Source organism: Microbacterium sp. C23T, from assembly GCF_053345975.1.
The window spans coordinates 1-56,777 of record NZ_JBKFBD010000023.1 but is presented as its reverse complement, the minus strand read 5'-3'; the positions used below and the strand labels follow the sequence as shown (position 1 = coordinate 56,777).

Sequence of the window (56,777 nt, the reverse complement as noted above, 5' to 3'; positions counted from 1 at the left end):
GGCACCGGCAAGGAGCAGTCGATGACGATCACCGGCGGCTCGTCGCTGCCGAAGGACGACATCGAGCGCATGGTGCGCGAGGCCGAGGAGCACGCCGCCGACGACAAGAAGCGTCGCGAGGCCGCCGAGGTGCGCAACCAGGCCGAGACCCTCTCGTACTCGATCGAGAAGCTCATCAAGGAGAACGAGGACAAGCTCCCCGCCGAGGTGAAGACCGAGGTGCAGGGTGACGTCGACGCTCTCAAGACCGCGCTCGCGGGCGAGGACGACGAGGCCGTGAAGGCCGCGTTCGACAAGCTGAACCAGAGCCAGGGCAAGCTCGGCGAGGCCATCTACGCCTCGAGCCAGGCCTCGCAGTCCGCTCCGGATGCCGCCCCCGGCGACGCCGGCGACGGCCAGGCCTCGACCGACTCCGATGAGGACGTCGTCGACGCCGAGGTCGTGGACGAAGAGGACGAGAAGAAGTAACCATGGCGAACAAGAACCACAACCCGGAACCGGTCGAAGAACCGGGCGACGGCGACGAGGTTCGGCCTGAAGGTGTGGGGTCGGAGGCGAACGCCTCCGGCCCCGCGCCGCAGGACGGGCAGGACGAGCTCACGGTCGACGACATCCTCGGCGCCGCGCAGAACGCCGACGCCGCGGCCGAGGACGCCGTGCTCGCCGACCTCGAGTCGCAGCTGCTGAACGACCTCAAGCGCCTCCAGGCCGAGTACGCCAACTATCGCCGCCGCACCGAGGAGCAGCGCGAGGTCGAGATCGAGCGCGCCCAGGGCGCGGTCGCGAAGGGCATCCTCCCGGTGCTCGACGACCTCGACCGCGCCGAGAAGCACGGCGACCTGGAGCAGGGATCCGCCTTCGCGGCGATCGCCGACAAGCTCCGCGGCGTCGCCGAGCGCATCGGGCTCACCACCTACGGCGCGGCCGGCGAGGCGTTCGACCCGCAGCAGCACGAGGCGATCTTCCAGGTGCCGACGCCGGGCGCGACCGAGACCACGATCGTCGAGGTCGTCGAGATCGGCTACCGCCTCGGCTCGGTGGAGCTGCGTCCGGCGAAGGTCGTCGTCGCGGTTCCCGCCGAGTAACCCCAAGGAGGCTCCATGGCCAGTCAGGACTGGTTCGACAAGGACTTCTACTCGGTGCTCGGCGTCTCGAAGGACGTCAGCGAGGCGGACCTCAAGAAGACGTATCGCAAGCTCGCGCGGAAGTACCACCCCGACTCCAACCAGGGTGACGCGGCCGCCGAGGCGAAGTTCAAGGAGGTCAGCGAGGCGTACTCGGTGCTCTCCGACGCGGAGCAGCGCAAGGAGTACGACCAGATCCGCGCGATGGGCTCGGGCGCTCGATTCACGTCGGGCGGCCCGGGCGGCGCCGGCGGCTTCGAGGACGTCTTCTCGATGTTCAACCAGGGCCGCGGCGCGCGCTACCAGAGCGCCGAGGACTTCGACGACATCTTCGCGATGTTCAACCAGCAGCAGGGCGGCACCGGCTTCGGCTCCGGGCGGTTCGGGCAGACGAGCGGCGGTTATCGCGGCTTCGGCGGCCCGACGCGCGGCGCCGACGTCACGGCGCGCACGACGATCGACTTCGTCACGGCGACCAGGGGCGAGACCATCACGCTGGCAGGCGAGGACGGCAAGCCGTTCAAAGTGAAGATCCCCGCAGGCGTCTCGGACGGGCAGAAGATCCGGCTGCGCGGCCGCGGGCGTCACTCGCCCGACGGCGGTGAGAACGGCGACATCGTCGTGCAGGTGACCGTGCGCCCGCACCCGGTGTTCACGCGCGACGGGCTCAACCTGCGCGTCACCGTGCCGGTCACGTTCACCGAGGCCGCGCTCGGCGCCACCATCGAGGTGCCGACCCTCGGCGGCGATCCGGTGCGGCTGCGTGTCGCCCCAGGCACGCCGTCCGGCCGCGTGCTGCGCGTCAAGGGCCGCGGTGTCGAGACGGCCAAGGGCACCGGCGACCTCCTCGCCGAGGTGCAGGTGGCTGTGCCGTCGCACCTCGACGAGGCCGCGCGCGAAGCGCTCGAGCGCTTCCAGAGCCTCGAGTCGAAGGAGAACCCGCGCGCCGACCTCATGGCCAAGGCGCAGGGCTAGACGATGATGCGGGTCGCCCGGCGACCCGCATCCGGAGGATGGTGAGAGAAGGATGACCGAGGACGACATCGACGAGGATGCCCCGATCTTCGCGATCGCCGTCGCCGCCGAGCTGTCGGGCATGCACCCGCAGACGCTGCGTCAGTACGACCGGCTCGGGCTGGTCGTGCCCGCCCGCACACAGGGCGGGTCACGGCGCTACTCGCTGCGCCACGTCGAGCAGCTGCGCGAGGTGGCCCGCATGTCGTCGGACGGCATCGGCCTTCCCGCGATCGTGCGCATCCTCGAGCTCGAGAACCGCGTACAGGAGCTGCACGGCCGCGTCCGCGACCTCGAGGACCGCATGCGCGCCGAACTCGAGAAGCGGCCGGGTGCCCGTGTCTTCGCCGCCGGGTCCACCGGCGCGGTCGTGACGCTGCGTCACGGCACGCGCGTGCGCCGCGCGACCGAGGTCGTGGTGTGGCGTCCGCGCACGGCGCTCGCGCAGCAGAGCGAACCCCCGGACGAGACCCAGGTGGGCTGATTCACCAAGAGGGAGGGGACGGCATCCGTCCCCTCCCTCTTCGTGTGCGCCCGGGGTCGTGCGTCAGGCGCGTCGCGCCCGTCTCATGGCCAGCAGGAGCCCCACCGCGATCAGGCCGACGGCTCCGAGCGGGACGAGGGGCGAGAGCCCACCGCCGCCCGTGGCCGGAAGCGGACGTGTGCTCGCCGTGTTGGTCAGCGTCAGCTCCGCCGTCTGCGGCGTGCGCACCTCCGACATCGGCAGCGTGACCTTCCCGTCCTCGTCGGGGACGAGTGTCTCACCGGCGACCGTCCATGTCGGCGTTCCCCAGTCCACTCCGGGGATCGACGGCAGGTCGGCTTCCCGGGCCTCGATGATCGTGCCGACCGGGAAGTACGGCGACGTGATCGTGACGTTCGGCTCCAGCTCGATGCGGGGCTGCGCGACGCCATTGAGCCACCAATCGGCAGGGAACGTGGTGCCCGCCGGGACCGACGATCCGCCGTTGCCCGCGACGACCTTCGTCACCGCCCAGCGGGTCATCGCGACCACCGAGTTGGTGACTTCGAGCACCGGCGGTGTCTCGCCGGGGCCGATCTCGACGAAGCTCGCCGGGCTCCACGTCGTCTCGCCCCACTCGTAGCCCTCTGGCAGCGCGGACGGGTCAGGCTCCTCCTCGAGGACGTTGACGATCGTGCCGATGGGGAAGAAGATCGGGTTGCCTTCGCCGTCGACCGGACCCGCCGGCGTCCCGTCGGCAGGAAGCTCGAACCGGCCCACCAGCACGTCGCGGCTCGGCAGGTGCGCCACGTAGTCGATCGTGAACGAGTCGACGAGGAGATCGTCCGGGTCGAGGCCGTCCATGCTCTTCTGCACGAGGAACGTTCCCTCGATCAGCGACGCGTCGTTGGTGAGCGTCGCGTGCACCACGGCCTGGTCGTCGACGCCGATCGTGAGCTGGTCGAGGTCGAACACGGCGCCGAGCCAGGAGAGGTGCCGGATGCTCGGCGCCGCCTGCTCCTCATACGTCACGACGGTGCCGTACGGGAACAGCAGCGGCTCGCCCGCGTCGTCGACGGGGCCGACCGGCGCACCGTTTCCGGGGACCCGCAGCACGCCCCGCTGGATCACGTCCTCGGCTGCGGTCGTCGGGAAGTACGCCGTCCACGCGACGGTGAACTCGAGGCCCGGGGGCACCTGGTCGGGCGGGACGCCGTCGAACTCCTTCGAGATCGTGAAGGTGCCCTCCTTGAGCGCGTTCGTCACCTCGATCTCGATGTCGGCTTCCGAGTCGGGCGGCAGCGGGATGTCCACGATGTCCCCGAACGCGTCCGGCTGGTACGGAGTCGTCACGCCGTCGATCGTGACGTGGAAGACGGGCGGCACCCAGTCGTCGACGTTCGCCACGGTGTCGCCCTCGAACGTCGGCGGAAGCTCGGCGAGCTCCAGCGTCTCGGCGCCCGTCTCGAGGTTCTCGATCAGCTGGGGCACACCCACCGGCAGGGGAAGGGTCGCCCGCTCAGGGGCGGGGTTCGTGTTGTAGGTGACCTCGTAGCCGAACCGCGGGTCAGCGGCCGGGCCGGTCGCGGACTTCACGATCGTGATCGTGCGGCCGTCGTCGGCCGGGGTGACGAAGTTCGTCAGCTCGACGGCCACGGTCGTGTCGGCATCGGTGATCACGAACGTTCGCCCGGGGTTCCACCCGATCCCGCTCCAGTCGTACCCCGGCGGCGGATCGATGCCGTCGAGGTTCTCGGTGAGGATGATGCGCGCGCCCACCGGGAAGGCGATCGGGGCGCCGTTCCCGTCGACGGGGACGGCAGGCGTGCCGGTGAAGGACACGTTCATCGTGCCGGTGCCGATCTGCTCGCCGCCGTAGCGGGCGATCCACGTGACGGGGACCGCACCCTCGAGCACCGGAGGTTCGCCCGACGCATCGTCGATCGACTTCGAGACACTGAAGGTGCCCGTCAACCGGGTCGCCGTGTTCGTGACGACCACCTGGGCGGTGCCGGTGCCGACGATCAGCGGGTTCGGGTCGATCTCGACGTCGCCCCACTCCCAGCCGGGGACGGTCTCGGGCGTGATCTCCTCGAAGGTGATCTTCGTGCCCTCGGGGAACCGTTCGCCGGCGGGGACGGGAGTGCCGTCGGCGGGGACCTCGAGCGAGCCGACGGTGACGTTGTCGTCCGGGTCCACGGCGCGGTAGTTGACGGTGAACGTCGCGCCCTCGGGGAGATCGCCGGGCCCGATGCCGCCGGACAGGGCCTTGCGCACCACGAAGGTGCCGCTGGCGTCGTTGCACGAGATCTCGCCCGAGAAGAGGAACGAGTGGACCTCGCCGCCCTGGATGATGACGTTCTGGCCGATCACCTGGCCGTCGAGCGGTGCCGCGTTCACGGTGACCGATGCGTTCGGTGCGTAGATCGAGCCGTCGATGCGGGCCTGGCCGGCGGTCACGGTGACGTCACCGGTCAGTTGCGAGAGGTCCCACACGATGTACGGCGAGTGCACACCCTGCGGATCCGCCCGCGCGCCGATCACGTCGGTCGTCCCCGCGGGCACCCGGATGACCAGAGGGTTCGACACGCCGGGCGTCGGTCCGGGGGAGAACTGGATGAGCGACGCGCCGGCGATGTCGGCGTAGTCCACGATGTTCGGCTGGTCCGGGCTCAGCTCCTCGAGGACGACGCGGTCGCCCGCGTCCTCGGCCACGCCGACGTGGTAGCCCACGCCGGCGGCGGGGTCGGCGATGTCGTCGAAGCAGCTCGACGCCTCGTCCCACGACGCATCGCGGTTCGCCTCGACATAGTCGGCGACGGCGGTGTCTGAGGTGTTCGCCGTGTAGATGCTGCTGTTGCCGGTCGCGCCGGACGGGGGCGCAGCATCCGCCGGATACTGCTGGTGGGTCGCGTCGATGAGCGGGGTCTGGTCGGCGTTGGAGGGGTTCTGGTTGAGGCGCAGCCAGTCGGCACGCGTGAACGCCTGCCAGCCGCCGTCGCGCTGCACCATCTTGAGGTCGCCCCACAGCGCCGGGTCGGTCGTGCCGGCGCTCGTGATGGCGAGGATGCCGGTGCTCGCGGTGCTGTACTCGCCGACGAGGAACCGGGTGGGGTCGCCGTCGACCGTCGGCAGATCGTAGTTCCCGGTGCCGGCGGACACGTGGATGATCGTGTACTGCCCGCTGCTGCCCTGCACGGTCGCGGTCCCGCCGACCGCGATGCTGCCCTCCGTCTCCTGGTTCTGCAGCAGTGCGTCCTCCCGGGCGTAGACCGTGAAGCCGCCCGCGATGGCGAAGGGGTTGACGGAGTCGGGGTACGCCGCGGCGGCCGGCTGCGGATCGATCGCGCCGACCGCCACCGCGCCCGTGGCGGCGAGCAATGTCGCGGTGAGACCGGCGACCAGGCGGCGCAGACGCGGGCGGTCGAAACCAGGCATGTACGAGACCCCTCTCCCACCGAGCCGCGAGGGGGCGCCGCCCGGTCCTCGTACCCTATCGGTCCTGATCAACCGGACAATCACCGGCTCGACCCGCGCCGGCATCCGGCGCATGATGGAGGGCATGGCGACCCTCGAGGACGTCCGCGCCATCGCGCTCGGGTTTCCCGACGTGATCGAGCGCGTCGACGGGCACCGCGGCGGGGCGGGCTGGCGTACGCCGGCAGGACTCTTCGTGTGGCAGCGCGGCCCGAGCGGCCGCGACCTCGATCAGCTCGCGGCGCTCGGGCGCGAGTGGCCGCGGGGCGACGTGGTCGGCGTGCGCACCGACGGTGCTCAGGTGAAGGAGGCGCTGCTCGAGACCTCCCCCGACGCGTTCTTCACGATCCCGCACTTCGACGGCTACCCGGCCGTGCTCGTCCGCCTCGACGGCATCGATCTCGCGCAGCTGCGCGAGGTGATCACGGACGCCTGGCTGCTCAAGGTGACGAAGCGCGTCGCGAACGAGTGGCTCGCCGCGCACCCGCCGGAAACCGGATAACGCTCAGAGCACTCCCGCGTCGTACCTCGTCTCGCCGGCCACGACAGTTCGCACGACCCGGGCGGTCAGCAGCGACTCGGGACCGTCGGCGAACGGGTCGGCGTCGACGATCGCGAAGTCCGCGGCGAGGCCCGCCTCGAGCCGTCCGCGCGTCGCGCCGTCGCCCACGGAGGCGGCAGCATCCCGTGTCGCATGTCCGAGCGCCTGGGCGAGCGGCAGCGCGAAATGCGGGTGCCGCGGGGCGAACGAGTCGTCGAGCGCGGAGCGCCGGGTCGCGGCGATGTACATGTTCGGGAGGGCCTCGTGCGGCGCCGTGGGTGCGTCGGTCGAGAAGGCCAGCAGAGCGCCCGCGTCGACGTACTCGGGCCACGCGAACGCGCGGTCGACGCGATCGTCGCCGAGCATCGCGGCCCAGTTGTCGAAGATGGCCGGGTCGGCGTGAACGGGCTGCATGGATGCCGTCACCCCGAGTCGCGCCATGCGCTCGGCCGTCCCGGGGGAGGCGTACTCGAGGTGCTCGATGCGGTGGCGGCGGGAGCGGTCCCCGTTCACCGCGGCGGCGTGCTCGAGCGCGTCGAGGGCGATGTCGCTGGCGAGATCGCCGATCGCGTGCAGCGCGATCTGCAGCCCCGCCGCATCGGCGGCGACGACGACCGGGGTGATGTCGGCGAGCGACCAGATCGGTTCCGCGTTCGAGCCGTTGGAATACGGATGCCGCATCGCGGCCGTGCACGCATCGATCACGCCGTCGATCACGAGCTTGATGCCCACGATCCGCAGCCAGGGCGAGCGCACCGTCTCGGCGAGTTCCGCGGCCCGGGCGACCTGGGCGAGGTTCGCCGCCTCGTCGCCGGTGTTCTCGACGAACCAGTGGGCGGCGACGCGCACCGGCAGGTGCCCGCCGCGCCGCTCGGCCGCCCGCTGGAACGCGGCGAGCCCGAGGTCGTCGAACGCCATGTCGACCGCCCCGGTCACGCCGGTGGCGGCGTATGCGGCGAGAGTCCGCTCGACCGCGGCGTCGCGGGCGTCGTCGTCGGTCCGCGCCGCCAGGAACGCCCACACGTGCGTCTGCGCCGCCGTCTCGTACAGCATGCCGTCGGGCTCGCCGTCGTCGTCGCGGCCGATGCTTCCGCCGAGGGGGTCGGGGGTGTCGCGCGTGATGCCGAGCTCGGCGAGGGCCGCCGAGTTCACCCAGCACGAGTGGTAGTCGTTCGCGTCGAGGTACACCGGCACGTCCGCGACCGCGGCGTCGATCATGGCCGCGGTGGGCCTGCCGCCGGGAACCGAGTCGAACAGCCACCCGCGGCCCAGCACGCGCGCGGCGTCGGGCTGCGCCGCCCGTGCGGCACGGAGGCGTTCCTGGATGTCGGCGAGCGTCCGGGCGTCGGTCAGCCCGACCCGCCCGAGGGCCTCGCCCATCATCACGAGATGCGTGTGCGCGTCGGTGAATCCGGGAAGCAGCAGCCGGCCGTCGAGGTCGATGGTGGTGGCCTCCGCGCCCGCCGCGGCGTGGGCGCCCTCCGTGTCGCCGGCGAACACGACCCCGTCGCCCGCGACGACGAGGGCCTCGGCCCACGGCTCCGCACCGGCCGTGAAGATGCGTCCTCCGGTGTAGATGGTGGCGGTCATGCGTGGAGCTCCTCGGTCTCGGCGGCAGGGGTCAGGGCAGTGGCGTCGGCGGCAGCATCCTTCTCCACTCTCGTCGAGATCGCCGCGACGATCGCCGCCGGGATTGCGAGCACGAAGCTCGCCACACCCAGCACGACGGTGAATCCCTGGTAGCCGAACGCCTCGACCAGCGCCGCGCCGATGACCGGCGTGAGGGCCGATCCGACGAGGTACACCGCGAGCAGGGGGCCCGACCAGCGGCCGTCCGCGTCGAGCGCGGCCGAGGTGGAGACGAAGTACATGAAGGCGATCGCGTAGATGGTGTTCCAGACGATGAAGAGCGTGATGAACGCCGTCTGGTCGCTCGCGAAGCCGAGCGCGATCTTCAGGGCGCCGCCGGCGACGAGCAGCACCACGAGGGGGACCGCGCGGCCGAGGCGGTTGCCGACGATCATGAGCAGCACGGAGCCGACGAGTCCGCCCGCGGTCGCGCCGCTCAGTGCGAGACCCAGGCCCTCGGGGGTGAGTCCCGCCTGCTCGCCGCCCATGACGCCGGCCATGGCCCACAGCGAGTCCTCGCTCGCCGCCCACAGGGCGAAGGTGACCAGCAGGACGAAGCCGGCGATCGTCACGGCGCGCGAGGCGGTGCGCGCGCGGACGCTGCGCAGGACGCCCGTCTCGGGGATCGTGACCGGCATGGCCTCCGGCACCGCCGCGCCCGCCTGCGGGTCGATGACCGGCGCGACCGGCAGCCAGCCGACGGCCACCAGGCCGATCAAGCAGAACAGCGCGAGGGCGCCGAAGACGTCGATGGGTGCGAGGCCGATGAGCGGGATCACGGCGAGCACGATGGTGATGACGCCGCGGTTCGCGAGACCGTTGAAGCCGGCCACGCGATCGGGGTTGCGGAACGCGGCGAGGGCGGCTCCGGCGGCGGCGACCGCACAGCCGGCGCCGACCCCGCCGACGAGGAGCCCGGTGATGGCGACGCCCGCCGACGGGACGAGCGCTGCCGCGACGAACCCGATGAGCCCGGCCGCGAGACCGATGCGCGCGACGGTGCGACGGTGCGCACCCGCGCACAGCGGCGCGGTCGCGAGACCGGTGATCGCGGTGGCGAGCAGTGTCGCGGTCACGATCCAGCTCGCGGTGAGCACGTCGACGGCGAACCCGGTCTGCAACGCGGTGATCATGTACGGCGAGAGGTTCACGCCGAGGTAGCCGGCGATGCCGATGGCGAAGGTCGCGGCTGCGGTCGGGAACCGCAGGGGCACGCGAGCGGTGAGGTCGTTCATACGGGATCCTTCTGTCGTTCTGCACGACGGTGTGCGACACCCGGCCAGCCTGGCCGGTAAACGAACGGTATTCGTTTATTGTTGCACGCGTGTGACGGATCCGGGAAGCCCTGATTTCGTCGGACCCGCCGAAGCTAGGCTGACCGGGATGGAGGGAGACGGATGCCGCGTCCTCGCGTGAACCTGCTGTCGGTCGATCTCATCGCCGACGCCGCGATCGAGCTCGCCGACTCGGGCGAAACGTTCGGGGTCAACGCCCTCGCCCGCAAGCTGGGCGTCACGCCGTCGTCGCTCTACAACCACGTCGACGGCAAGGACGCCATCATCGAGCTGATGCGCTCACGCCTCGGCGCGAGGTACTTCCCCGAGCCGATGACGGGGGAGTGGGATCAGATCGTCACGGGGACCGTGCGGGGTCTGCGCCACCTGTACGCCGACCACCCGCTGATCGTGCCGCTCATGGTCGGCAAGACGATCACCGATCCCGGCGTCATCGGCAGCTACGATCGGCTCGCCACCGCGCTCGTCGACGCGGGCGTGCCCGACGACGAGGTGCTCGCGATCGTGGCCATCGTCGACGCCTACGCGATCGGCTTCGGGCTCGACCTCGCCTCACCCGACGAGATCTGGCAGCCGACAGTGCCGACCGCCACCCTCGGACGACTGATCACGGATGCCGCGCACGGCGCAGAGCGCAGCGACGCCGCCTTCGAGATCGGCCTCGAGATGCTCGTCGCGTCGCTCCGCCTTCGGCTGCAGAACCGCCGCTGAGGCTCAACTCGCCGCGTCGACCCCGCGGTGCGTCCGGAACAGCTGCCAGTCGGCCCGCGAGAGGTCGGCGTACGCGTACGCCCAGTCGAGGATCGCCTCTCCCGCAACCTTGCCGCCGCCGACGTAGCCGGCAACCGCGGTCGACTGCGGGGACTGGCCGTGCGCGCGCGCCAGTGTTGCTGCGCACGCGTCGGCGTACCAGAGGAAGGCGGAGTCATCGAGCTCATCCATGTCGAACCCGCCCTTCTTGTCGCGGAACTGGCGCACGTAGAAGTCGCGCTGCGCCCCATACGTGGTGCGGCGCACGAAGCCCAGGAACGGGTCGGACACCGACTGGAGGATCCGCTGCATGCCGACCACGCGACCGCCGTCGCCGTACTCGTCGATGAATCGAGTCACGACCTCCGGCTGCTCGGCCTTGCCGTACTCGATCAGCACGCTCCTGCCCGCCTCCTTGCCCTGCAGGAGCAGCACACCGTCGTCACCGTCCTGCATCGAGATCACGAAGCATCGCGTTCCGACGCTGCCGACCCCGACCACCCGGAGGGCGATGTCCGACATCCGGTACTTCTGCAGCAGCGCCCGGATGTCGATGTTCGCCGACTGGATGTACTGGTCGAAGACGCCGAGCACGCGCTCCTCCGACTGGGCGTCGATGTGCGTCATCGTCGGCGGTGCTTCGATGAAGACGACCCGACCTTCGGCATCGACCTGCGTCATCTTCTTCGCCGCGCGGGCACCCGTGCGCTTCTCGGCCTCCTTGACGGCGGCGTCGATGGCCGCGCGCGTGTCGTCGTCGACCGCCCGCTCGGCGGCCATGGCGTCGAAGCGGTCGTAGTAGCGCTTCAGGGGACTGCGCTTGGCGCCGGTGCCGATGGCCCGCGCGTAGACGCGCACCGCGTCGAGCGACGCCTCGCGTACGACCTTGTCGTCGCGCCCGGTCGACTGGCCCGCGATCACGATGCTGGTGATCAGGCGCTTGACGTCCCACTCCCACGGTGCCCAGGCGGACTCGTCGAAGTCGTTGAGGTCGAATACCAGGGTGCGCTGCGGTGACGCATACAGGCCGAAGTTCGAGACGTGCGCATCGCCGCAGGATCCGACGCTGACCCCGCTCGACGGGGAGCGGGCGAGGTCCGCGGCCATCAGGGCGGCCGTCCCTCGATAGAACGCGAACGCACTCGCCGCCATGCGCTCGGTGCGCAGCGGCACGAGCTCCGGCACGCGGTCCGCATCCTGCGCGTCGAGGATTCCCATCGGATCGCGGTCGTTCGTCGGAAGCTCGGCGAGCGCCTCGCGAGGATTGCGCTCACGGGCGGCGCGGCCTTCGGCGACGTGGTCGGCGTAGGACGGCAGCGGGGCCCACGTGCGGCCGATGGGCGAGGCGTCGATCGTAGACATGGGCCCAGTGTGGCACTGCGCGGCGCCGGCTCGGAAGAGCGGTACCCTGACGCCGTGACCCGCGCCGCGCCGCCCGCTCCGCCCCCGGCGATCCCACCGAGCCTGCGCGTGCTCCTGGTGCTCGCCGCCAGCGTGGTGGTGCTCGCCGGCGTGTATTTCGCACGGAGCCTGATCGGCCCTCTCGCGCTCGCGATCGTCCTCGTGGTGATCTGCGAACCCGTCCGCCGACCGCTGGAGCGCCGCGGCTGGCCCCGCTGGACCGGCACGACCGCCGTCATCCTGCTGGCCTACCTGGTGCTCGCGATCATGGGTGTCCTGTTGTGGGTCGCCGGCGTCCAGTTCGCCGGCCTCGTGTCGGACTACCTCGATCAGCTGCGCGGCAGCCTCGACGACTTCCTCGCGTGGCTCCAGTCCGTGGGGCTTGATCAGCAGGCGACGGATGCTGCGGCCTCGGTGCTCGACCCGAAGGCCCTGCTGGGGATCGTGGGGAGCATCGGGGGCACGGTGATCGGGGTCGTCACCGCCCTCTTCTTCGTCGTCTCGTACATCATCTTCACGGCGGCCGACGCCGCGCGGTACCGCGACGCGGAGCGGGTCTTCGGCGCCGGCCGTCGCCCCGTCCTCGCCCGGATCGGACGCCTCAACACCGGGGTCCGCCGGTACTACGTCGTGAACGCGTCGTTCGGCGCGATCGTGGCGATCATCGACGGCCTGGCGCTCTGGGCCCTCGGCGTGCCCGCTCCGATCGTTTGGGCGGTCCTCGCGTTCGTGACGAACTTCATCCCCAACATCGGGTTCGTGCTCGGGCTCATCCCGCCGGCGGTGCTCGCGTTCGTCGTCGGCGGCTGGCCGCTGTTCCTGGCGGTCATCGCGATCTACTGCGTCGTGAACGTCGTGCTGCAGGTGCTCGTGCAGCCGAAGTTCGTGAGCGACGCCGTCGACCTCAGCCTCACGCTGAGCTTCTTCTCGGTCGTGTTCTGGACCTTCGTGATCGGCCCGCTCGGCGCGATCCTCTCGATCCCGCTGACATTGTTCGTGCGAACGCTGGTCCTCGAGGGCGACCCTGGCTCACTATGGCTGCGATGGCTGTCGGGCGACCGCACGGCCACACCGGCTTCCGCCGCCCGCGAGTCCCTCTCCGACTCCTGATCCACCCCTCGCCCGCACCACTCGAGTCCTCCCGGAGCCACCGATGACCCAGACCTCGCTCGATCGACCCACCCCCGAGCAGCCCGCCTCGCCCCGCAGCACGCGGGGGATGTTCGACGCCTCGAGCGAACGATCGCTCGAGGCGCTCGCGCTCGGCGTCGGGGCGATCTCGTTCGTCATCGTCGCCCTCGTTTCGCTGGTCGTGTTCCAGTTCCAGGCCGCACCCATCTCGGGCCCCGGCTCGGTCGGCCAGTTCGCGGCCATCGCCTCCGGCGTCGTCGCCTTCCTGGCGGTGATCGCGGGCCGAATCGTCGTGCACCGCCACGAAGGTGGGCCGCGCCCGCATGTGCTGGACTACATCGACGTTGCGGCGCTCGCTTTCGCGCACGGCGTGATCGCGCTGCTCGGCTGGACGCTGCTGGCCGTGATCCTCGAGCAGGCCTTCATCGGCGCGACGGTCTTCGCGCTGCCGGTGCTCATCCTCGCCGGTGCCACCGCCGCGATGAGCGGCTACATCGCGTTCTACTCCGCCACGCACATGGACCTGCAGCTGCTCGCGGTCGTGCTGGCCGTCTTCTTGGTGTTGGGCGTCCTCGCCAGCATGCTCACGGCGAGCGACCCGAACTGGTGGAAGGACAACCTCAGCGCCCTCGGCATGTCGTCGAACGTCTCGGCCTTCGCGTTCAACATCACGATCATCGTCGCCGGGTTCCTCGTGACGACGCTCGCCCGCTACTCCACGCGGGGCATCCCGACCACGAACCCGAAGGGCATCGGCCGCGTGCGCGTGACCCTCATCGTGCTCGGTGTGTTCCTCGGCATGGTCGGACTCTTCCCGGTCGACCGGTTCTTCGCGCTGCACACCGGAGTCGCGTCCGGCATGGTCGCCGCATTCGGCGTGCTCGTCATCGCGCTCCCGAAGTGGATCACCGGCATCTCGCGGGCCTTCGTCGCGCTCGGCTGGCTCTTCCTCGCCGTCACGCTGCTGCTCGCGGTCTTCTTCTTCATCGGCTACTACACGCTGACCGCAGTCGAGCTCGTCGCCGGCATCCTCGTGTTCACGTGGATCGTGCTGTTCATCCGCAACGCGGCGGCGCTGCAGCAGGACCAGCAGCAGGGGTCGTCAGCGGGCTGAGCTCGCCCGATCCCAGGGGAGCCGTGCGCCGGGCCGCTCGCGAGCGAGATCCTCCGGCGTGATCAGCATCTCGCGCGCCTTGGTGACGACGAGCCACGCGGGCAGCACGATGATGCAGAGCATCGGCAGCACGGTCACGTCGTCCACGATCGCGACGGCGACGAACAGTGCGACCCACCCGTCGCGCGCGATCGCGAGCACGACGCCCAGCACACCGCATGCGACGGCGAGCGACGGCGACAGGCCGGGCAGCAGCGCGCTGCCGAGGAGGCCGGCGGCGACGCCGAGGAACACCGCGGGGAAGATGCGACCGCCGCGGAATCCCGCCGATGCCGCGACGACGAGCGCCGCCATCTTCACCAGCAGGATGATGGTGAGCTGGCCGGCCGGATAGGCACTCGGGTCGGCGAGCAGCTCCGCGCTCTGGTCGAGGCCCTTGAACAGGGTGATCGGGCCGCCGATCGCGCCCAGCACACCCAGCACCACCCCGCCGAGCGCGGTGAAGAGCAGCGGATGCCGCAGCGCGTGGAAGGCGCGGTGCACCAGCGGGAAGAGATAGATGCCGACGAGGCCGAAAGCGGCCGCCGCGCACGCGATGAGCGCCCCGGTGAGCAGGTCGAGCGGCTGCGGACCGCCGTAGGGGTCGAACGGGGACTCGGAGCCGAAGCCCCCGCCGACGAGGTAGGTCGTGACCGAGCCGGCGCCGGCGGCCACGAGCGGCAGGAACAGCTTGTCCCAGAGCGACCCGCCCATCTTGAACTCGCCCACCATGCCGGTGAAGACGAGCGCGGCCGCGACCGGGGTGCCGAACAGCGCGCCGATCGTCGCCGAGATCGCCAGCGCCCCGATCAGCGCCGGAGGCACCGCCTTCGAGATCCGGGCGAGGATCGCCACCGCCAGCGACACGTTGATCGCGATGATCGGGTTTTCGGGTCCGAGGCTGACGCCGCCGGCGAGGCTCAGGATGACCACGACCGCGAGCCCCGGCAGCACCGACAACTTGAGGGGTGTGGCAGCGAGCTCGGTCGTCGCCGAATCGGGCCCTGCGTGTCCGGGAACGAGCCACACCACGAGCCCGACGGCGATGCCGGTGAAGGTGAGCACGGCGAAGATCCACCACGGCGAGTCGGGCGCGATGCCCAGTGACTTCGGCAGGTTCGTCCAGAGCCCGTCGTCGAGCTGATCGGCGAGGAGGTCGACGGCGCGCAACGAGAGCGCGGACAGGACGCCTATGAGGATCGCGGGGATCGACAGCAGCACCAGTCGTCTGACGGTCAGCTGCGGTCCCGGTGGCGTGGCCGGTGCGGGCGAGGCGGCGGAGGGGCCGGGCATGGCCACACGATAGCGGGCACCGACCACCGCCGCGAGGAACGGGCGCGACACGATCGCGTTCGGCGGGGCGCGTCCCGCGGGCGGAGAGTCGCCGATGCGCCATGATTCGGCTGTGGACGAGCACACTTGGCATAAGCGGACGCAGACGCTGCTGATCGTCGCGAGCCTCGCGTACCTTGTCGCCTACTCGTGGCGGGTGATCGGCGATCTGCAGGGACTGGCCTGGTACATCGCCACCGTGGTGGTGCTCGTGACCTGGGCGATGTTCATCGTCGACTATCTGGTGCGGCTGAATCTCGCAGACAACAAGCGGCTCTGGTTCCGCAAGCACTTGCCCGCGCTCGCCTTCGCACTCGTTCCGGTGTTGCGTCTCGTGCGCCTGCTGCGATTCCTGACCCACATCCCGGGGATGAAGACGACCGCGGGCGGAGTACTGCGCACGCAGATCCTCGTCTACGGTGTCGGTGCGTCGCTCATCCTGATCTACATCGCCTCGCTGGCGGTGCTGGAGGCTGAGCGATACGCGCCCGGCGCCAACATCACCACCTTCGACATCGCGATCTGGTGGTCATGTGTGACGGTCACGACGACGGGCTACGGCGACTACACGCCGGTGACGGGCGCGGGCAGGTGGGTCGGCGTCGGGCTCATGTTCGGCGGGGTCGCACTCGCCGGCGTGATCACGGCGACGCTGGCGTCGTGGGTGCTCGAGCGGGCCGCCCGCGACCATGACGACGAGGAACCCGCGACCCGCGCCCAGCTGCGTGCGCTGATCGAGAGGATCGACGCATTCGCGCTGCCCGCCGTATCCTCGAGCGGTGGGCAGGGTGCATCGGGCATCTCCGGCGCGCACGAGGTTGCCGGCGCGCATCCCGCCTCGCCGGACGCCGGTGCCGACGATCCCGACTCGCACGACGCTCCCGGTTCGCCCGGCGCCCCGGGAGCGGAGAAGCACCCCGGCGACGGCCTCGGCGACGGCGGCGACGACCGCCCGGGCGGCTGATCCGCGGGGATCCGAGTGCGCCGCGAGGCGCAGCATCCACCCCCTTCACGCAAGAAGGCCGCGTCCCCATAGGGGAGCGCGGCCTTCTCGACGCGATGCGTCAGGAGAGCAGCTTGGCCTTCGCGGCGGCGAACTCCTCGTCCGACAGGATGCCCTGAGCGTGCAGCTGCGCGAGCTGCGTGATCTTGGCCATCATGTCGTCCTCTGCGGGGGCCGCAGCCGGAGCAGGAGCCTGGGCTGCCTGGGCGTTGGCGACGGCCTGCGCCGCCGCCTGGTCCATGGCTGCCTGCTGAGCCTGGGCCTCATAGGCCTGCTGCTGCGACTGGTCGTAGTACTTCTGCTGCTGGTGGCGCGCGACGCTGCCCGAGACGGCCGTGGCCGTGCCTGCGACGACAGCGGTGCGAGCGGCCATGCCGATCAGGCCGGGACGGCCCATTCTTCCGAGTGGCATGTGTCTTTCCTCCTTCAGTCCGCGTTCTCGGCGAGGAACGCGTTGACGATCGGCGCCGGGATGCCTTCGCGGGCGATGACCGCGCCACCGGCGTCGTAGAGCGCCGCGGCGAATGACTTCGCCCACAGCAGCTCGACGACGAGGATCGCGGCCGACGAACCCGGCTCGAGGTTCTCGGCGAGGTACAGGATGTCGTCCTGGCCCGCGAGTCCGGCGAGGTCGAGCGCCGGAGCGCCGTCGTCGATCGTGTCGGAGAGCTCGAGCACCTCGATCTCCCCCTCAGGCGAGCGACGGGCGAACACCAGGTCGAGCACGTTCACCGTTCCCGCGGCGACGAGATCGTCGATCGCCTGGAGCACTGCCGGACCTGGGCGGTCGCCCTCGAAGCCGATCGCGTAGAACTCGATCGGGCCGTAGTCGAAGGTCGTCATGTCTTCTCCTGTTCCGGTGCCGGCTCAGGCAGCCAGCGCCTTGGCCTTGAGGGCGTCGAATTCTGCCTGCGAGATGGCGCCCGAGTCGAGCAGCGACTTGGCCTTCGCGATGTCTTCGGCCGCGCTGGAGCCGCCGGAGCCCGCCGTCTGGCGGATGTAGGCGTCCTGTGCGGCGCGGAGTTCCTGCGCCTGCGCGATCGACCTCTTCTGCATTCCGCTGCCGCGGGCGATCAGATAGATCAGCGCAGTGAGGAACGGGACGAAGATCAGGAAGAGGATCCAGATGGCCTTCAGCCAGCCATTGAGCGAGTCGTCGCGGAAGAGGTCGCCGATGATCGAGAACAGCACCATCAGGTACGCCACGAAAACGAAGATCCAGAAGAACCAGAGAATCAGTTCCCCAATATTGCCCATGCGAGGTAGCCAATCGTCGGGACGGACCGGAGCCCGCCGCTGTGAAGTTGCGGCCAGCGCTCCTTGCGCGTGCCGTGGACGCGACACTACTCCTGAACACGCCGTCTGCACATGACGCAATCTGGACGAAATCACGACGAGTTGGCGCCATCATGATCCCCATGACCGATGCACCCGAAAGCTCCGACGCCGGCGTGACCGCTGCGGTCGTCGACGAGCGTCCCCGCCGTTTCTCCAAGGTGCTGGCGGGGCTCGATCATCCGCTCGCGACGGGCTTCCTCGTCACGATCGGCGTGCTCGGCGCGATCGTGCTCGGCACGGCGATCGGGTCGATCTCGACGATCCTCGTCTACATCATCCTGGGCATGTTCCTCGCGATCGGCCTCGACCCGATCGTGCGCATGCTCGAGCGCCACAAGGTCAAGCGCGGCGCCGGCATCGCGATCGTCTTCGGCGGCTTCGCGCTCATCGCGGTGGCGTTCTTCGTCTTCGTCCTTCCGCCGGTCGTCGCCCAGATCGTGCAGCTGGTGCAGGCGATCCCCGAGGCCGTCGAGAACATCCCGCAGTCCGACTGGTTCTCGCGGCTCGCCCCCGACGCGCAGGTCGCGGTGCTCGGCGCCCTCGAGCAGATCTCCGACTGGATCTCGGCGCCGTCGACCCTCGCGGCGCTCGGCGGCGGTGTGCTGGCGGTCGGCGTCGGGTTCGTCGCGGCGATCTCTGCGAGCTTCGTCGTGATCGCGCTGACGCTCTACTTCCTCGCGTCGTTGACGGCAGCCAAGCGCGCGTTCTACGACCTCGCCCCGGCCCACAGCCGCGTGCGCCTCGCGGACCTCACCGAACGCATCACCGACTCCGTCGGCAGCGCGCTGATCGGCTCGGTCATCCTGTCGTCGATCAACGCCGCCGTGGTCTTCGTCCTGCACCTCGTGATCGGCCTGCCGTTCCCGGCGCTGATGGCCGTGATCGCCTTCGTGGTGACGCTGATCCCGCTGTTCGGCTCGGTGATCTTCTGGATCTTCGCGTCCATCATCGCGCTGTTCACGAGCCCCCAACAGGCGCTGATCTTCTTCATCGCGTACCTCGTCTACATCCAGATCGAGTCCTACGTCGTCAGCCCGCGCGTCATGAACAAGGCGATCGAGATCCCCGCCGCGCTCGTCCTCATCGGCGCGCTCGCCGGCGGCGCGCTCGCCGGCATCGTCGGCGTCCTGGTCGCCCTGCCCGTGATGGCGTCGATCCTGCTGATCATCCGCGAAGTGGTCGTGCCCCGGCAGAACCTCAAGGTCTAGCCGGCTCCCTGCGCCTGTGGGACGGATGCCGCGGCCCGAGGCATCCGTTCTCCCGTGTCGCCCGTCCGCGGCGCGCGGAATGCCTCCCGCTCCTCAACTGAGGACCGTTGCCGAGTTGAGGACCGCGCAGGGACGGATGCTCCGCGGTCCTCAAATGAGGAGCAGAGGACCGCGGCCCGCGCACACACGAGAAGGGACGGATGCCTCGGGCCGAGGCATCCGTCGCCAGAAACGTCAGTTCAGGGCAGAGGTGAGGCGCATCAGGCCGTCGAGGAACGTGGCCTTGGCGGGCTCGCGGCGCCACTCCTCGAGCGTGAGCTCGCGGCCGGCGTCGCGGTAGGCCTGCTCGACCTCGCGCATGCCGGCGACAAAGGACTTGCCACGCACCATGAGCGACACCTCGCTGTTGAGGCTGAACGAGCGGATGTCCATGTTGCTCGAGCCGATGACGGCGATGTCGTCGTCGATCGAGAAGTGCTTCGAGTGCAGGATGAACGGCTCCGGGTACAGGAAGATCCGCACGCCCGCCTCGAGGAGGACCTGGTAGTACGAGCGCTGCGCGTGCCAGACCATGAACTGATCGCCGATCTCGGAGACGAACAGCTGAACCTCGAGCCCGCGCTGGCAGGCACTCGTGATGGCGTAGACCATGGCCTCGTCGGGCACGAAGTACGGACTCGTGAGGATGACCTTCTCGGTCGCGCCGTAGATGAGTGACAGGAACAGGCGCAGGTTGTTCTCGGTGTGGTATCCCGGACCGCTCGGCACGACCTGGCACTGCAGCGCGTCGGGCGCGGTCGACACCGGCAGCTGAGCCGGCGGCACCTGGGCCGTCTGCGAGAGGTCTTCTCCGGTCTCGATGAGCCAGTCCGACAGGAAGACCGTGTTGACGGATGCTACGACCGGCCCGGTCAGCCGCGTCATGAGCTCCTGCCACTTGAGGCCGCGCTTGATGTTCTTCTCAGAGTCGTAGTGCCGGGCGATGAGGTTCTGCGAGCCCATGAACGCGACGCGGCCGTCGACCACGACGATCTTGCGGTGGTTGCGGAGGTCGGGGCGCTGGTACTTGCCCTTGAAGGGCTCGACCGGGAGCATCCACGCCCACTTGACGCCGATGCGGTCGAGCTCGGCCAGCATCTTCTTGCTGTCGGCCACCTTCTTCGTCGCGACGTAGTCGGCCAGGAGGCGCACGGTGACACCGCGCGCGACGGCGCGTTCCATCGCGGCGAAGAAGCCGCGGGTGGTGTCGTCCCACCCGACGATGAAGAACTCGATGTGCACGAAGTCCGTCGCGGTGTCGACCTCGGCGGCCATCGCGTCGATCGACTCCTGGTAGTGCGGGAGGAGTGTCGCCTCGTTGCCGTCCGATGCGGGAAGCGCCGTCAGCGTCTGGTTCTGCTGCACCACACGCTGGAACCACCGCGGCCACGCGGCATCCGTCTCGTCCAGCGCGTTCGCGGTCACCCTGCCGCGGATGATCTCGTCGATGCGCGCCTGCTCGGCGCGTCTCTTCGCCGGCAGCCGGAAGTTGCCGATGACGAGGTAGAGCACCACGCCGACGCCCGGGAGGATGACGATGAGCAGGATCCACGCCATCGCGGCCGTGGGCTTTCGCCCGCGGGGGATGACGATGAGCGCGGTGATCACGATTGCCGCGTGCACGAGCGCGGCGAGCGACCAGGTCAGGTTGGCGAAGAAACCGGAGTCCACGGGGTAAGTGTGGCATCGCCGGTGGCCCCGACGCGTCGTTCACAGCGCGTGATTTCGCGGCGCGTCGCACGCGTCCCGGGCGCGCTCGAACCGGCGCGCGTTGTCGGACGGATGCTGCGTGCGCGGCGTGTGGCGACGGATCGGCGTGCTCCACGGCCCGGGTGGACCGGTGCGAGTGGCCGGCCTCGCTAGATTCGGCACATGACCACGACCGCGCCTGCGCCTCGTCCGCGGTGGTTGCTGCCGACCTTCGCCGGGTACCGTCGCGAGTGGCTGGCGCCCGACATCGTCGGCGGCCTCTCGGCCGGAGCCGTCGTGGTGCCCCAGGCGATGGCGTACGCGACGATCGCGAACCTGCCTGTGCAGGTCGGCCTGTACACCTGCATCCTGCCGATGCTCGTCTACGCGCTCCTCGGCGGCAGCCGCGCCATGAGCGTCTCGACCACCTCGACGATCGCGACGCTGACGGCGACCACCCTCGTCTCGGCCGGCGTCGCCGCGAGCGCAGAGAACGCAGACGACGCCCTCGGATCGCTCATGATGCTGACGCTCCTCGTCGGGGCGATCCTGCTGCTGGCGCGCCTGTTCAAGCTCGGCTCGCTCGTGGAGAACATCAGCGGCGCGACGCTGCTCGGCATGAAGATCGGCGTCGGCGCGACGGTGGCGGTCGGGCAGCTGCCGAAGCTCCTCGGCGAGACGTACAACTTCTCGGGTCACGGCTTCATCCGCTCGCTCGTCGCCGTGGGCGAGGCGTTCGGCAGCGTCAACTGGCCCACGGTCGTGCTCTCGGCGGCGTCGATCGCCACGCTGCTCGTGCTCAAGCGCTTCGCGCCCAAGGTGCCCGGGACTCTCATCGTGGTCGTCGGCGGCATCCTGCTCGTGGCGTTCGCCGGCCTGGCGGATGCGGGCGTCGACCTCATCGATCCGGTCCCGTCAGGACTGCCGGTGCCGGGCCTGCCGGACTTCGCGCACCTGCCGGCGCTCGTGCCGGGCGCGCTGGCCATCGCGGTGATGGCGTTCCTCGAGTCGGCGGCAGTGGCCCGCGGCATCCGTCAGTCCACCGAGCCGCAGATCGACAGCAACCAGGAGCTCTTCGCGACCGGTGCCGCCAACGTCGCCGGGGCGTTCTTCACGACGATGCCCGCCGCGGGCGGCTTCTCGCAGAGCGCCGTCAACCAGAGCGCCGGGGCCAAGACGCAGCTCTCGACACTCGTGACGGTCGCGCTCGCCGTGCTGGTCGCGCTGTTCCTCGGGCCGGTGCTGAGCCTTCTGCCCGAGGCGACCCTCGCGGCGATGGTGTTCGTGGCGGTCATCGGCCTCATCGACATCCCCGAGCTCGTGCGCTGGGCGCGCATCAGCCCGCGGGACTTCTGGGTCGCGGTCGCCGTCGCGGTGGTCGGCCTGGTCGCCGGGCTTCTCCCCGCCGTGTTCCTCGGCGTCGTCGTGACCCTGGTGATGGTGCTGCGCGAGGTCAACATCCCGAAGCTGGAGATCGAGGGTCGCCGTGGCGAAGCGGTGGCCGTGCACGTGATGCGCGCGATGTACACCGCGAGCGCACTCGAGAACGAGCAGGCGATCATCGGCATCGCTGCCGACGAGCAGGCGACCGCGGTGGTGCTCGATCTCGAGCGGCAGTACCTCGTCACGATCACGGTGCTCGACATGTTTGAGGACCTCGACCGCGAGCTCTCGCAGCGGGGCGTCGTCCTGCACCTCGCGGGTCTGCCCGAGACGGCCGCGACGGTCGCGCGCCGCACTCCGTGGTACCAGCGACTGCAGGGCGCGGGGCGCGTGCACGCCACCGTCGAGGAGGGGCTGGCCGCAGCCGGCACCTGATCCGCACCCGCGGAGCGGGCCGGATGCCGCGGCCCGCCGAATCCGTCCGGCCCACCCGCCCGCACGTCCGCGGCCGGTGATCCCGTCCTCATGTGAGGACCAGAGCTGAGATGCGGAGCGAGAACGCGCCGACGGTCCGCATTCCGGCTCTGGTCCTCAATTGAGGGTCAGAAGAGCGAGAACGGATGCTGCGACCTGAGGCCGCAGCATCCGTTTCCGTCGTGCGGGGTCAGTCGCGCGCGTAGGCCGCGGCGAGGTGCGCCTCGAGGTCGATGTACGTGTCGTCGGCGATGTCGAACACGACCTTGTTGATCTCGCCGCCGGCGAAGTCGAACCCGTAGCCGTACAGCGACGACACCGGGTCGGCGCTGTCGCGGCCGATCGTGAGGCCCTCCCCGCACAGCGAGAAGTGGCCGAGCACGGTGCGGATCTGCTTCTCACCGACCTGCTGCTCGTCGATGTAGAGCTTCACCGGGCCCTTCGGCTCGCGGTAGTCGCCGGTGCCCTCCTTGATGAACTCGACGCCGATGATGTGCTTGCCCGACGTCGGGGCCGGAGCCGAAACATGGTCCTCGGGCGGGATGCCGAGGAAGTTGTACACATAGTGGATCTGGCCGTCCTTCACCACGAGCGCGTGGCCGCCGAAGCGCGAGCCGTGGGCGAAGATCACGCCCTCGGTGTCGGGCGTGAACTCGATCTCGGCCGCGATCTTGTACGAGCCGCCGTGCACGTTGGCCGCGGACCGCTCGGGGATCTCGCTCGTGCCGGGGTAGTAGACGAACTGCCCCGACGGCGGCGCCGGCTGGTGGAACTCCATGGCCACGAAGGTCTCGAAGTCCTTCGGGTTGCCGATGATCTGCAGGTCGTTCAGCGGCAGCACCTTGTTGGTCTTCGCCTCCTCGAGCCACAGCGCCTTGAGCTCCTCGAGCTTGTCGGGGTGCTCGGCGGCGAGGTTGTGCGCCTCGGCCCGGTCGACGTCGGTGTGGTACAGCTCCCACTCGTCGCCGGGGAAGTCGCCCTTGCCGCTCACCGGCCCGTGCACGGTGACGGCCTTCCAGCCCTCGTGCCACAGGCCGCGCTGGCCGAACATCTCGTAGTACTGCGTCTTCTTGTTCGTCGGCCCGTCGGGCGCGGCGTCGAACGACGGCACCATCGAGACCCCCGACAGCGGCGTCTGCTCTACGCCGTTGTACGTGTCGGGGAACGAGACGCCGCAGGCCTCGAGGATCGTCGGCACGATGTCGGTCGAGTGGTGGTACTGGTGGCGCACCTCGCCCTTCGCGCCGAAGCCGGCGGGCCAGTGGATCACCAGCGGGTCGGCGACGCCGCCCTGATAGGTGTAGCGCTTGAACATCTTGTACGGCGTCGAGAACGCGGCGGCCCACCCGGTGGGGTAGTGGTTGTAGGTGTCGGGCGAGCCGAGCTTGTCGACCTGGCGCAGGTTGTCTTCGAGGCTGTCGGGGTAGCCGCCGAAGATCTTGCCCTCGTTGACCGACCCGTTCGGGCTGCCCTCACCCGAGGCGCCGTTATCGGCGCAGTAGATGACGAGGGTGTTGTCGAGCTGGCCCGACTCCTCGAGGTAGTCGATGATGCGGCCGACCTGTGCGTCGGTGTACTCGCTGAAGCCCGCGTAGACCTCGGCCATGCGGCTGAACATGGCCTTCTGCTCGTCCGACAGGGTGTCCCACGGGAGCACCTCATCGGTCTGCGAGAAAGTGCCCTCGGGCATCGGGTTCAAGGGGGTCAGCGCGGTGTCGGACGGGACGATGCCCTTCTCCTTCATGCGCTCGAGCACCCAGTCGCGGTACGCCTCGTAGCCGTCGTCGAACTTTCCCTTGTACTTGTCGATGTACTCCTGCGGGGCGTGATGCGGAGCGTGGTTCGCGCCCGGGCAGAACCACAGGTACCAGGGCTTGTCGGGCTCGGTCTGCTTGACGTCGCGGATCATCTTGAGCGCCTGATCCGCGAGGTCCTTCGAGAGGTGGTAGCCCTGCTCGGGGAGATACGGCTGGTCGATGTAGTGGTTGTCCTCGGCGAGCGACGGGAACCAGTTGTTCGTCTCTCCGCCGACGAACCCGTAGAAGCGGTCGTAGCCCTGCGCGAGCGGCCAGTGCTTCTTGCTGGCGCCGGCGGTCCACTCGTCGATGGGCACGTTGTGGTTCTTGCCCACCCAGAACGTCGACCATCCGGCGTCGCGCAGCAGGTGCGCCATCGTCACGTTCGAGTCGGGGATGTGCGAGTTGTAGCCGGGGAAGCCGGTCGATGATTCGGAGATCGTCGCGAAGCCGTTGAGATGGTGGTTGCGACCGGTGAGGAAGGTCGAGCGCGTGGGGGAGCAGAGCGCGGTGGTGTGCCACTGCGAATAGGTCAGACCGCCCTCGGCGAGGCGATCCATCGTCGGCATGTTGATGCGGCCGCCGTAGGGCGACCACGCGGCCATGCCCGTGTCGTCGTAGAGCACGACGAGCACGTTCGGTGCGTCCTTCGGGGCCTTTGGCGGGAGGAAGGCATCCCAGTCCGCCACCGAGTCGCGGACGTCGAGTTCGATCTTTCCCTGGAATTCGCGAGGCACTTCGGTCTCTCCGTTCTTCACACACGTCACAAACACGCAGGGAGGCCCGACGAGGCCTCCCACTTGGCACCCTAGTTGGGACTCCGTGTCTCGCGGAAGGGTCGACACGCGCGCCCACTAGAGTCGCGGCATGAGCGAGCCGCTGCCCTCGTGGCGCGACACGGCGACCCGTGCCGCGATCCTCGATTTCGTCACCGCCGTGACCGCCGAGGGAGGGCCGGACTTCGTCCCACCGGACGCCCGCGTGGCCGTCTTCGACAACGACGGCACGCTCTGGACCGAGAAGCCGATGCCCACCCAGCTGCACTACCTGCTGCAGCAGTGGAAGGCGCAGGCCGCCGCAGATCCGTCCCTCACCGACCGCCAGCCGTACAAGGCGGCGGCGAGCGGGGACTTCGCCTGGCTCGGCCAGGCGGTCGACAAGCACTACGCCGGCGACGACTCCGATCTCGGCCTGCTCATCGCGGCCGTGTCGGGATCGAGCGCCGGTGCGAGCGTCGAGGAGTACGAGGCATCCGTCGCCGCGTTCTATCGCGACGCGCGCCATCTGTCGCTCGGAAGCTCCTACGCGCACACCGTGTATCAGCCGATGGTCGAGCTGATCCGCTACCTGGAAGCGCACGGGTTCACCGCGTACATCGTGTCGGGCGGCGACCGCGACTTCATGCGGCCGATGACCCAGGACTACTACGGCATCCCCGCAGAGCGGGTCGTCGGCACAGGCATGGGCCTCGAATACGACGCCGACGACAACGTGCTGCGGTACACCGCGAAGCTCGCGTTCTTCGACGACGGCCCTGAGAAGCCGGTCCGTATCTGGATGCGCGTCGGGCGGCGACCGATCCTCGCCGTGGGCAACTCGAACGGCGACATCCCGATGCTCCGCTTCGCGCAGGGCAACCCGCGCAGCCTCACGCTGCTCGTGCACCACGACGACGACGCCGGCCGCGGCGATGTGCCGTACGACAAGGGCGCGGAGCAGGCGCTGGAGGCGGCATCCGTCCACGGCTTCACCGTCGTGAGCGTCCGCGACGACTGGTCCGAGGTCTTCCCGCCGGCCGAGTGAGGTCAGGGGTTTGCGCCGGGTCCGGGGCGTTTCGTCTCGCTTCGCTCGCTCAACGACCGGGGGTCAGGCGTCGGCGGCGCAGCGGAAGCCGATGTGCGACATGCCCGTGTCCTCGGCCTGGGGGGAGCGTGCGGCGGGGCGGAAGCGCAGGCAGTAGTCCGGTGAGCAGAGGTGCGAGCCGCCCTTGAGCACGCGGCGCGGGATCGACGGGAAGCCGTCCTGCGCGCTCGCCGCGGCGAGCAGGTTCGCGCGCTTGCCGGCGTCGACGGGCTTGTCCGACAGGCGCAGGTGGCGCGGCGTGTAGTAGTCGGTCGTCCACTCCCAGACGTTCCCGGTCATGTCGTACAGGCCGTAGCCGTTGGGCTCGTACGAGCCGACGGGTGCGGCATCGCCGACGCCCTGGTTGTCGTAGGGGAACCGCCCGAGCCACGAGTTCGCCTGCGCGACGCCGCCCGGGTAGGGCTCGTCGCCCCAGGCGAACCGCGCGCCCTCGAGCCCGCCGCGCGCGGCGTACTCGTGCTCGGCCTCGGTGGGCAGGCGCAGGCCCGCCCACGCGGCATACGCGGTCGCATCCTCGAAGGCGACGTGGACGACCGGATGCTGCATCCGCGCGTCGATCGAAGACTCGGGTCCGAACGGCCGGCGCCAGAACGCACCCGGCTGCCAGCGCCACCAGTTGCGCCAGTCCCGGAGGTCGACAGGGCCCGGAGTCGGCGTGAAGACCATCGCCCCCGGCACGAGGTCCGCGGGATCCGCGCCCTCGAACGCGGCCGGGTCGAGCTCGCGCTCAGCGACCGTGACGTACCCGGTGTCGTCGACGAACGCGGCGTACTGCGCGTTGGTCACCGCGTACCGGTCGATGCGGAACGGGGCCACCTCCCGCTCGTGCACGGGCTGCTCGTCGGGGTAGAACTCGTCCGACCCCATGCGGAACACGCCGCCGTCGAGGAGCACCTGGTCGTGGGTCGCCGCAGTCACCGCTCCACCGTAGCCCGGCCTGCGGAACTCGGAGATCGGGCGAAACGCGGACGGATCCGGTCCATCGGGCCGAGTTCGGCCAGATCTCCGACTTTCGCGAGTCGGCGGACGAGGCAGACCCGGCGGACCGGGTCAGAACGAGCCGATGCCCTTGCCGATGAGCGAGATGCCGATGACCAGCAGCAGCACGGCCATGATCACCGCGTTCTCCTTGCCGAGCCACACGCGCAGCGCGTCGAGCGGGCCGCGGAGCTTCTCGGCGGCGATGAGGTAGCCGACCACCGGAACGAGGACGGTGGATGCTGCGATCAGCGTGAACACCGCGATCACGAGCACGATCGACCCGACGTCGAGCCCCGCCGACCCGATGTCGACGCCGGCCGCGGCGGCCATGAGGAGGTTCTTCGGGTTGATCGCCGAGAGGAGGAAGCCGAGGCCGAACGCGACGGGGAAGGTGACCTTGTCGATCGCCTGCATCCACTTCGGCATGGTGGGCTCCTCGCCCGCCTTGGGCCGTCCGCGCCACTGACGCAGCGCGAGGAGGAGCAGCCCGACCCCGAGGAGCAGCTGGATCACGCCCTGGGCCGGCTTCGAGGCATCCTCGTCCTGCTCGGGAAGGATCGACGACAGCAGCGTGAACACGGTCACGGCGACCACGATGCCCAGCACCCAGCCGAGCAGGAACCCGACGCTCGTGACCCGCGCCTTCGGCGACAGGAGCATGAGGATCGCCGCGATGATCGGGATCGGGCTGATCGCCACACCGAGGGCGAGGGGAAGGATCTCTCCGATGACGGCGCCCATGGGCGTCCTCCTGAGGGGTTGTCGAACGATATCGGCCTGGCTACCGTATCGGCCGATCGCCGTCAGACGCCGTTGATCCGGTCGCGCCACTCCAGGAGCGCCTTCACCGGCGCGAGGTCGTAGTCGGGTCCGTCGATCGCCGGGACGATCAGCCGGAAGCCGAGGTCGTACAGGCGGGACGCGGCATCCGTCCCCTCCAGGAGCGGGCCGAATCCGCGCACCGTGTATCCGGTCGACAGCTCGATGTCGGCCGGATCGCGGCCCTCGCGGGCGCACCACTCGTGGAGCACACCGATCTTGCGTTCGAGGTCGTCGAGCTTGGTGAAGGTGTGCCAGATGTCGGCGTGCTGGGCGACGAGTCGCAGCGTCTTGCGCTCGCCCTGACCGCCGATGAGGATCGGGATCCGCCGCGTGGGCGGCGGGCTGAGGCGCTCCCACCGGGCACGCACGCGCGGAAGGTCCTCGGCGAGATCGTCGAGTCGCGAGCCGACGGTGCCGAACTCGTAGCCGTAGGCGTCGTAGTCGGGCTGCGCCCACCCCGAGCCGGTGCCGAAGATGAGCCGGCCGGTTCCGGTCGCTCGGGCGCTGATGTGGTCGACGGTGCGGGCCATGTCGGCCTGCAGATCGGGGTTGCGATACGAGCTGCAGTTGACGAGCGGCCCGAACTCGACGCGCTCGGTCTGCTCGGCCATCGCGGCGAGCACCGTCCACGCCTCGAAGTGCGCGGCCTCGAACGGCTCGGTGAGCGGGAAGAAGTGGTCCCAGTTGAAGACGACGTCGACGCCGAGCTCCTCCGCGCGCAGCACGGCATCGCGATAGGCCGTGTACGACCCGTGCTGCGGCGCGAGTTGCACGCCGATCCGAAGCGGACGATGGTCAGCGGGATGCCTCGACGAAGTCACGTCGAAGAGCCTGTCAGTTCTTCGGCTCGATGCGGAGCACCTCCGGCGATTCGCCGACTGTCAGATCGTCCACGACGCGGAGCGTGCGGGCGAGGTCGTCGACGCTGCCGATCACGGTGCCGAAGCGCTCGCGGTCGGAGCACACCGAGGTCACGGTGACGAAGTGCGTGCCGGTGTCCCACGTGTACGTAGCGAACGGAGGGGTGCGCTGGTCGGAGGGGAGCGCCATCTCGAGCTTCTCGCCGACGCCGAGGTAGGGGTTGCGGAAGCTCTGGGTGTCGTCGTACTCCATCGGCATCATGGCGCGGGCGGCACGGAGGTCGTTGGTGGCCTGCTGCACCTGAGCCATCACGACGACGAGCTCGGCGTCGGCCTTCCACACCCACACCAGCACGCGTCCCGCGGCCTTGCGCATGAGGAACGGCGCGGCCTGGCTCATCGCCCAGGCGGCGAAGCCGTTCCCGGAGCGCGGCTGCCCGCTCGCGGCGCCCGACGACTCGATCGGCGTCGCGCCCGCAGGGCCGATCATCAGGCCGCCGGCCTGGTTCAGCAGCATCCGTATCGCCGTCTTGCGGTGACGGCGCCCGCGGAAGCCGAGCGATTCGGTCACGGGCACCCAGAGGTTCGGGTCGGCGTCGGCCTGCAGACGGGGCATGCGACCAGGGTACGTGCCCCCACTGGCGCGTTCCTGGGGAGCCCTCGGAAACCCCTCGGGTAGGGTGGAGGGCGCGTGGCGCCAGCCGCTGCCGCGCGTCCCCGCCGCACAGACAGGCCCCCAACCCGTGACCGATCCTGCGACGCCCGACGACACCCCCGCCGACGCCGCGAGTCCTCGCGCACTTACGATCCTCTACGGCGCCGACACGTTCCTCCCGCACGTGAACGGCGCCGCCCGTTTCGCGGAGCGCCTCGCCGCCGGCATGGTCGCGCGCGGACATGAGGTGCACGTGATGGCACCCAGCAAGACGCATCGCGAGCACGGCACCTTCACCGAGGTCATCGAGGGCCAGTCGATGACGATGCACCGGCTGCCGTCCTGGCGCTGGTACCCGCACGACTGGCTCACGTTCGTCATGCCGTTCATGTCCAAGCACTATGCACGCCGCGTCCTCGATGAGGTCCAGCCCGACGTGGTGCACATCCAGTCGCACATCGTGATCGGCCGCGGCCTGACGCGCGAGGCGCGCAAGCGCGGCATCCCCGTCGTCGCGACCAACCATGTGATGGCGGAGAACGTGCTCGACTTCACGGTGCTCCCGCCGTCGTGGACGCAGTACGCGGTCAAGCTCGCGTGGGAAGACGCCGAGCGCACGTTCAAGATGACGCGCGCGGTCACCACCCCGACCCGCAAGGCGGCCGAGTTCCTCGAGCGCACGATCGACATCGACGGTGTCATCCCCGTCAGCTGCGGCATCGACGCATCGAACTACACCGCCGACCTCACGCCCCGGGATGCGCACCGTCTGGTGTTCGTCGGCCGCCTCACGACCGAGAAGCAGATCGACGTCGTGCTGCGCGCGATCGCGAAGCTCGACCCGGCGCTCGATGTGCGGTTCGACATCGTGGGCTCGGGCGATCAGCGCCGCAACCTCGAGCAGCTCGTCGCCGAGCTCGATCTCGGCGACCGCGTCTACTTCCACGGGCACACGACCGACGAGGAGCTGCGCGCGCTGCTCACCAACGCGAGCCTCTTCGTCATCGCCTCGATCGCCGAGCTCCAGTCGATCGCGACGATGGAGGCGATGGCCTCGGGCCTGCCCATCGTCGCCGCCGACGCGGTCGCGCTTCCCCACCTCGTCCACGACGGCGAGAACGGATACCTGTTCCGCCCCAGCGACGTCGACGACCTCGCCGCCAAGCTCACGACGGTGCTGACGCAGACTCCGGAAGAGCGGGCGCGGATGCAGCAGTGCTCCCTCGAAGGCGTCAAGGTGCACGACATGAAGCGCACGCTCGACACTTTCGAGGCGCTGTACCGCGACGAGCCCCTTCCCGAGTAGGCCATCGTGCACGTCGTGATGTTCGGCGACCAGCACGTCGAGTCGCTCGGCGGGGCGCAGGTCTCGATGCGCCTGCAGCGCCGCTTCCTCGAGAAGGCCGGGCACACCGTGACGATGGTCGCGCCGGCGATGCACGGCTCGCGGGCGCGCGCGGCGGCCGGTGACTCCGCGTACGTGGACCTGCCGTCGATCCCCATCACGGTGGACCGCGAATACTCCATGACGTGGCCGGGCCGGCGGACGGATCGGCGGTTGGATGCTGCGATGGCGGGCCGCGCACCGGTCGACGTCGTGCACATCCAGGCGGACTTCTGGGGTGCGTTCATCGGCGTCCGGTACGCAGAGCGCCACGGTCTCCCGATCGTTCACACGATGCACAACCGGCTCGACGTCGGGATCGAGGCGACCACGCCGTTCCCGAAGACCGTGCTGCGTGTGCTGAACGCGTGGCAGCGCCGCGCGCTCGGGCGTCGCATCGGCGAGTCGGAGCGGGGTCACGACGGCTGGGCGTACCTGCGCCGCTTCGGCGCCCGCGCCGCTGCCGTCACCGCGCCGTCGACGCACTTCGCCCGGCGGCTCGAGGCGAACGGGGTCCTGCCCGCAGCCGGTGCGCCGGCGGTCGACGTGATCTGGAACGGCATCGACGACGACGTGCTCGACGAGGTGCTCGCGACGGCTTCGACAGAGCGGGCCCCTGGCCCGCCGCGGTTCGTGTGGCTCGGGCGCATGAGTCCCGAGAAGCGCCTGATGCCCTTCCTCGAGGCGCTCGCCGCCTCGGGCGTCGAGGCCGAGGTCGAGGTGATCGGAGGCGGCGGCCAGCTGCGCGCGGCGCGGCGTCTCGTCGAGAAACTCCAGCCGCGCGCGACCGTGACCTTCGTGGGACGGATGCCGTACGCCCAGACCCTGCGGCGGATCGCCGCCGCCGACGCCGTCGTGCAGACCTCGATCGGCTTCGAGACGCAGGGCATGACGATCTTCGAGGCGGCCTCGCTCGGCACGCCCTCCGTGGTCAGCGACCCGGATCTGGCCGCTGAACTCGGCGAGGGCTTCTGGGCCGTGGGGGACGGCGTGACCGCGGACCCGTCGGTCGCCGCGCTCGCGGACGCGCTGCGGGCGGCAGCATCCGATATCGCCGCCGGTACGCCCCAAGTGCCGGACCCGACCATCCGCGAGCGCTTCCGGCAGTCGTCGCGCACCGCGGCGATGGTCGAGGTCTACGACCGCGTCACCGCCTGAGCCGTCCACCGTCGCGTCGCCCGGTCCTCATTTGAGGACGAGAGCCGGGATGAGGAGCGAATCGCGGGATCTGCTCCTCATCCCGGCTCTGATCCTCAGTTCAGGAGGGGCTGGGGTGGCCGGCGCCGGTCAGGGGAGGCGGGTGCGGTCGGTGGGAATCCGGCGGTAGCCGTCGGAGTGGAGGGCGGCGATCGTCGATGCGAAGGCCACCGCGGACAGGGCTGCGAGAAGAATCACCATGAACATGGCAGAAACGCTACGCTTGCATCAGTCCTGCCACGAGTGGCAGAATGGACACACATCGCACGAAAACTGCCAGTCGCGGAGGTTCGCATGAAAACGGTGGCCTGCATCGTCACGGACGGCTTCGCGCCGTTCGAGTTCGGAGTCGCATGCGAGGCGTTCGGCCTCGACCGGTCCGACGACGGCATCCCGAACTTCGACTTCCGCGTGGTCACGCCCGACCCCGGCGCCGTGCAGTCGAAGATGGGCTTCTCGATCAACGTCGACGCCGACCTGTCGTTCGCGTACGAGGCCGACCTCGTCGTGGTCTCGCCCGTTCCGCACCAGTACTGGGGCAGGATCGATGACCGCGTGCTCGACGTGATCCGCGCCGCGGTCGCCCGCGACGCGTGGGTTCTGAGCGTGTGCAGTGGATCGTTCGTCGTCGCGGCCTCCGGCGTGCTCGACGGCCGCCGCGCGACGACTCACTGGATGTACGCGCAGAAGATGAAGGAGATGTACCCCTCCATCGACGTCGACCCCGACGTGCTCTACGTGCAGGACGGCCGCATCATCACGAGCGCCGGCACTGCGGCCGGCCTGGACGCCTGCCTGCACCTGCTGCGCCAGGAGCTCGGCGCCGAGCTCACGAACATCATCGCCCGTCGGATGGTCGTGCCGCCCCAGCGCGACGGCGGGCAGGCGCAGTTCATCGCGAACCCGCTTCCGGCCACGACGTCGCTGTCGCTGGCGCCGGTCACCGACTGGATGCTCGACAACCTGCGCCTCGACCTCACGGTCGACCAGCTCGCGACGAAGGCCCACATGTCGCCGCGCACGTTCGCCCGCCGGTTCAAGGCCGACTTCGGTGCGACGCCGGCCGCGTGGCTCGCCCGCCAGCGGATCATCCACGCGCAGCGCCTGCTCGAGAAGACCGACCTCGGTCTCGACCGCATCGCCTACGAGAGCGGGTTCGGATCAGCGGCAGTGCTCCGCCAGAACTTCGCACGCGTGCTCGGCACGACGCCGACCGCGTACCGCTCGCGCTTCGCCTGCACCGTCGATGAGATGACGGATGCCTCGGCCTCCGCCGAAGCGGGGGCCGAGGCATCCGTTCTCGAGTCCGTCGCGTAGGGGTTGCATTCGCCCCCACGACGGGTCACGCCTTGCGGGCGTCGATCTCCTTGCCGTGGACGGTGAGCGCGTAAATCACGAGGATGTCGACGGCGAGCAGCGCCAGCGACAGCCACGGCTGCACCGAGATCAGCGTGATCTGGCCGATGGCGTTGAGTGCGACCAGGATGATCGCGACGACGCGGGCCCAGGTCGCACCCAGGAGCAGGAAGATGCCGACGAGGATCAGCAGGGCGCCGGCGATCAGGTGCCACCAGCCCCAGCCCTGGACGTCGATCGAGAAGAGGGCTTCCTGCCCGAGGAAGTAGGCGGTGTCAGGGCCGATGATGGCCTGCAGGCCGTGGAAGGCGTCGATGGTGCCGCCGACGATCAGGACAACGGCAGCGAAGACGCCCCATCCTGCCCAGCCGGAAGTGTTGACGTCGGAGTTGGTCATGGCGAGGGTCCCTTCATGTCGGCCGGGGAGGCCGTTCAGCTTCGGGCGGGTGGCGCCCGGGCGGTTTCCGTGCCGCCAGGCGTCACATTAGCCATCCTGGGAGAATCCTGGGAAGAGCTTCGCGTCATGCAGGTCGAGTGAATTACGCCCGATGTCTCCGTACGTCGCGGAAGATCCCCCCGACGGCAGGACAGCCTTCGCTAGCGTGTGACCCGTGGGGTTCGATCCGAGGACGTGGTTCTCCCGTAAGACGCTGCGCAAGGACGCCGTCGCGGGCGTGATCCTCGGCGTCGAGGCGGTGCCCGACGGTCTCGCGGCCGGGCTGCTGGCCGGGGTGAATCCGCTCGCCGGCCTCTACGGCTATCTCTTCGGCATGGTGGGCGCGGCCGTGCTCACCAGCAGCGCGTTCATGGCCGTGCAGGCGACGAGCGCGATGGCTCTCGTCGTCTCGGACGCGGGGCTCGAGACGCTTCCTGATCCGGATCGCGGGCTCTTCACCCTCGCGATCCTCACCGGCATCATCATGGTGATCGCCGGCCTGCTGCGCGGCGGCAGGCTGATCAGCTTCGTGCCGACGGCGGTCATGACGGGGTTCGTGACGGCGATCGGCGTCAACATCATCCTCGGGCAGCTGTCGAACTTCACCGGCTATCAGGCGCAGGGCGCCAACCGCCTGCTCAAGACCATCGACGTGCTCGTCCACGTCGGGCAGTGGAACATCCCGTCGCTGGTCGTCGGCACGATTGCGATCCTCATCATCGTGGTGCTGCTGCCGACCCGCGTCGGCAGCATGGGCCTGGTCATCGCGGTGGTGGCGGGCTCCGTGTGCGCGGTGCTGCTGAACCTCTGGGTGCAGGACCCTGTCGTGTTGCTGCGGAACATCGTCGATGTCCCTCGGGGTCTCCCGGCGCCGGTGCTGCCCAGCATCGCCGACGCGCCGAACCTGCTGATCCCCGCCCTGTCGCTGACGTTCATCGGTCTCGTGCAGGGCGCGGCGGTGTCGGCCGGCATCCCGACCGCCGACGGCAAGCGGGCGAACGCGAACCGCGACTTCATGGGCCAGGGGCTGGGCAACGTCGTGTCGGGGCTGTTCCAGGGCATGCCGGTGGGCGGGTCGATGTCGGGTTCGTCGCTGATCGTGCAGGCGGGGGCGAAGACGCGGCTCTCGCTCTTCGTCGCCGGCGGGGTCATGGCGCTCGTGGTGTTCCTGCTGGCGGACGTCGTGGCCTTCGTGGCCATGCCGGCGCTGGCGGGCCTGCTCATCGTCGTGGGATGGCGCGCGATCAAGCCCAGCCGCGTGTACTCGGTCGTGAAGTCGGGGCCGCTGCCGACGACGATCATGGCCGTCACGTTCGGTCTCACCCTGATCATCCCGCTGCAGTTCGCCGTGCTCGTCGGCGTCGGCCTCGGCGTCATCCTGTACGTCGCCGAGCAGTCGAACAGCGTGCGGGTTCGGGCGGTGCGCATGACGGATGACGGGCGCATGCGCGAGATCGACCCTCCGGCCGTCGTGCAGCCCGGCGAAGTGCTTGTGCTCCAGCCCTACGGCAGCCTCTTCTTCGCCAGCGCGCCCGTGTTCGAGCGGCAGCTGCCCGACGTCAGGCGCGAGTCGAGCGGCTCGGTCGTCATCGTGCGGCTGCGCGGCACCGACGAGATCGGCCTGTCTCACGTGGAGGTGCTGCGCCGGTTCGCGGCCGAGCTGCGCGACGCCGACTCGACGCTGAAGGTCGTGGCCACCGAGGACCGCGTCATCTCGCAGCTCGAGGCCGGCGGCCTCACCGCCGACATCGGCGTCGACAACGTCTACCGCGGCACCGAGTGGGTGGGCGAGGGGCTGCGCCGCGCCTATGCCGACGCTCGGGCGGAACTCGAAGACTAGCGTCGCGTTGATCCCGAACGGACTCGCTGGTAAACTTGAGCCATGACGACTCAACTTTGACCAAGAGTTGAGGTCCACAGATTTCAGGAGACAGATGAACGCCACGCAACAGCCCGGGCAGGAGGACGCGCAGAGCGCCCTCGAGCAGTTCGGGATCAACCTCACAGACCGTGCCCGGCAGGGCAAGCTCGACCCCGTCATCGGGCGGGACAGCGAGATCCGGCGGGTCAGCCAGGTGCTGACCCGCCGCACGAAGAACAACCCCGTCCTCATCGGCGAGCCCGGCGTCGGCAAGACCGCCGTCGTCGAGGGCCTCGCCCAGCGCATCGTCGCGGGCGACGTCGCCGAGTCGCTCAAGAACAAGGAGCTCGTCACCCTCGACATCTCCGCCCTCGTCGCCGGCGCCATGTACCGCGGCCAGTTCGAGGAGCGCCTCAAGAGCGTCCTCAAGGAGATCACCGAGTCCGACGGCCGCATCATCACGTTCATCGACGAGCTGCACGTGCTGATGGGCGCGGGCGGCGGCGAGGGGTCGGTCGCAGCATCCAACATGCTGAAGCCGATGCTCGCGCGCGGTGAGCTGCGCCTCATCGGCGCGACGACGCTCAACGAGTACCGCGAGTTCATCGAGAAGGATGCTGCGCTCGAGCGCCGCTTCCAGCAGGTCTACGTCGGCGAGCCCAGCGTCGAAGACACGGTCGCGATCCTCCGCGGACTCAAGGGCCGCTACGAGGCCCACCACGGCGTCACCATCAACGATGGCGCGCTGGTGGCCGCGGCATCCCTGTCGAATCGCTACATCCCCAGCCGCCAGCTTCCCGACAAGGCCATCGACCTGATCGACGAGGCGATGAGCCGGCTGAAGATGGAGATCGACTCGAGTCCGCTCGAGATCGATCAGCTGCGGCGCCAGATCGACCGCATGCGGCTGGAGGAGCTCGCGCTCAAGAAGGAGAAGGACTCCGCGTCGAAGGAGCGCCTCGCCACCCTCCGCGAGCACATGACCACCGCAGAGGCGGAGCTGTCGGTGCTCGAGCAGCGCTGGCAGCGCGAGCGCGCGGGCCTCAACCGCGTCGGCGAGCTCAAGAAGCAGCTCGACCAGGCGATCATCGACCGTGACCGTGCGCTGCGCGAGGCCGACTACACGCGGGCGTCGAAGCTCGAGTACGAGACCATCAAGCGCCTCGAGGTCGAGATCGCGCAGGCCGAGCAGGCCGAGGCGGCGTCGACCGAGGAGCGCATGGTCAACGAGCAGGTCACCGACGAGGACATCGCCGCCGTCATCGCGGCGTGGACCGGCATCCCGGTCGGCCGTCTGCTCCAGGGCGAGAGCGAGAAGCTGCTGCACCTGGAGGCCGAGCTCGGCAAGCGCCTGATCGGGCAGAAGGACGCCGTGAAAGCGGTATCGGATGCTGTGCGCCGGTCTCGCGCGGGCATCAGCGACCCCGGTCGCCCGACCGGCTCGTTCCTCTTCCTCGGTCCGACCGGTGTCGGCAAGACCGAGCTCGCCAAAGCGCTCGCGGAGTTCCTCTTCGACGACGAGCACGCCATGGTGCGCATCGACATGTCGGAGTACGGCGAGAAGCACTCGGTCTCGCGCCTCGTCGGCGCCCCTCCCGGATACATCGGGTACGAGCAGGGCGGGCAGCTCACCGAAGCCGTCCGCCGGCGTCCCTACTCGGTGGTGCTGCTCGACGAGGTCGAGAAGGCGCACCCCGAAGTCTTCGACGTGCTGCTCCAGGTCATGGACGACGGCCGCCTCACCGACGGGCAGGGCCGCACGGTCGACTTCACGAACGTGATCCTCATCCTGACGTCGAACATCGGCTCGCCGATCCTCATCGACCCGGTGCTGTCGGTCGACGAGAAGCGCGACGCCGTCATGGCGATCGTGCGGCAGGCGTTCAAGCCCGAGTTCCTGAACCGGCTCGACGACATCGTGATGTTCGCCGCGCTCAGCCAGGACGACCTGGCACAGATCGTCGAACTCGCCGTGTTCGCGCTGCAGCGCCGCCTCAAGGACCGCCGGCTCACCCTCGCCGTGACGCCGGACGCCCGCGCCTGGCTCGCCGAGCGCGGCTACGACCCGGTGTTCGGCGCGCGGCCGCTGCGCCGCCTCATCCAGTCCGAGATCCAGGACCGCCTCGCGATGGCCCTGCTCTCCGGAGGCGTCCGCGACGGCGACGTCGTGCGAGTGGACGTGGCTGCCGACGGCTCCTCGCTGGTGCTCACGAGCGACGGTCCGGCCGCGGCCGAGCCTCCGACGGAAGACGACGACGTGATCGAAGCGGAGCTCCTCGACGACTGACGCCGGTCACGTGAGCCGGAGATGACGGATGCCTCGGCCCGCAGCGGCGGGTCGAGGCATCCGTTTCTCGTATCCGGGGTGGATCAGTCGTTCACGAGCACCGAGTCGGCGGCGGGGCGGCGCACGCGCGGGGCGTTCTCGCGAGCCTGCAGCTCCTCCGACGCGAGGCGGATGTCGCCGAGCTCGCCGACCGCCATGACGGTGACGGGGGTGAAGTCGGAGCTGAGGTCGAAGCCGGCGACGATGGCGTCGCGGTCGAAGCCGCCCATCTGGTGCGTCGACAGACCGTCGGCGTGCGCCTGCACGGTGAAGTGCGCCGCGACCTGGCCGGTGTCGTACTGGGCCCAGCGCATGGGCTCGCCGTCGCGCGTGGTCTCGGCGACGAACACGACCAGCGCGGCGGCGTCGCCGGCCCACGCGCTGTTGAAGCCGGCGAGCGAGCCGAGAACGGTCGCGTGCGCGGCCGAGCCGCGACGGGCGACGATGACGCGCCAGGCCTGAGTGTTGGCGGCGGTCGGCGTCCAGCGGGCGGCCTCGAGCGCACTCGCGAGCGCGGCCTCGTCGATGACCGACTCGCGGTCGAAGATGCGGGTGCTCCAGCGCTCGGCGAGCACGTCGATGATCGGCGCGTGGGTCTCGGCGGTGCGGGCGGTGAGAGTGGACATGGGTTGCTCCTCTGGGGTCGAGCGATTTCTGCCGGGACCCCGTCGGCCCAGATCCATGCAACGACATGGACCTGAGAACATTCCCTTCATGTCCTCCCGTGTCGCTGAGCGGCCCGTGAGAGCATCGACCCGTGCGCACCGTCCGTGCTCTGTGGGGTTCTTCGCATCCGGGGCCGACGCTCGTCGTGACCGCGCTCGCCCTGGCCCTGGGGATCGCGACCGGGCTGGAGGCGTGGCGGCTCGCGCTGCTGACCGTGGCGGTCTTCACGGGGCAGCTGTCGGTCGGCATCTCGAACGACGCCCTCGACGCGGAGCGCGATCGCGCGGTCGGCCGCACCGACAAGCCGATCGCGCGCGGCGACGTGTCGGCGCGGGTCGCCTGGGGCGCCGCGCTCGGACTGCTGGCGTCGGCTCTGGTTCTCTCCGCGCCGTTGGGATGGCGGATGCTGGCCGCCCACGCGCTCGCCCTGGGCTCGGCGTGGGCCTACAACGCGGGACTGAAGACGACGCCGTGGTCGATCGTTCCGTTCCTCGTGAGCTTCGGGATCTTCCCCTCGCTCGCGACGCTGTCGGCGCCGGATCCGTCGTTCGCGGCGTGGTGGGCGTGGGTCGCCGGCGCGTCCCTCGGCGCCGCCGTGCACCTCACGAACGTGCTGCCCGACCTCGACGACGACGCCCGCACCGGCGTACGTGGGCTCCCGCACCGGCTGGGACCGCGGGTGGCGGCGATCGTCGCCGCGCTCGCTGTGGTCGGCGGTGCGGTCGCCGTGCTGCTCGGCGCCGCGGGCGGTGACCTCGGCGCGGTCTCGCCGGTGTCGTGGGTCTTCTTCGCGGCCGTCGTGGCCGTGGCGGCGGTGACGGCGTGGCGTGCGATCTCGAGGCCGCCGACGCGCGCGCTGTTCCGCCTCGTGATGCTCGCCGCGCTGCTCCTCGCGGCCCAGCTGGTGGCGTCGGGCAGCGCGTTCGTCGCCTGAGACCCGCCCGATCGCCGCGATCGCACAGCGCGAAGGGCGGAGATCTGGCGAATCTCGGACCGATGGGCCACATCACTCAGAGATTCGCGGGATCTCCGAGTTTCGCGGGGCGGACGGGCCGGGTCAGGCGTCGACGTCGAAGCCCATGGAGTACGCGCGGGCGAAGAGCCGGGCCGACGGTCCGGTGAGCATCGCGCGCACCGCCGTGCGCCTCAGTGCATCGCCGCGACCGCTGGGTCGGCCGAGCGCGGTGTTCACACTCGCCAGCGTCGCGGCACGCCGCGCCGACTGGACCCGACGGGCCTCCCACCGCAGCAGCCCGAGGTCGGGGGCACGGCCGGTGCGCATCCAAGACGCCAGGAGCGGAGCCAGGGTCACCGCGTCGAGCAGGCCGAGGTTCATGCCCTGCCCGCCGATCGGGCTGACCTCGTGCGCGGTGTCTCCGATCGCGAACACCCGGCCGTGACGCAGCCGGGGCGCGACGACCCGGCGCACGCCGAACGACGTCGCCGTCGTCACCGCCTCGGACGCAGCCGCCTCCCCGCGACGGGCGAGCGCATCCCGCAGCCGCCGAGTGCGGGCCTCCGGGTCTTCGTCGGCGCCCGGCGGGTCCCACGCGACGAACCGGCGGCGACCGCCAGGCAGCGGGAAGGACTCGAGCACGCCGTCCGGATCGAGGTGGATCACCGCGAGCTCGCCATCGGCGTCGGCGGCAGCATCCGTCATCAGATACCGGTCGCGGTAGTCGCGCGCCGGCACGGCACCCGGACGATAGACGAGATCACGCGCGGCGCCCCCGCCAGCGACGACGACAATGCGGCTCTCGGATTCGATGGGGCGGCCGAGGAGTCCGGCCCGCACCACGACCGCGTCGCGATGCGGGATCACCGCGAGCACGTACGCGCCGCGCAGCGGCTCGGGGGCCGCGGCTCCGAGCACGGACTCGGTGGTCGCCTGCGGGAGGGTGGCCACGAAGGGGAAGCGTGCCGGCAGCACGTCGAAGTGCACCGTCCCGAGCAGACGCCCGCGCGATCGGGCCTCTCCGCGGCGCACGCGCACCGCCTCGGCGAGGAGGCGCTCCGTCAGCCCCGACGGTTCGAGGGCGGCCAGGACGGGGGAGTGGATGCCGATGGCCCGGGTGCCGTCGCCGACAGCGGGTCGCCGCTCGAGGAGCTCGACGTCCACGCCGCGGCGGGCCAGCTCGCCGGCGAGCAGCATCCCGACCGGACCGGCACCGACGACGGTGACGTCACGCACGGCCGCGCCCGACGGCCACGAGGCGGAAGGGCACCGGTGTCTGCACCGTCCACGCGCCCGGACTGCCGGCGTCCAGCGCGGCCGTGAGCTCGGCGCGCGTGTAGCTGCGGCGGATCGAGCGGAGGCCGTCGGTGCGCAGGAAGGTGCCGCGCTCGAAGGGGGTGATCCCGACGGCGTAGAGCCCGTACGCCGGACGCGAGCGGGCGATGTCGCTGTGAAGCACGACGCCGCGGGAGAGCGCGCGGGACTCCTCGACGAAGCCGCCGAGGCTGTCGCCCAGGTGGTGGAGGACGTGGTTCGACAGCACCGCGTCGTACGTGCGCCCCTCGGCGAGGAGGGTGGCGGCATCCGCCCTCCGGAAGCTGGCGCCGGCGATCGGCCCGCGCGCCATCGCCACCTCGTGCGCGCGCGGGTCGGGATCGATGCCCGTCCACGTCACGTCGAGCCCGTCGCGCCGGGCAGCCGCGGCGAGGCGCGCGACGAGGTCTCCGCCGCCGGACCCGATGTCGAGGACGTGCGCCGGCCGGCCCAGCGCGGCGAGGTGAGGGCGCAGCCGCGTGCGGTAGACGACGCCCCAGCCCGACACGAGGCGGTTGATCGTGCCGAAGCGCCGCAGCGTGGCGCGCAGCGCGTCCGGATCGCAGTCCGGGTCGTCCATGAGCTCGGCGAGCCGGTCGTCGCGCACGGCGAGGCTCATGCCGGCACCGCCGCCGTCACGCCGAGGCCACCAGGGCGAGGCCGACGTCCTCCGCGGCCGTGACCGCCGGGCGGCGCCGGGTCATGAGCGCCGACTCGACCGTGAGCCCCGGACCGAAGGCCAGGCCCGCGATCCGCGAGCCATCGGGGACGTCGTCGTCGCGCAGGAGTGACGCGAGGATGAACAGGATCGTCGCACTCGACATGTTCCCGAAGTCGCGGAGTACGGCGCGCGACGCCGCGAGCGCGTCGGGCGGGAGGTCGAGCCCGGTCTCGACCCGGTCGAGCACGCTGCGCCCGCCGGGATGCACCGCCCACACGTCGGGAGGCGTGTCGTCGCCCAGGAACCGGCCCACCGCCCCCTGGATCTCGCGGCCGATGATGCGCGGCACCTCGGAGGACAGGATCATCTCGAACCCGTTGTCGCCGATCGTCCAGACCATGTCGGTCTCGCCCTCGTCGGTGAGGGCGGTGCCGAACCTGTCGAGGTCGAGGCCGCCGGGGTTCCCCGCCGTCGGATCGGCGGTCACGATCGCCGCCGCCGCGCCGTCGGCGAAGACGGATGCTGCCACGATCTGCTGCGGATCGTTCGAGGGCCGCAGATGCAGCGTGCACAGCTCGGTACACACGACCAGCACGACCGCATCCGGTCGCGACGCCGCCAGAGCCGAAGCGACCCGCAGCGCGGGCAGCGCCGCGGCGCACCCGATGAAGCCGAGGTGGCACCGCTCGACCGTCGGGCGCAGGCCGAGGTCGCGGACGAGGCGATAGTCCGGGCCCGGCGCGAAGAGCCCCGTGCACGAGACGGTGACCACATGGGTCACCGCGGATGGATCGATGCCACCGTCGGCCAGGGCCGTGCGCGCGGCGGCGGCCGTGAGCTCCGGCGCCGACGCGATGAAGCGCTCGTTGCGCGCGCCGGTCGTGGGGGAGAGGAGCCGGCCCTCGGCGTCGACGAAGGCGGCGTCGTCGGGCGCGACGGCGGCCGACGCGAACTCGGCCAGCACGGTGTGCCGCTGTTCGATCGCCGACGCGTCGAAGACCGCCTGGATGCGGCGCCGCGCGAGCCGGTCGGCCCCCTCCTGCGCCGCGAAGATGTCGCGCGCGACCGCCTGCGCGATGCGGGTGGGCGGAACAGCTGTGCCGATCGAGACGATGCGGGCCGTCATGGTGCAACCTAAGCACGCCCATGCCCCGATGGGCACGATCTTGCCGGAAACCCGCAGGTCGGGTACCGCAGGCGGAGGAGGACGGATGCCTCGGCCCGTACCCTGCGTGGCGGGCCGAGGCATCCTGGTCTGTCAGCCGGCGGGCTCGTGGTCGGTGTGCTCGGCGTGCGCGTCGGGGAGCTCCCGCATGCGCCAGAACGGGCCGATGACCACGAACAGGCAGGCGAAGAGCTCGCCGATCGCCCCGATCCACAGCGTGGGCACCGTGCCGATCCACGTGCCGAGCGCTCCGGCGAGCAGTGCGGCGATCGGCATGACACCCCACACGACGAAGCGCACCGACGCATTCATGCGTCCGAGGAGCCGCGGCGGCGTGATCCGCTGGCGGAAAGTGACCTGGGTGATGTTGTAGAGCAGCACCGTGAAGCTCGCGAGGAAGAACTGGATCACCAGCAGCGGGAAGGCGAGCGCGGGCACCAGCGAGATCGCCGGCAGGAAGAACGGGATCACCGAGAACGCGATCGCGCTGATCGGGATCGCCCGGGCTTCTCCGATCCGCGCCACGATGCGCGGGGTCATCATGGCGCCGAGGAGGCCGCCGACGGCCGACAGCGAAAGGACGATACCCAGCATCTGCGGGGTGAGGCCGAGTTCGCGCAGCGCGAAGATGGGCAAGAGCGTGGTTGCGATCGTGCCGAAGAAGTTCGCGGTTCCCGTGGTCAGGACGATACGGCGCAGCAGCGGGTTGCCGAAGACCCAACGCAGCCCCTCGCCGATCTCGTGGAGCAGCGGCTTGTGGTCCTCGGGGGCGCGGAGCGTCTCGTGGTCACGGGTGAACAGCAGCGCAACGAACGAGGCGAGGTACGTGCCGACCGTGATCAGGATCGCGAGCGGTGCGGCGAGGATCCCGAGCAGCCAGCCGCCCACCGCAGGACCGGCGAGGCCCGCGAGCTGCTCGGTCGACTGCAGCTTGCCGTTCGCCTCGGCGATCTGGTTCGCCCGCACCAGCGACGGCACGATGCTCTGATTGGACACGTCGAAGAACACCGTTGCGACGCCCATGATGAGGGCGACGACGATCATGTGCCAGATCTCCAGCGCGCCGAGCAGCGCGAGCACCGGAAGGATCGCCAGCGCGACAGCCCGGACCGCATCCGCCCAGATCATGACGTGCCGCTTGCGCATGCGGTCGATCCACGCTCCGGCGGGAAGACCCACCACGAGGAACGCCGCGACCTGCGCGGCATTCAGCACGCCGACTTCCCACTCCGTCGCGCTGAGCATCAGAACCGCGAGCACCGGGATGGCCAGCTCGGTGATCTGTGCGCCGAACTGACTGAGCGCTTGCCCGCTCCACAGCGTCATGAAATTGTGGTCGCGCCACAGCGAACCCTTCGGCGCCGGCGTGGCGGAGGCGCCGGCCGCAGCATCCTGATCCGCTTCGATCGCCTCGTCCGCAGCAGCACGCGACGTGAGCGTCGATGCCTCGGCCCTGGCCTCTGCGAGGACGGCGTCGTCGACGCCCTCGGCCTCGCGGACCTCGTCTGATTGGGACATGCCAATCAGTGTGCGTCATCGATTGAGAACTGTCAATCAGTCTTGTACGCTGACCACGTGACAGGGGAGCGGGAAGAGCGGATCGAACTGCGTCACGGGGATCCCGAGGCGGAGGCGCGGATGCGCGCGCTCAGCTCGCCGCTGCGTCTGCGGGTGCTCCGGCTGTGCGCCTTCGAGTCGCGCACCAACAAGGAGCTCGCCGAGCTGCTCGGCGTGAACCCCGGCACGATGCTGCACCACGTGCGCACGCTCGTGCAGACCGGCTACCTCGCCGCCCAGCCCGAGCGCACCGGCGCCCAGGGAGCGCGCGAGGTTCCCTACCGAGCGACCGGGCTCTCGTGGCGCACCTCGATGCCCGGTGGCTCGCCCGTGCTCATCGAGACGTTCCTGCAGCAGATCGAAGGGGTCGACCCCGAGGAGCTCGACGCGACCTGGCTCGGCTTGAAGCTCACCCCTGAGCACAAGGAGGAGTTCCAGCACCGTCTCTACGAACTCGTCAACGAGTTCAAGGAGCGTGGGCCCGACCCCGACGGCGCGACGTACTCGTTCTTCAGCACGCTCCACCCAGACGAGAACCCGCCCGCCCCGGCCTGACGCCCGTTCTTGCGGTTCGCAGAAGGGCGCGCGAACTTCTCTTCATGACGGATGCCTCGGGGCACAGCATCCGTCATAGCGTCAGAGCATGACCATCGCGACGGCCGACCTCTACGACGAACGCGGCGACGAGCTGGACTCGCTCGCACTGCAGCTGCACGACATCGGCGGGCGCGTCGCGTTCGACGGGCCGATCCGCACGGTGCGGTGCCACTGCGACAACGCGCTCGTGAAGGCCCTGCTCGCCACCCCGGGCGAGGGTGCGGTCCTCGTGATCGACGGCGGCGGATCGCTCGAGTCCGCGCTGGTCGGAGACCTCATCGCAGCCTCCGCGATCGAGAACGGCTGGGCGGGGATCATCGTGCACGGCGCGATCCGCGACCGGGTCGCGATCGGCGAGCTCGACCTCGGCGTCAAGGCGCTCGGTTCGAACCCGCGCAAGAGCGCGAAGGAGGGCGTCGGGGAGGTCGACGTGCCGGTGGTGATCGCGGGCGTCGCCTTCGTGCCGGACAAGCACGTGTGGGCCGACGCGGACGGGGTGCTCGTCGAGCGGTGACGGGCCCCGCGCGCGGGGGTGATGCGCGCGGCGCGGAGCGCTCGTATGGTGGGGCTGATGTCCAGTACCGACGGGACGCCCGCCCGCTACCTCGCCCGGGCCATAGAGATCGCGACCGAGAACGTCCGCAACGCCGGCGGCCCGTTCGGGGCGGTCGTGGTGTCGGCCGACGGGCAGGTCTTCGAGGGCGTGAACCGGGTCACCGCCGACCTCGACCCGTCGGCGCACGCCGAGGTCGTCGCCATCCGGCGGGCGTGCCAGGGACTGGGGACGTTCGACCTCACCGGAGCGACGCTCTACACCAGCTGCGAGCCGTGCCCGATGTGCCTGGGCACCGCGCTCTGGGCCCGCGTCGAGCGGGTGTACTTCGCCGCCGACCGAGAGGATGCCGCCGCCGCGGGCTTCGACGACGCGGTCTTCTACCGCTACTTCGACGGCCACCCCGAGCACCGCGACATCATGCCCGTGGAGTCGATCGACCTCACCCCTGAGCACCGCATCGCGCCGTTCACCGAGTGGGGCCAGACCTCGACCCGCATCGAGTACTGATCCGGGCTCGGGCGCTGATGGGCGTCCGAGTGCGCCCCGGCCTTTCGAGAACGCACAATTGCACGGAAACGACGCCGACGTCGGTGCTATTGCGCGGTTTCGTCGCGGGCAGCGACGGGGGCGGCCTCCTCGATCAGCTGCAGCAGCTGAGCCGAGACGCTCACCGCGATCGTGGCGGGCTGCTTGCCGGGGATCTCGGGCAGGCCGATCGGCGTCGTCACCCGGGCCAGGGCCGCCTCGTCGTGGCCGGCCTCCTGGAGGCGTGCCCGGAAGCGGGCCCACTTGGAGCGCGAGCCGATGAGACCGATCGAGGCGATGCCCTCGATGCGCAGCGCCTGGTCGACGATCGCGAGGTCCTCGGCGTGGTCGTGGGTCATGACGAGCACGTGCGTCACCGCCGGCACCGACGCCAGCACGGCCTCCGGCACCGGAGCCCGGTGCACGTGCACCCCCGCGACGGCGTCGGCGAGCGGCCCGGGCGCGCCGTCCACCCCCAGGCGCGTCGGCGAGAGCATGGCCTCGCGGGAGTCGACGAGGTGCAGGTCGAGGTGCTGGCGCGCGAGGATCCGCGCCACCTCGAGGCCCACATGTCCCATTCCGAACACCGCGACCGACGGCACGACGCGCACCGGCTCCAGCATGAGCGTGACCTCTCCTCCGCAGCACTGCACGCCGTACTCCGTGGTCTCCTTGTCGCTCAGGGTGAGCGTCAGCAGCTCCGGCTCCGCGGTCCCGCAGGCCAGCATCGCGCGGGCGCGCGCGACGGCGGTGGCCTCGAGGTTGCCGCCCCCGATCGTCTCGAAGACCTCGCCCGGCGAGACGACCATCTTGGCGCCGCCGTTGCGCGGGGCGTGACCGCGCACCATCGCGAGCGTCACGATCACCGCGGGCGTGCGGGCGTCGCGCAGGCTCCGCACCGCGTCGAGCCAGTCCACGGCCGGCCTCAGCGGCCCGCCGTGAGCAGGTCGGGCTCCGCAGACCCGGGGTCCGCCGCCCGACCGACGCCCGCGGCATCCGCCCCATCGCGGGACACGGTCCCCACGCCCCCTCCAGGCGCCGCTGGCGCGTCGCCCGGAGCCTCCGGGCGCGTGGGCCCAGCTGCGTCTGGAACTCCTGCGCCGCGTGTGGCCTCGATCGCCCAGAACACCGCCTCGGGGGTGGCCGGTGACCCGAGTTCGACGCTGCGTCCTGCCGGGCCGAACGCACCCACCGCCTGTCGCAGCGCCTCGCGCACGCTGAACGCCAGCAGCAGCGGCGGCTCGCCCACGGCCTTGGAGCCGTACACGGCGCCGTCCTCGCGGGCGTCCTCGAAGAGCGCCACGTGGAACTCCTCCGGCATCTCGGAGAAGCTCGGCAGCTTGTACGTGCTGGCCGAGGGCGTCTGCAGGCGGCCGCGCGTCGGCCCGTCGCCGGTGTCCCAGCGCAGCTCCTCGAGCGTCAGCCAGCCGGTGCCCTGCACGAAGCCGCCCTCGATCTGGCCGATGTCGAGCAGCGGCGACAGCGAGTCGCCGACGTCGTGCACGATGTCGACGCGGCGGAGGCGGTACGCGCCGGTGAAGCCGTCCACCTCGACCTCGGCGGCCGCGCAGCCATAGGCGAAGTACTTGAACGGCGATCCCTGCTGGCGGTCGGCGTCCCAGTGCAGCCCCTCGGTGCGGTAGTAGCCCGCCGCGAACAGCTGCACGCGCTGCAGGTAGGCCTCGGCGACGACGTGGGCGAACGGCATCCGTTCCCCTCCGCCCAGCGCGGTGACGTAGCCGTCCGAGAACCGCACGTCGCGCGCGTCGACGCCGAGGAGGCGCCCCGCCACGGCGGCGAGCCGGCCGCGGATCTCCTCGCACGCGAGCTTGACGGCGCCGCCGTTGAGGTCGGCGCTCGACGACGCAGCGGTCGCCGACGTGTTGGGCACCTTGTCGGTCCGGGTCGGCGCGACCCGGACCGTCTCGAGCGGCACCCCGAGCGCCGTCGCGGCCACCTGCAGCATCTTGGTATGCAGGCCCTGGCCCATCTCGGTGCCGCCGTGGTTGATCAGCACCGAGCCGTCCTTGTAGACGAGCACGAGCGCGCCGGCCTGGTTGAACGAGGTGAAGGTGAACGAGATGCCGAACTTGACCGGCGTCATCGCGAGCCCGCGTTTGCGATCGTGGTGCGCCTCGTTGAACCGCGAGATCTCGTACAGGCGGGCGTCGAGATCGGCCTCGCCGCGGAGGCGCTCCCAGATCGCGGTGAGCCGCCCGGCGTCCTTCACCAGCTGCCCGTAGTGCGTCGACTGCCCCGGTCGGTAGAAGTTCTTCTTCCGCAGCTCGAGGGGATCGATCCCGAGCACAGGTGCCGCCCGGCCCAGGATGTCTTCGATGAGGAACGCGCCCTGCGGGCCGCCGAAGCCGCGGAACGCCGTGTTCGACGGCTTGTGCGTCTGCGCGACGCGGCCGTGCACGCGCACGTTCGGGATCCAGTAGGCGTTGTCGACGTGGCAGAGCGCGCGGCCGAGCACAGGCTCCGAGAGGTCGAGGCTCCAGCCGCCGTCGGCGGTGAGGGTCGCGTCGAGCGCCTGCAGGTACCCGTCGGCGTCGAAGCCCGCCCGCCAGGCCAGGTGGAACGGGTGACGCTTGCCCGACATCGTGATGTCCTGCGTGCGGGTGAGCCGCAGGCGCACGGGGCGTCCGGTGAGCTTCGCCCCGAGCGCCGCGATCGCCGCGAACCCGTGCGGCTGCATCTCCTTGCCGCCGAAGCCGCCCCCCATCCGCAGGCACTCGACGGTGACCTCGCTCGACGGGATCCCGAGCACGTGGGCGACGATCTCCTGCGTCTCGGACGGGTGCTGCGTCGAGCACTCCACGAAGTACCGCCCGTCTGGGTCGCGCACCGCGAACGAGGCGTGCGTCTCGAGCGAGAAGTGCTCCTGCCCGCCGACCACGCTCTCACCCTCGAAGACGAACGCGGAGGATGCGAGGGCGGATGCCGCGTCCCCGCGCGCGATCGTGCGGGGGACGCCCTGGAACGACCCGGCGTCGATCGCCTCCTGCACCGTGATCAGCGACGGCAGCGGTTCGTACGACACCGTGACGGCGGCCGCGCCCTGGCGCGCAGCATCCGTCGTCTCTCCCAGCACCCACACCAGCGCGTGGCCGAAGAACATCGCCTCGGTCGGGAAGAGGGGCTCGTCGTGTTTGACCCCCGCGTCGTTGACGCCCGGAACATCGTCGGCGGTCAGCACCCGGACGACGCCGGGGACGGCGTAGGCGGGCGCGACGTCGACGGTGACGCGGGCATGCGCGACGGTCGACGGCACCGGCCATGCGGTCAGCACGCCGTGGGACCGCGCGGCGACGTCGTCGGTGTAGACGGCCGCGCCCGTCACATGCAGCGCCGCGCTCTCGTGCACCGCGGGGCGTCCGACGACCGGGTTCTCGGGACGATCGGCGAGCGAGCTCATGCCGTCGCCTCCTCGTCATCGGCCGACGCCGCGAAGAGCGCCGGCAGCGCGGTGCCGAGCATGCGTGCGCGGTACGCGGCGCTCGCGCGGTGGTCGTCGAGCGGCGTCCCCTCGCGCTGCAGGACGACGGATGCTGCCGCCACCGTCGCGGCGTTCCACGGGCGTCCCTCGAGGGCTTGCTCCGTCGCGTACGCGCGGACGGGCGTCGCGGCGACGCCTCCGAGGCCGATCCGCGCGCGGGTCACGACGCCGTCGTCGAGCTCGAGGGCGAAGGCGACGGCCACCGAGGAGATGTCGTCGAACCGACGCTTCGAGATCTTGTGGAACGCGGTGAGACCGGCCACCCGCAGCGGTATGCGCACGGTCCGGATGAGCTCGTCGCGACGCCGGACCGAGGTGCGATACCCCGTGAAGTAGTCGGCGAGGTCGACCTCGCGCTCGCCGCCGTCAGCCGCGACGAGCACGACGCTCGCCCCGAGCGCGAGCAGCGCCGGAGCCGCGTCGCCGATGGGTGAGGCGGTGCCGAGGTTGCCGCCCAGCGTCGCGCGGTTGCGGATCAGGCGCGACGCGAACTGGGGGAGCAGCTGCGCGAGCAGCGGCACCCGCTCGCCCACGCTGCGCTCGATCTCCGACAGCGGCACCGCACTGCCGATCTCGACGGTGTCGCCGGTGATCTCGATGCCGTGCAACTCGGGCAGTCGGTCGATCGCGACCACGAGTGGCGCGCGGGCGCCGCGCAGGTTCACGTCGACGCCCCAGTCCGTGCTCCCGGCCACGGCGAGCGCCTCCGGTTCGTCGCGCAACAGCCGCAGGGCCTCGTCCAGCGTCTCGGGGCGGACGAAGCGCCCGTCGGCCGCGCGCACCTCGGTGGCGACCGCGGTCGGCGCCGGCTCGGTCAGCCGCTCACGGAGCGGATCATCGGGCCGAGGCATCCCGAGCCCGAAGGCCGCGTCTCGAATGGGCCGGTAGCCGGTGCACCGGCACAGGTTGCCGCTCAGCGCATGCAGGTCGAATCCGTTCGCCCCGTGCTCGCCGTCCACCGCTCCCGCCGAGCGGTCGGACCGGTAGAACTCGGCGGCCATCGCGCACGCGAACCCCGGCGTGCAGTAGCCGCACTGCGAGCCGCCGGCGGCCGCGAGCTGCTGCTGCACCGGATGCAGGTCGTCGGGTGAACCGAGGCCCTCGGAGGTCACCACCTCCTGCCCGTCGAGCGCATGGACGGGTACCAGGCAGGCGTTGACGGGAGTCCACACGGCGGTGCCCTCGGGCCCCGCCGTGGCGACCAGTACCGCGCAGGCGCCGCACTCGCCCTCGCCGCAGCCCTCCTTCGCGCCGGTCAGTCCGAGGCTGCGCAGCCAGTCCAGCGCGGTGGCGTGCGCGACCGCGCCTGCGAGCGGGACGACCCGCCCGTTGACGGTCACAGCGCTGTCACGGTTCGTGCGGATGCCGGGAGTCTACGCCGCGCCTCCCGTGCAGCGAAGGTGCGCCGCGACCCCTCTGGACATGCCCTGCGGGCAAGAGGATCGTTGGCCGCGGCACAACCACTGGGAGGCTGTCATGTTCACACCCGATCGGCCGTTTTCTAGCTTCGCCGTACCCGACATCGGCGCAGCAGCGACCTTCTACCGCGACACTCTGGGGCTCGACGTCACCGTCTACGAGGAGATGGGCGGAGGCTTCACCATCGCCCTGCCCGGCGAGGGCAGCATCTTCGTCTACCCGAAGGAGGATCATGAGCCGGCCGTGTTCACGATCCTCAATTTCAGCGTCGCCGACGTCGATGCCGCCGTCGACGACCTGAACAAGCGCGGCGTCGTCACGAAGATCTACACCGACCCCGACTACGGCACCGACGAGAAGGGCATCTCGCGGGGCTTCGAGGGCGGTCCCGACATCGCCTGGTTCAAAGACCCCGCGGGCAACGTCATCTCGGTCGGCCGCATGGAGCCGCAGATGATGGGCGGGCAGTAGGCGCGCTTCAGGGAAGCACGCGCCATCCGGCGGGGCCGAGCGACCCCGCCGGATACTCGTCGAGGGGCACGTCGCCGGCGCGCCAGGCCGCCAGCACGGGGTCGACGATCCGCCACGACTCCTCGGCCGCGTCGCCGCGCACCGCGAGAGTCGCGTCGGCGTCGAGGATGCCCGACAGCACCTCGCCATACGCTTTGAGCGCGCCCTCGCCGAGGTCGGCCTCGAGGAGCGCCCGCTCGAGTTCGAACGGATCGTCACCGCCGTTGGCGTTGAGCTCGAGGTCCATCCGGTCGGGGCCGAGGGAGAAGCGCAGCACTGAGCCGGGCGCCGCCCCCGTGAGGCCCTCGGGGACGTGATTCACGGGGCGGAACGTCACCACGACCTCGCCGTCCTTGCCGGCGAGCGCCTTGCCCGACCGCAGGGTGAAGGGCACGCCCTCCCAGCGCTCGTTGCGCACCTCGCACGTGACCTCGGCGAGCGTCTCGGTCTCGAGCGACGCGTCGACGCCCTTCTCATCGGCGTAGGACGGCAGCTCGCGGTCGCCCACCTTGCCTGCCGTGTACCGCGCCCGGCGCGAGGCCTTCGCGGGGTCGTCGCCCCACACGTGGGTCGCCCGCAGCACCGCGGCCGTCGCATCCCGGAAGTCCCGCTCGTGCAGCGTCGCCGGCGGCTCCATCGCGAGCACCGCCATCACCTGCAGCAGGTGGCTCTGGATCATGTCGACGAGCGCGCCCGCGCGGTCGTAGTAGCCGGCGCGTCCTTCGAGGCCGAGCGTCTCGTCGTACCGGATGACGACGGACTCCACGTCCTGCGCGCGCCACACCGGCGCGAAGACGCGGTTCGCGAAGCGGACACCCAGGAGGTTCAGCGTCGTCGACCGGCCGAGGAAGTGGTCGATGCGGAACACCTGCTCCTCGGGCACGAGCCGGGCGAGCGTCGCGTTGAGGGCGTGCGCGCTCGCCTGGTCGACGCCGAACGGCTTCTCGAGGGCGAGCACCGTGCCCTCGGGGATGTCCACGCCGACGAGCGCCTCGCACGCGGCTTTCGCGACCGCGGGCGGCACGGCGAAGTACAGGGCGATCCGTCCGTCATGGTCGGCGAGCAGCCGCTCGAGGTCCTTCGCGTCGGTGATGTCGGCGCGCGTGTACGTCGTGTCGGCCACCGCGGCGAAGGCGTCGGCGAAGCCGGCCGACTGGAAGGACGAGCGCACCGTCTGCCGCCAGCGCTCGTCGTCCCAGTCGTCGATGCCCGCGCCGCGCAGGCGCACCGAGCGCTGCGGCTCGCGGGCCAGCAGCTGGCCGAGCGCAGGCAGCAGCAGCCGCGAGGTGAGGTCGCCCGAGGCGCCGAGGATGAGCAACGTGGTCTGCGCCGACATGCGCCTCACGCTACCCACGGCCGCGCGTGCGCGGCAGGGACTGGCGCGATGAGTGCGCCCGTGCAAGCGTTCCTCTTCCCAAACTCCGCGTGTAGAGGACAATGAGCACAGACGCCTTGGACGCACAGCATCCGACCCGACAGGCGTGGTGTCCTGCCCGTGACACCGCCTCCCGCCCCAGGGGTGCTCGCGACGTCCGTGTCTGAGCAACTCAAGCACGGGGAGGGACGGCGATGTCCAATCTCACACGCCTTCGGACGCTGGCATTAGGGGTGGCCTTGGCCACGGCGGCCGCGCTGGCCGGTGCAAGCCCGGCGTGGGCCGCTGCGCCCGCCAACGACGACGTCGGCCAGGCGACCGTTGTGCCCGGGTTGCCGTTCACCGACACCGTCGACACGCGCGAGGCCACCTTTGATCCCTCGACCGACAACGCCGCGTGCGGCGCAACGACGGTCTGGTACCGCTGGACCGCGTCGGCCGATGACTTCGTCCGATTCGACACGGTGGGCAGCGATTACCAGGCGTCGTTGGCGGTCTATACCGGGGAGCCTTCCGACCTCTCGCTCCTCGAGTGCAACGACGGCTCGTTCGGATTGCCGGCGGAGATCGCTCGGCAGGTCGAGGCCGGTGTCACGTACTTCATCGCGGCCGGCACGTGCTGCGGGGACGCCGAAGCCGGCCAGGTCGGACCCGGCGGGAACCTGGTGTTCCGGGTTCAGCAGACGGTACCGCCCGTCACCGACTTCGCCGTGGCGGTCGACTCCGGCGCGGTCTCACGCGGGGTGGTGACCGTGCAGGGAACGGTCACCTGCGACCAACCCGCCACCTCCTTCCTCGAGGTCACGGTGAGGCAGCGCCGGGGTCAGCGTTCCGCCGAAGGGGTCGGATCCGGCCTGATCGAGTGCGGGCCGGCGCCGACCGCATGGACGTTCGTGCTCGAGTCGTCCACCGGGGTCGGGTTCCGTCCAGGGGACGCGGCCTACGACGCGATCGGCAGCGCGTACGGCCACGGCGGGGGATTCACCAACACGAGCATGATCGACCAGCCGCTGCGGCTGCGGCCCGGCGGCTGATGACGGTGCCGGGTGGGTCGTCTCCGGCGCCGACGACGAAGAAGGGATGCCGCAGCCGGGGGCTGCGGCATCCCTTCGTCTGATCCAGGGGTCAGCCGGCGAGGGCTTCCGAGAGCTTCACGCGGCCGCCCATGCGCAGCAGCGAGTTCTCGTAGATGCGGGCGGCGATGAGGATCGCCGCGACGCACGTCGCCATGAGGATCACGATCGACAGCAGCGGCTCCCACCACTGCGCCTGCCCGAGGAAGATCCGCATCGGCATGCCGACCGGTGCCGAGAACGGCACGTACGACATGATCGCGAGCACCAGCGGGTTGTCGTTGAAGAAGATGACGAGGAAGTACGGTGCCATCACGAGCATCGTCAGCGGCATCGTGGTCGAGCCGATGTCCTCCTGGCGCGACACCATCGAGGCGGCCGCCGCGAACAGCGACGCCAGCAGGATGAAGCCGAACAGGAAGAAGATCGCGAACCAGGCGATCGGCGCGCCGAGGCCCTGCAGGAGCGCGGTCTGGTCGGTCACGGTGAGGCCGATGATCGCGATCGCGGCGAGGATCAGGATCTGGCCCATCGCGAGCACCGTGTTGCCGATGACCTTGCCCGCCAGCAGCGACCGCACCGGGATCGCCGAGATGAGGAGCTCCACCACGCGGGTCTGCTTCTCCTCGACGACGCTCTGCGCGATCGTGCCGCCGAACAGCGACGCGGCGAGCAGGAACACGATGCCGAATCCGATCGCGGCGATGTAGCCGAGAGCGGCGTTGCCCTCCTCGGGCGCGAGCAGCTCGACCGGCGGCACCTGCGCGAGCTGCAGCATCAGAGAAGTCGGCGCGGACGACTCCGCCACGATCGCGAACCCGAGCGGCGACGACGAGTCGCCCACGACCGCGGCGTCGACCTCGCCGTCCGTCACGAGCGCCTCGGCGGCCGCGCGGTCTGCCACGTCGGTGACGTCGAGGCCCTCGGCCTGGGCGACGTACTGCTGCGCATCGGCGGTGACTGCGACAGGCATGCCGCTGTTGTTCGCCGCCTGGAAGCCGCCCCAGATGACGATGGCCAGCGCGCCGATGAACAGGATCGCCGTCGAGATGACGAACGCCTTGCTGCGCAACTTCGAGCCGATCTCGCGCTCGGCGACGAGCCAGATCGCTTGGCCGGCTCCCAGCGTGCTTCCGCCGCGGCGGGTGTCGGTGGTGCTCACTGGATGACCTCCTTGAAGATCTGGGCGAGGGACGGATGCTGCGGCGCGAAGCTCGCGACATCCCCGTTCGCGACGGCCCGGCGCAGCACCCGCTGCGCGGTCTCGTCGCTGTCGGCGTCGAACACGGCGTACCCGCCGTCGAAGTCGAGAACCTGGACGCCCGGCTCGCTGCGCAGCCACCCGGCGTCGCCGGCCGAGACGAGCTCGAAGCGGCGGGTCGAGTGCTGCGCGCGGAGGGCGTCACGCGCGCCGGCCGCGCGGATGGTTCCGCCCGCGATGATCACGAGGTCGTCGCACAGCCGCTCGACGACGTCGAGCTGGTGAGATGAGAACAGCACGGCGGCGCCGGCCGCAGCACGCTCCTGAAGCACGCCGGCCACGACATCGACCGCGAGCGGGTCCAGGCCCGAGAACGGCTCGTCCAGGATCAGCACCTGCGGGTCGTGCACGAGCGCGGCGGCGATCTGCGCGCGCTGCTGGTTGCCGAGCGAGAGCGTCTCGACGTTGTCGTTCAGGCGCTCGCCGAGTCCGAGCTGCTCGAGCAGCGCACGAGCGCGGGTCGAGGCATCCGTCTTCGAGAAGCCGTGCAGGCGCGCGAGGTACGTGATGTGCTCGTGGACCTTCATCTTCGGGTAGAGCCCGCGCTCCTCGGGCATGTAGCCGAAGCGGCGGCGGTCGGAGGCGGTCACCTCGGCGCCGTCGAGGGTGACGGTGCCGGCGTCCCCGGCGAGCACCCCCAGCACGATCCGCATGGTGGTGGTCTTGCCCGCGCCGTTCCCGCCGACGAAGCCGGTCAGCCGGCCGGGCCGCACGTCGAACGACACGTCGTCGAGCACGCGGCGCCCTCCGTAGCTCTTGCCGATACCGCGAAGCTGCAGCATCCCTGTCTCCTCTCGATCCCCCTGCGATCGAACTTACGGATGCGGCAGTGCGGCGTCCTCCCCCTGCGGGTGGATTCGGCGTGCTCCGCCGCGCGGGGGATGAGAGATCTTTCATGCGCCGGAATAGAAGCGACGTGCATGTGCTTGCATGGATGTGGAACGTCCACGGTGGTCCCCACCGGGGACGCCTTTGCTTTTTCTAGGAGAACCCACATGTCCGAGCGGACCATCGGCTACATCGTCGGCAGCATCTCGTCGACCTCCATCAACCGTCGTCTCGCGAAGGCCCTCGAGCGTCTCGCCCCGGAGGGCACGACCCTCGTCGAGATCCCCATCAAGGACCTCCCCTTCTACTCGCCCGACTTCGACGCCGACTTCCCCCAGGTCGCCCGCGACTTCAAGCAGGCCATCGCCGACGTCGACGGCGTCATCATCATCACGCCCGAGTACAGCCGCTCGATCCCCGGCGTGCTGAAGAACGCCCTCGACTGGTCGGCCCGCCCGTGGGGCCAGGGCTCGTTCGACGGCAAGCCCACCGCTGTCATCGGCACCTCGGGCGGCGGCATCGCCACCGCTGCGGCGCAGCAGCACCTCAAGGCGATCCTCAGCCACTACAACGCTCCGACGCTCGGCCAGCCCGAGGGCTACGTCCAGACCACGCCCGGCCTCTTCACCGAGACCGGCGAGGTCACCAGCGAGCAGACCGCCGACTTCCTCATCGGCTACCTCCAGGCCTTCGGCGCGCTGGTCGACCGCTACGCCGCGGTCCCCGTCGCCGCCTGATCCTCCCCCCGGTCGGCCTCACCCCGGGCCGCTAACCCGTTCCAGCACCCCGGATGCCCCGGACCGGCGCCCCCCCCCCCGCCCGGGCCCGGGGCGCC

General features: G+C 70.4%; 50 protein-coding genes (1 of these 50 running past the window's edge). 24 read left to right on the top strand and 26 right to left on the bottom strand.

Going from position 1 to position 56,777, the window contains the following annotated elements:
• The 4 genes in view from dnaK to ACLBXX_RS13925 are tightly spaced (at most 52 nt apart) and all read left to right on the top strand, a layout consistent with a single transcriptional unit that may run on beyond the window.
• Window positions 1–468 carry the final stretch of a molecular chaperone DnaK gene (gene dnaK / locus ACLBXX_RS13940; protein WP_387142005.1) on the top strand. Its footprint begins 1,401 nt before the window's first position, so the window shows 468 of its 1,869 coding nt (coding positions 1,402–1,869); its start codon lies beyond the left edge, outside the window; it ends in the stop codon at window positions 466–468.
• A gap of 2 nt (window positions 469–470) precedes the next feature.
• Complete coding sequence (locus ACLBXX_RS13935) at window positions 471–1,085, top strand: nucleotide exchange factor GrpE (protein WP_387142001.1); 615 nt, start codon at window positions 471–473, stop codon at window positions 1,083–1,085.
• Between the two features lie 15 nt (window positions 1,086–1,100).
• Complete coding sequence (locus ACLBXX_RS13930) at window positions 1,101–2,099, top strand: DnaJ C-terminal domain-containing protein (RefSeq protein ID WP_375870384.1); 999 nt, start codon at window positions 1,101–1,103, stop codon at window positions 2,097–2,099.
• Window positions 2,100–2,151: 52 nt separating this feature from the next.
• Window positions 2,152–2,622, top strand: a complete 471-nt coding sequence (locus tag ACLBXX_RS13925) for a heat shock protein transcriptional repressor HspR (protein WP_447658492.1) — start codon at window positions 2,152–2,154, stop codon at window positions 2,620–2,622.
• Window positions 2,623–2,685: 63 nt separating this feature from the next.
• On the opposite strand, the gene ACLBXX_RS13920 is transcribed toward ACLBXX_RS13925, so the two are convergent.
• Window positions 2,686–6,039 carry a collagen-binding domain-containing protein gene (locus ACLBXX_RS13920; RefSeq protein WP_447658491.1) on the bottom strand — a complete coding sequence of 1,118 codons (3,354 nt, stop codon included), beginning with the start codon at window positions 6,037–6,039 and terminating at the stop codon, window positions 2,686–2,688.
• 124 nt (window positions 6,040–6,163) lie between these two features.
• Here ACLBXX_RS13920 and ACLBXX_RS13915 point away from each other — a divergent pair, with 124 nt between their 5' ends.
• A complete protein-coding gene (locus ACLBXX_RS13915; RefSeq protein WP_447658490.1) occupies window positions 6,164–6,580 on the top strand; it encodes an MmcQ/YjbR family DNA-binding protein in 417 nt (138 codons plus the stop codon).
• Window positions 6,581–6,583: 3 nt separating this feature from the next.
• Here ACLBXX_RS13915 and ACLBXX_RS13910 read toward each other — a convergent pair whose 3' ends face one another.
• The gene (locus ACLBXX_RS13910; RefSeq protein ID WP_447658489.1) at window positions 6,584–8,209 is read right to left on the bottom strand and encodes an amidohydrolase; all 1,626 of its coding nucleotides are present in this window, start codon (window positions 8,207–8,209) and stop codon (window positions 6,584–6,586) included.
• Window positions 8,206–9,483, bottom strand: coding sequence for an MFS transporter (locus ACLBXX_RS13905; protein WP_447658488.1), 1,278 nt, complete (start codon window positions 9,481–9,483; stop codon window positions 8,206–8,208). Before ACLBXX_RS13905 ends, ACLBXX_RS13910 begins: the two co-directional genes overlap by 4 nt.
• A 162-nt stretch (window positions 9,484–9,645) precedes the next feature.
• Between ACLBXX_RS13905 and ACLBXX_RS13900 the strand changes: the two genes are divergently transcribed.
• The gene (locus tag ACLBXX_RS13900; protein ID WP_447658487.1) at window positions 9,646–10,254 is read left to right on the top strand and encodes a TetR/AcrR family transcriptional regulator; all 609 of its coding nucleotides are present in this window, start codon (window positions 9,646–9,648) and stop codon (window positions 10,252–10,254) included.
• A gap of 3 nt (window positions 10,255–10,257) precedes the next feature.
• On the opposite strand, the gene ACLBXX_RS13895 is transcribed toward ACLBXX_RS13900, so the two are convergent.
• A complete protein-coding gene (locus tag ACLBXX_RS13895; RefSeq protein WP_447658486.1) occupies window positions 10,258–11,655 on the bottom strand; it encodes a DUF2252 domain-containing protein in 1,398 nt (465 codons plus the stop codon).
• Between the two features lie 54 nt (window positions 11,656–11,709).
• On the opposite strand from ACLBXX_RS13895, the gene ACLBXX_RS13890 reads away from it, so the two are divergent.
• Together ACLBXX_RS13890 and ACLBXX_RS13885 are read left to right on the top strand one after the other, a co-directional pair.
• Complete coding sequence (locus tag ACLBXX_RS13890) at window positions 11,710–12,804, top strand: AI-2E family transporter (protein WP_447658485.1); 1,095 nt, start codon at window positions 11,710–11,712, stop codon at window positions 12,802–12,804.
• A 43-nt stretch (window positions 12,805–12,847) separates the two neighbouring features.
• On the top strand, window positions 12,848–13,939 hold the full coding sequence (locus ACLBXX_RS13885; protein ID WP_447658484.1) for a DUF998 domain-containing protein: 1,092 nt from the start codon (window positions 12,848–12,850) through the stop codon (window positions 13,937–13,939).
• On the opposite strand, the gene ACLBXX_RS13880 is transcribed toward ACLBXX_RS13885, so the two are convergent.
• Window positions 13,928–15,271 (bottom strand): ion channel protein, encoded by a 1,344-nt coding sequence (locus tag ACLBXX_RS13880; RefSeq protein ID WP_447658483.1) that lies wholly within the window; start codon window positions 15,269–15,271, stop codon window positions 13,928–13,930. The genes ACLBXX_RS13885 and ACLBXX_RS13880 overlap by 12 nt on opposite strands.
• Window positions 15,272–15,383: 112 nt before the next feature.
• Here ACLBXX_RS13880 and ACLBXX_RS13875 point away from each other — a divergent pair, with 112 nt between their 5' ends.
• Window positions 15,384–16,274 carry a potassium channel family protein gene (locus ACLBXX_RS13875; RefSeq protein ID WP_447658482.1) on the top strand — a complete coding sequence of 297 codons (891 nt, stop codon included), beginning with the start codon at window positions 15,384–15,386 and terminating at the stop codon, window positions 16,272–16,274.
• 100 nt (window positions 16,275–16,374) lie between these two features.
• On the opposite strand, the gene ACLBXX_RS13870 is transcribed toward ACLBXX_RS13875, so the two are convergent.
• The 3 genes from ACLBXX_RS13870 to ACLBXX_RS13860 are packed head-to-tail and all read right to left on the bottom strand — an operon-like array spanning window position 16,375 to window position 17,570.
• Window positions 16,375–16,710 (bottom strand): SHOCT domain-containing protein, encoded by a 336-nt coding sequence (locus tag ACLBXX_RS13870; RefSeq protein ID WP_310287831.1) that lies wholly within the window; start codon window positions 16,708–16,710, stop codon window positions 16,375–16,377.
• A 29-nt stretch (window positions 16,711–16,739) separates the two neighbouring features.
• Window positions 16,740–17,156, bottom strand: a complete 417-nt coding sequence (locus ACLBXX_RS13865; RefSeq protein WP_310240253.1) for a DUF6325 family protein — start codon at window positions 17,154–17,156, stop codon at window positions 16,740–16,742.
• Window positions 17,157–17,180: 24 nt separating this feature from the next.
• Entirely contained in the window at window positions 17,181–17,570 is a 390-nt protein-coding gene (locus ACLBXX_RS13860; protein ID WP_447658481.1) for an SHOCT domain-containing protein, read from the bottom strand.
• 161 nt (window positions 17,571–17,731) lie between these two features.
• Here ACLBXX_RS13860 and ACLBXX_RS13855 point away from each other — a divergent pair, with 161 nt between their 5' ends.
• Window positions 17,732–18,859, top strand: a complete 1,128-nt coding sequence (locus ACLBXX_RS13855; RefSeq protein WP_447658480.1) for an AI-2E family transporter — start codon at window positions 17,732–17,734, stop codon at window positions 18,857–18,859.
• Between the two features lie 234 nt (window positions 18,860–19,093).
• On the opposite strand, the gene cls is transcribed toward ACLBXX_RS13855, so the two are convergent.
• Complete coding sequence (gene cls / locus ACLBXX_RS13850) at window positions 19,094–20,569, bottom strand: cardiolipin synthase (protein ID WP_447658479.1); 1,476 nt, start codon at window positions 20,567–20,569, stop codon at window positions 19,094–19,096.
• Between the two features lie 201 nt (window positions 20,570–20,770).
• Between cls and ACLBXX_RS13845 the strand changes: the two genes are divergently transcribed.
• Complete coding sequence (locus ACLBXX_RS13845; RefSeq protein ID WP_447658478.1) at window positions 20,771–22,405, top strand: SulP family inorganic anion transporter; 1,635 nt, start codon at window positions 20,771–20,773, stop codon at window positions 22,403–22,405.
• Between the two features lie 229 nt (window positions 22,406–22,634).
• On the opposite strand, the gene ACLBXX_RS13840 is transcribed toward ACLBXX_RS13845, so the two are convergent.
• Complete coding sequence (locus ACLBXX_RS13840; protein WP_447658477.1) at window positions 22,635–24,977, bottom strand: arylsulfatase; 2,343 nt, start codon at window positions 24,975–24,977, stop codon at window positions 22,635–22,637.
• 130 nt (window positions 24,978–25,107) lie between these two features.
• Between ACLBXX_RS13840 and ACLBXX_RS13835 the strand changes: the two genes are divergently transcribed.
• Complete coding sequence (locus tag ACLBXX_RS13835; protein WP_447658476.1) at window positions 25,108–26,043, top strand: HAD family hydrolase; 936 nt, start codon at window positions 25,108–25,110, stop codon at window positions 26,041–26,043.
• Between the two features lie 63 nt (window positions 26,044–26,106).
• Here ACLBXX_RS13835 and ACLBXX_RS13830 read toward each other — a convergent pair whose 3' ends face one another.
• The 4 genes from ACLBXX_RS13830 to ACLBXX_RS13815 form a co-directional block, all read right to left on the bottom strand.
• Window positions 26,107–27,021 (bottom strand): formylglycine-generating enzyme family protein, encoded by a 915-nt coding sequence (locus ACLBXX_RS13830; RefSeq protein ID WP_447658475.1) that lies wholly within the window; start codon window positions 27,019–27,021, stop codon window positions 26,107–26,109.
• A 132-nt stretch (window positions 27,022–27,153) separates the two neighbouring features.
• Window positions 27,154–27,825 (bottom strand): GAP family protein, encoded by a 672-nt coding sequence (locus tag ACLBXX_RS13825; protein ID WP_447658474.1) that lies wholly within the window; start codon window positions 27,823–27,825, stop codon window positions 27,154–27,156.
• A 62-nt stretch (window positions 27,826–27,887) separates the two neighbouring features.
• Window positions 27,888–28,679: an LLM class F420-dependent oxidoreductase gene (locus ACLBXX_RS13820; protein ID WP_447658473.1), complete on the bottom strand. Its 792-nt coding sequence runs from the start codon at window positions 28,677–28,679 to the stop codon at window positions 27,888–27,890.
• A gap of 61 nt (window positions 28,680–28,740) precedes the next feature.
• Window positions 28,741–29,382 carry a hypothetical protein gene (locus ACLBXX_RS13815; protein WP_447658472.1) on the bottom strand — a complete coding sequence of 214 codons (642 nt, stop codon included), beginning with the start codon at window positions 29,380–29,382 and terminating at the stop codon, window positions 28,741–28,743.
• A gap of 127 nt (window positions 29,383–29,509) precedes the next feature.
• Between ACLBXX_RS13815 and ACLBXX_RS13810 the strand changes: the two genes are divergently transcribed.
• The 3 genes from ACLBXX_RS13810 to ACLBXX_RS13800 all read left to right on the top strand — a co-directional run bounded on the left by ACLBXX_RS13810 (window position 29,510) and on the right by ACLBXX_RS13800 (window position 33,319).
• A complete protein-coding gene (locus tag ACLBXX_RS13810; RefSeq protein ID WP_447658471.1) occupies window positions 29,510–30,727 on the top strand; it encodes a glycosyltransferase in 1,218 nt (405 codons plus the stop codon).
• Window positions 30,728–30,733: 6 nt separating this feature from the next.
• Window positions 30,734–31,963 (top strand): glycosyltransferase, encoded by a 1,230-nt coding sequence (locus ACLBXX_RS13805; RefSeq protein ID WP_447658470.1) that lies wholly within the window; start codon window positions 30,734–30,736, stop codon window positions 31,961–31,963.
• Window positions 31,964–32,296: 333 nt separating this feature from the next.
• Window positions 32,297–33,319 carry a GlxA family transcriptional regulator gene (locus tag ACLBXX_RS13800; protein ID WP_447658469.1) on the top strand — a complete coding sequence of 341 codons (1,023 nt, stop codon included), beginning with the start codon at window positions 32,297–32,299 and terminating at the stop codon, window positions 33,317–33,319.
• A gap of 25 nt (window positions 33,320–33,344) precedes the next feature.
• On the opposite strand, the gene ACLBXX_RS13795 is transcribed toward ACLBXX_RS13800, so the two are convergent.
• Window positions 33,345–33,755, bottom strand: a complete 411-nt coding sequence (locus ACLBXX_RS13795) for a DUF7144 family membrane protein (protein ID WP_447658468.1) — start codon at window positions 33,753–33,755, stop codon at window positions 33,345–33,347.
• A 214-nt stretch (window positions 33,756–33,969) separates the two neighbouring features.
• On the opposite strand from ACLBXX_RS13795, the gene ACLBXX_RS13790 reads away from it, so the two are divergent.
• Together ACLBXX_RS13790 and ACLBXX_RS13785 are read left to right on the top strand one after the other, a co-directional pair.
• Window positions 33,970–35,634, top strand: a complete 1,665-nt coding sequence (locus ACLBXX_RS13790) for a SulP family inorganic anion transporter (RefSeq protein WP_447658467.1) — start codon at window positions 33,970–33,972, stop codon at window positions 35,632–35,634.
• Between the two features lie 94 nt (window positions 35,635–35,728).
• Window positions 35,729–37,942, top strand: a complete 2,214-nt coding sequence (locus ACLBXX_RS13785; RefSeq protein ID WP_447658466.1) for an ATP-dependent Clp protease ATP-binding subunit — start codon at window positions 35,729–35,731, stop codon at window positions 37,940–37,942.
• 83 nt (window positions 37,943–38,025) lie between these two features.
• On the opposite strand, the gene ACLBXX_RS13780 is transcribed toward ACLBXX_RS13785, so the two are convergent.
• The gene (locus ACLBXX_RS13780; RefSeq protein ID WP_447658465.1) at window positions 38,026–38,607 is read right to left on the bottom strand and encodes a nitroreductase family protein; all 582 of its coding nucleotides are present in this window, start codon (window positions 38,605–38,607) and stop codon (window positions 38,026–38,028) included.
• Window positions 38,608–38,738: 131 nt separating this feature from the next.
• On the opposite strand from ACLBXX_RS13780, the gene ACLBXX_RS13775 reads away from it, so the two are divergent.
• Window positions 38,739–39,581 (top strand): UbiA family prenyltransferase, encoded by an 843-nt coding sequence (locus tag ACLBXX_RS13775; protein ID WP_447658464.1) that lies wholly within the window; start codon window positions 38,739–38,741, stop codon window positions 39,579–39,581.
• Between the two features lie 123 nt (window positions 39,582–39,704).
• Here ACLBXX_RS13775 and ACLBXX_RS13770 read toward each other — a convergent pair whose 3' ends face one another.
• The 4 genes from ACLBXX_RS13770 to ACLBXX_RS13755 form a co-directional block, all read right to left on the bottom strand.
• Window positions 39,705–40,838, bottom strand: coding sequence for an FAD-dependent oxidoreductase (locus ACLBXX_RS13770; RefSeq protein WP_447658463.1), 1,134 nt, complete (start codon window positions 40,836–40,838; stop codon window positions 39,705–39,707).
• Entirely contained in the window at window positions 40,831–41,535 is a 705-nt protein-coding gene (locus ACLBXX_RS13765) for a methyltransferase domain-containing protein (RefSeq protein WP_447658462.1), read from the bottom strand. The genes ACLBXX_RS13770 and ACLBXX_RS13765 overlap by 8 nt, the downstream gene beginning before the upstream one ends.
• A gap of 16 nt (window positions 41,536–41,551) precedes the next feature.
• The gene (locus ACLBXX_RS13760) at window positions 41,552–42,703 is read right to left on the bottom strand and encodes a type III polyketide synthase (RefSeq protein ID WP_447658461.1); all 1,152 of its coding nucleotides are present in this window, start codon (window positions 42,701–42,703) and stop codon (window positions 41,552–41,554) included.
• Between the two features lie 132 nt (window positions 42,704–42,835).
• Window positions 42,836–44,260 (bottom strand): MFS transporter, encoded by a 1,425-nt coding sequence (locus ACLBXX_RS13755; protein WP_447658460.1) that lies wholly within the window; start codon window positions 44,258–44,260, stop codon window positions 42,836–42,838.
• Between the two features lie 57 nt (window positions 44,261–44,317).
• On the opposite strand from ACLBXX_RS13755, the gene ACLBXX_RS13750 reads away from it, so the two are divergent.
• The 3 genes from ACLBXX_RS13750 (at window position 44,318) to ACLBXX_RS13740 (ending at window position 45,959) form a co-directional block, all read left to right on the top strand.
• Complete coding sequence (locus ACLBXX_RS13750; RefSeq protein WP_447658459.1) at window positions 44,318–44,854, top strand: ArsR/SmtB family transcription factor; 537 nt, start codon at window positions 44,318–44,320, stop codon at window positions 44,852–44,854.
• An 88-nt stretch (window positions 44,855–44,942) separates the two neighbouring features.
• The gene (gene rraA, locus ACLBXX_RS13745; protein ID WP_447658458.1) at window positions 44,943–45,410 is read left to right on the top strand and encodes a ribonuclease E activity regulator RraA; all 468 of its coding nucleotides are present in this window, start codon (window positions 44,943–44,945) and stop codon (window positions 45,408–45,410) included.
• Between the two features lie 57 nt (window positions 45,411–45,467).
• On the top strand, window positions 45,468–45,959 hold the full coding sequence (locus ACLBXX_RS13740; protein WP_387141904.1) for a nucleoside deaminase: 492 nt from the start codon (window positions 45,468–45,470) through the stop codon (window positions 45,957–45,959).
• Between the two features lie 86 nt (window positions 45,960–46,045).
• Here ACLBXX_RS13740 and xdhC read toward each other — a convergent pair whose 3' ends face one another.
• Genes xdhC through ACLBXX_RS13725 form a run of 3 tightly spaced genes read right to left on the bottom strand, consistent with a single transcriptional unit; the run spans window position 46,046 to window position 50,816 of the window.
• Complete coding sequence (gene xdhC, locus ACLBXX_RS13735) at window positions 46,046–46,894, bottom strand: xanthine dehydrogenase accessory protein XdhC (protein ID WP_447658457.1); 849 nt, start codon at window positions 46,892–46,894, stop codon at window positions 46,046–46,048.
• Between the two features lie 8 nt (window positions 46,895–46,902).
• Window positions 46,903–49,395: a xanthine dehydrogenase molybdopterin binding subunit gene (gene xdhB / locus ACLBXX_RS13730; RefSeq protein WP_447658456.1), complete on the bottom strand. Its 2,493-nt coding sequence runs from the start codon at window positions 49,393–49,395 to the stop codon at window positions 46,903–46,905.
• Window positions 49,392–50,816 (bottom strand): xanthine dehydrogenase small subunit, encoded by a 1,425-nt coding sequence (locus ACLBXX_RS13725; protein ID WP_447658455.1) that lies wholly within the window; start codon window positions 50,814–50,816, stop codon window positions 49,392–49,394. Before ACLBXX_RS13725 ends, xdhB begins: the two co-directional genes overlap by 4 nt.
• A gap of 136 nt (window positions 50,817–50,952) precedes the next feature.
• Here ACLBXX_RS13725 and ACLBXX_RS13720 point away from each other — a divergent pair, with 136 nt between their 5' ends.
• Entirely contained in the window at window positions 50,953–51,366 is a 414-nt protein-coding gene (locus ACLBXX_RS13720; RefSeq protein WP_387141893.1) for a VOC family protein, read from the top strand.
• Window positions 51,367–51,373: 7 nt separating this feature from the next.
• On the opposite strand, the gene ACLBXX_RS13715 is transcribed toward ACLBXX_RS13720, so the two are convergent.
• Complete coding sequence (locus ACLBXX_RS13715) at window positions 51,374–52,741, bottom strand: glucose-6-phosphate dehydrogenase (protein ID WP_447658454.1); 1,368 nt, start codon at window positions 52,739–52,741, stop codon at window positions 51,374–51,376.
• A gap of 278 nt (window positions 52,742–53,019) precedes the next feature.
• Here ACLBXX_RS13715 and ACLBXX_RS13710 point away from each other — a divergent pair, with 278 nt between their 5' ends.
• On the top strand, window positions 53,020–53,814 hold the full coding sequence (locus tag ACLBXX_RS13710; RefSeq protein ID WP_447658453.1) for a hypothetical protein: 795 nt from the start codon (window positions 53,020–53,022) through the stop codon (window positions 53,812–53,814).
• A 91-nt stretch (window positions 53,815–53,905) separates the two neighbouring features.
• On the opposite strand, the gene ACLBXX_RS13705 is transcribed toward ACLBXX_RS13710, so the two are convergent.
• A complete protein-coding gene (locus tag ACLBXX_RS13705) occupies window positions 53,906–55,015 on the bottom strand; it encodes an ABC transporter permease (protein WP_447658452.1) in 1,110 nt (369 codons plus the stop codon).
• On the bottom strand, window positions 55,012–55,896 hold the full coding sequence (locus tag ACLBXX_RS13700; RefSeq protein ID WP_387141885.1) for an ABC transporter ATP-binding protein: 885 nt from the start codon (window positions 55,894–55,896) through the stop codon (window positions 55,012–55,014). The genes ACLBXX_RS13705 and ACLBXX_RS13700 overlap by 4 nt, the downstream gene beginning before the upstream one ends.
• Window positions 55,897–56,109: 213 nt before the next feature.
• Here ACLBXX_RS13700 and ACLBXX_RS13695 point away from each other — a divergent pair, with 213 nt between their 5' ends.
• Window positions 56,110–56,679: an NADPH-dependent FMN reductase gene (locus ACLBXX_RS13695; RefSeq protein WP_378904911.1), complete on the top strand. Its 570-nt coding sequence runs from the start codon at window positions 56,110–56,112 to the stop codon at window positions 56,677–56,679.
• The last annotated feature ends 98 nt before the right edge of the window (window positions 56,680–56,777 follow it).

Coding starts and splice junctions, on each gene's coding strand:
- ACLBXX_RS13845 (WP_447658478.1), top strand. CDS start 20,771: ATGACCACGACCGCGCCTGCGCCTCGTCCGCGGTGGTTGCTGCCGACC.
- ACLBXX_RS13720 (WP_387141893.1), top strand. CDS start 50,953: ATGTTCACACCCGATCGGCCGTTTTCTAGCTTCGCCGTACCCGACATC.
- ACLBXX_RS13880 (WP_447658483.1), bottom strand. CDS start 15,271: ATGCCCGGCCCCTCCGCCGCCTCGCCCGCACCGGCCACGCCACCGGGA.
- ACLBXX_RS13780 (WP_447658465.1), bottom strand. CDS start 38,607: ATGTCCACTCTCACCGCCCGCACCGCCGAGACCCACGCGCCGATCATC.
- ACLBXX_RS13835 (WP_447658476.1), top strand. CDS start 25,108: ATGAGCGAGCCGCTGCCCTCGTGGCGCGACACGGCGACCCGTGCCGCG.
- xdhB (WP_447658456.1), bottom strand. CDS start 49,395: ATGAGCTCGCTCGCCGATCGTCCCGAGAACCCGGTCGTCGGACGCCCC.
- ACLBXX_RS13920 (WP_447658491.1), bottom strand. CDS start 6,039: ATGCCTGGTTTCGACCGCCCGCGTCTGCGCCGCCTGGTCGCCGGTCTC.
- ACLBXX_RS13700 (WP_387141885.1), bottom strand. CDS start 55,896: ATGCTGCAGCTTCGCGGTATCGGCAAGAGCTACGGAGGGCGCCGCGTG.
- rraA (WP_447658458.1), top strand. CDS start 44,943: ATGACCATCGCGACGGCCGACCTCTACGACGAACGCGGCGACGAGCTG.
- ACLBXX_RS13910 (WP_447658489.1), bottom strand. CDS start 8,209: ATGACCGCCACCATCTACACCGGAGGACGCATCTTCACGGCCGGTGCG.
- ACLBXX_RS13825 (WP_447658474.1), bottom strand. CDS start 27,825: ATGGGCGCCGTCATCGGAGAGATCCTTCCCCTCGCCCTCGGTGTGGCG.
- ACLBXX_RS13765 (WP_447658462.1), bottom strand. CDS start 41,535: ATGAGCCTCGCCGTGCGCGACGACCGGCTCGCCGAGCTCATGGACGAC.
- ACLBXX_RS13900 (WP_447658487.1), top strand. CDS start 9,646: ATGCCGCGTCCTCGCGTGAACCTGCTGTCGGTCGATCTCATCGCCGAC.
- ACLBXX_RS13760 (WP_447658461.1), bottom strand. CDS start 42,703: ATGACGGCCCGCATCGTCTCGATCGGCACAGCTGTTCCGCCCACCCGC.
- ACLBXX_RS13860 (WP_447658481.1), bottom strand. CDS start 17,570: ATGGGCAATATTGGGGAACTGATTCTCTGGTTCTTCTGGATCTTCGTT.
- ACLBXX_RS13795 (WP_447658468.1), bottom strand. CDS start 33,755: ATGACCAACTCCGACGTCAACACTTCCGGCTGGGCAGGATGGGGCGTC.
- ACLBXX_RS13885 (WP_447658484.1), top strand. CDS start 12,848: ATGACCCAGACCTCGCTCGATCGACCCACCCCCGAGCAGCCCGCCTCG.
- ACLBXX_RS13925 (WP_447658492.1), top strand. CDS start 2,152: ATGACCGAGGACGACATCGACGAGGATGCCCCGATCTTCGCGATCGCC.
- ACLBXX_RS13930 (WP_375870384.1), top strand. CDS start 1,101: ATGGCCAGTCAGGACTGGTTCGACAAGGACTTCTACTCGGTGCTCGGC.
- ACLBXX_RS13695 (WP_378904911.1), top strand. CDS start 56,110: ATGTCCGAGCGGACCATCGGCTACATCGTCGGCAGCATCTCGTCGACC.
- ACLBXX_RS13915 (WP_447658490.1), top strand. CDS start 6,164: ATGGCGACCCTCGAGGACGTCCGCGCCATCGCGCTCGGGTTTCCCGAC.
- ACLBXX_RS13865 (WP_310240253.1), bottom strand. CDS start 17,156: ATGACGACCTTCGACTACGGCCCGATCGAGTTCTACGCGATCGGCTTC.
- ACLBXX_RS13905 (WP_447658488.1), bottom strand. CDS start 9,483: ATGAACGACCTCACCGCTCGCGTGCCCCTGCGGTTCCCGACCGCAGCC.
- ACLBXX_RS13870 (WP_310287831.1), bottom strand. CDS start 16,710: ATGGGCCGTCCCGGCCTGATCGGCATGGCCGCTCGCACCGCTGTCGTC.
- ACLBXX_RS13755 (WP_447658460.1), bottom strand. CDS start 44,260: ATGTCCCAATCAGACGAGGTCCGCGAGGCCGAGGGCGTCGACGACGCC.
- ACLBXX_RS13740 (WP_387141904.1), top strand. CDS start 45,468: ATGTCCAGTACCGACGGGACGCCCGCCCGCTACCTCGCCCGGGCCATA.
- ACLBXX_RS13800 (WP_447658469.1), top strand. CDS start 32,297: ATGAAAACGGTGGCCTGCATCGTCACGGACGGCTTCGCGCCGTTCGAG.
- ACLBXX_RS13855 (WP_447658480.1), top strand. CDS start 17,732: ATGACCGATGCACCCGAAAGCTCCGACGCCGGCGTGACCGCTGCGGTC.
- ACLBXX_RS13815 (WP_447658472.1), bottom strand. CDS start 29,382: ATGCCCCGTCTGCAGGCCGACGCCGACCCGAACCTCTGGGTGCCCGTG.
- ACLBXX_RS13935 (WP_387142001.1), top strand. CDS start 471: ATGGCGAACAAGAACCACAACCCGGAACCGGTCGAAGAACCGGGCGAC.
- ACLBXX_RS13785 (WP_447658466.1), top strand. CDS start 35,729: ATGAACGCCACGCAACAGCCCGGGCAGGAGGACGCGCAGAGCGCCCTC.
- ACLBXX_RS13895 (WP_447658486.1), bottom strand. CDS start 11,655: ATGTCTACGATCGACGCCTCGCCCATCGGCCGCACGTGGGCCCCGCTG.
- ACLBXX_RS13715 (WP_447658454.1), bottom strand. CDS start 52,741: ATGTCGGCGCAGACCACGTTGCTCATCCTCGGCGCCTCGGGCGACCTC.